This window comes from Paenibacillus sp. AK002 (genome assembly GCF_053903045.1).
This window is the reverse complement of record NZ_CP096377.1, coordinates 4396168-4453838: the sequence shown is the minus strand read 5'-3', so window position 1 is coordinate 4453838 and position 57671 is coordinate 4396168. Positions and strand designations below refer to the sequence as shown.

Annotated in this window: 57 protein-coding genes and 1 tRNA gene (1 of these 58 running past the window's edge); 46 read left to right on the top strand and 12 right to left on the bottom strand. The window is 50.9% G+C overall.

Annotation, left to right across the window (positions count from 1 at the left end):
* The 3 genes from M1D70_RS19665 to nagE form a co-directional block, all read left to right on the top strand.
* Positions 1-489, top strand: the 3' portion of a protein-coding gene (locus M1D70_RS19665) for a PRD domain-containing protein (protein WP_456287734.1). Its footprint begins 399 nt before the window's first position; the window shows 489 of its 888 coding nt (coding positions 400-888); the start codon falls outside the window, past its left edge; the stop codon is at positions 487-489.
* 1 nt (position 490) lies between these two features.
* Positions 491-988 (top strand): PTS sugar transporter subunit IIA, encoded by a 498-nt coding sequence (locus M1D70_RS19660; RefSeq protein WP_456287733.1) that lies wholly within the window; start codon positions 491-493, stop codon positions 986-988.
* A gap of 361 nt (positions 989-1349) precedes the next feature.
* A complete protein-coding gene (gene nagE / locus M1D70_RS19655; protein ID WP_456287732.1) occupies positions 1350-2819 on the top strand; it encodes an N-acetylglucosamine-specific PTS transporter subunit IIBC in 1470 nt (489 codons plus the stop codon).
* A gap of 78 nt (positions 2820-2897) precedes the next feature.
* On the opposite strand, the gene M1D70_RS19650 is transcribed toward nagE, so the two are convergent.
* Genes M1D70_RS19650 through M1D70_RS19640 form a run of 3 tightly spaced genes read right to left on the bottom strand, consistent with a single transcriptional unit; the run spans position 2898 to position 6549 of the window.
* The gene (locus M1D70_RS19650; RefSeq protein ID WP_456287731.1) at positions 2898-4037 is read right to left on the bottom strand and encodes a Ger(x)C family spore germination protein; all 1140 of its coding nucleotides are present in this window, start codon (positions 4035-4037) and stop codon (positions 2898-2900) included.
* Entirely contained in the window at positions 4034-5440 is a 1407-nt protein-coding gene (locus M1D70_RS19645) for a spore germination protein (protein ID WP_456287730.1), read from the bottom strand. Before M1D70_RS19645 ends, M1D70_RS19650 begins: the two co-directional genes overlap by 4 nt.
* Entirely contained in the window at positions 5437-6549 is a 1113-nt protein-coding gene (locus M1D70_RS19640) for a GerAB/ArcD/ProY family transporter (protein ID WP_036671535.1), read from the bottom strand. Before M1D70_RS19640 ends, M1D70_RS19645 begins: the two co-directional genes overlap by 4 nt.
* Positions 6550-6774: 225 nt before the next feature.
* Between M1D70_RS19640 and M1D70_RS19635 the strand changes: the two genes are divergently transcribed.
* A complete protein-coding gene (locus M1D70_RS19635) occupies positions 6775-8163 on the top strand; it encodes an amino acid permease (protein WP_456287729.1) in 1389 nt (462 codons plus the stop codon).
* Here the strand turns inward: M1D70_RS19635 and M1D70_RS19630 are convergent.
* Complete coding sequence (locus M1D70_RS19630) at positions 8160-8795, bottom strand: LysE family transporter (protein WP_456287728.1); 636 nt, start codon at positions 8793-8795, stop codon at positions 8160-8162. The genes M1D70_RS19635 and M1D70_RS19630 overlap by 4 nt on opposite strands.
* A 243-nt stretch (positions 8796-9038) precedes the next feature.
* Here M1D70_RS19630 and M1D70_RS19625 point away from each other — a divergent pair, with 243 nt between their 5' ends.
* The 4 genes from M1D70_RS19625 to odhB all read left to right on the top strand — a co-directional run bounded on the left by M1D70_RS19625 (position 9039) and on the right by odhB (position 14968).
* Positions 9039-9548 carry a metallophosphoesterase family protein gene (locus M1D70_RS19625; protein ID WP_456287727.1) on the top strand — a complete coding sequence of 170 codons (510 nt, stop codon included), beginning with the start codon at positions 9039-9041 and terminating at the stop codon, positions 9546-9548.
* A gap of 116 nt (positions 9549-9664) precedes the next feature.
* On the top strand, positions 9665-10564 hold the full coding sequence (locus M1D70_RS19620) for a DUF72 domain-containing protein (RefSeq protein ID WP_456287726.1): 900 nt from the start codon (positions 9665-9667) through the stop codon (positions 10562-10564).
* Positions 10565-10811: 247 nt separating this feature from the next.
* Positions 10812-13688: a 2-oxoglutarate dehydrogenase E1 component gene (locus M1D70_RS19615; protein WP_456287725.1), complete on the top strand. Its 2877-nt coding sequence runs from the start codon at positions 10812-10814 to the stop codon at positions 13686-13688.
* Positions 13689-13693: 5 nt separating this feature from the next.
* Complete coding sequence (gene odhB, locus M1D70_RS19610; protein WP_036661535.1) at positions 13694-14968, top strand: 2-oxoglutarate dehydrogenase complex dihydrolipoyllysine-residue succinyltransferase; 1275 nt, start codon at positions 13694-13696, stop codon at positions 14966-14968.
* A gap of 77 nt (positions 14969-15045) precedes the next feature.
* On the opposite strand, the gene M1D70_RS19605 is transcribed toward odhB, so the two are convergent.
* A complete protein-coding gene (locus M1D70_RS19605) occupies positions 15046-15213 on the bottom strand; it encodes a hypothetical protein (protein WP_015736214.1) in 168 nt (55 codons plus the stop codon).
* Between the two features lie 174 nt (positions 15214-15387).
* On the opposite strand from M1D70_RS19605, the gene M1D70_RS19600 reads away from it, so the two are divergent.
* From M1D70_RS19600 to M1D70_RS19590, 3 genes are all read left to right on the top strand, one after another.
* Positions 15388-16470: a lactonase family protein gene (locus tag M1D70_RS19600; RefSeq protein WP_456287724.1), complete on the top strand. Its 1083-nt coding sequence runs from the start codon at positions 15388-15390 to the stop codon at positions 16468-16470.
* Positions 16471-16709: 239 nt separating this feature from the next.
* A complete protein-coding gene (locus M1D70_RS19595) occupies positions 16710-17501 on the top strand; it encodes an SDR family oxidoreductase (protein ID WP_096774430.1) in 792 nt (263 codons plus the stop codon).
* A gap of 90 nt (positions 17502-17591) precedes the next feature.
* On the top strand, positions 17592-17840 hold the full coding sequence (locus M1D70_RS19590; RefSeq protein WP_015736210.1) for a DUF1450 domain-containing protein: 249 nt from the start codon (positions 17592-17594) through the stop codon (positions 17838-17840).
* A 99-nt stretch (positions 17841-17939) separates the two neighbouring features.
* On the opposite strand, the gene trhO is transcribed toward M1D70_RS19590, so the two are convergent.
* Positions 17940-18845: an oxygen-dependent tRNA uridine(34) hydroxylase TrhO gene (gene trhO / locus M1D70_RS19585; RefSeq protein ID WP_456287723.1), complete on the bottom strand. Its 906-nt coding sequence runs from the start codon at positions 18843-18845 to the stop codon at positions 17940-17942.
* Positions 18846-19045: 200 nt separating this feature from the next.
* Here trhO and M1D70_RS19580 point away from each other — a divergent pair, with 200 nt between their 5' ends.
* The 10 genes from M1D70_RS19580 (at position 19046) to M1D70_RS19535 (ending at position 30423) form a co-directional block, all read left to right on the top strand.
* Positions 19046-19684: an SGNH/GDSL hydrolase family protein gene (locus M1D70_RS19580; RefSeq protein WP_456287722.1), complete on the top strand. Its 639-nt coding sequence runs from the start codon at positions 19046-19048 to the stop codon at positions 19682-19684.
* A 283-nt stretch (positions 19685-19967) separates the two neighbouring features.
* Entirely contained in the window at positions 19968-21008 is a 1041-nt protein-coding gene (locus tag M1D70_RS19575) for an ABC transporter substrate-binding protein (RefSeq protein ID WP_456290467.1), read from the top strand.
* A 60-nt stretch (positions 21009-21068) separates the two neighbouring features.
* Entirely contained in the window at positions 21069-21989 is a 921-nt protein-coding gene (locus M1D70_RS19570; protein WP_251497144.1) for an ABC transporter permease, read from the top strand.
* Entirely contained in the window at positions 21989-22783 is a 795-nt protein-coding gene (locus M1D70_RS19565) for an ABC transporter ATP-binding protein (RefSeq protein ID WP_456287721.1), read from the top strand. Before M1D70_RS19570 ends, M1D70_RS19565 begins: the two co-directional genes overlap by 1 nt.
* A 300-nt stretch (positions 22784-23083) precedes the next feature.
* Entirely contained in the window at positions 23084-24472 is a 1389-nt protein-coding gene (locus tag M1D70_RS19560) for a transcriptional regulator (protein ID WP_456287720.1), read from the top strand.
* 193 nt (positions 24473-24665) lie between these two features.
* Positions 24666-24809, top strand: a complete 144-nt coding sequence (locus M1D70_RS19555) for a hypothetical protein (protein WP_375120262.1) — start codon at positions 24666-24668, stop codon at positions 24807-24809.
* 240 nt (positions 24810-25049) lie between these two features.
* Entirely contained in the window at positions 25050-26429 is a 1380-nt protein-coding gene (locus M1D70_RS19550) for a helix-turn-helix domain-containing protein (protein ID WP_456287719.1), read from the top strand.
* Positions 26430-26573: 144 nt separating this feature from the next.
* The gene (locus tag M1D70_RS19545) at positions 26574-27803 is read left to right on the top strand and encodes a CynX/NimT family MFS transporter (protein ID WP_145037714.1); all 1230 of its coding nucleotides are present in this window, start codon (positions 26574-26576) and stop codon (positions 27801-27803) included.
* Positions 27804-28089: 286 nt separating this feature from the next.
* Positions 28090-29319 carry a chromate transporter gene (locus M1D70_RS19540; protein WP_009590732.1) on the top strand — a complete coding sequence of 410 codons (1230 nt, stop codon included), beginning with the start codon at positions 28090-28092 and terminating at the stop codon, positions 29317-29319.
* A gap of 171 nt (positions 29320-29490) precedes the next feature.
* On the top strand, positions 29491-30423 hold the full coding sequence (locus M1D70_RS19535; RefSeq protein ID WP_456287718.1) for an NAD(P)/FAD-dependent oxidoreductase: 933 nt from the start codon (positions 29491-29493) through the stop codon (positions 30421-30423).
* 164 nt (positions 30424-30587) lie between these two features.
* Here the strand turns inward: M1D70_RS19535 and M1D70_RS19530 are convergent, their stop codons facing one another.
* Complete coding sequence (locus M1D70_RS19530; protein WP_456287717.1) at positions 30588-30890, bottom strand: hypothetical protein; 303 nt, start codon at positions 30888-30890, stop codon at positions 30588-30590.
* 148 nt (positions 30891-31038) lie between these two features.
* Here M1D70_RS19530 and M1D70_RS19525 point away from each other — a divergent pair, with 148 nt between their 5' ends.
* From M1D70_RS19525 to M1D70_RS19490, 8 genes are all read left to right on the top strand, one after another.
* A complete protein-coding gene (locus tag M1D70_RS19525; RefSeq protein ID WP_009590632.1) occupies positions 31039-31425 on the top strand; it encodes an antibiotic biosynthesis monooxygenase family protein in 387 nt (128 codons plus the stop codon).
* Positions 31426-31649: 224 nt separating this feature from the next.
* Positions 31650-32630 (top strand): AAA family ATPase, encoded by a 981-nt coding sequence (locus M1D70_RS19520; protein WP_009590729.1) that lies wholly within the window; start codon positions 31650-31652, stop codon positions 32628-32630.
* Positions 32631-32642: 12 nt separating this feature from the next.
* Positions 32643-33749: a DUF58 domain-containing protein gene (locus tag M1D70_RS19515; RefSeq protein WP_009590621.1), complete on the top strand. Its 1107-nt coding sequence runs from the start codon at positions 32643-32645 to the stop codon at positions 33747-33749.
* Positions 33746-35050 carry a DUF4129 domain-containing protein gene (locus M1D70_RS19510; RefSeq protein ID WP_456287716.1) on the top strand — a complete coding sequence of 435 codons (1305 nt, stop codon included), beginning with the start codon at positions 33746-33748 and terminating at the stop codon, positions 35048-35050. The genes M1D70_RS19515 and M1D70_RS19510 overlap by 4 nt, the downstream gene beginning before the upstream one ends.
* 12 nt (positions 35051-35062) lie before the next feature.
* On the top strand, positions 35063-37015 hold the full coding sequence (gene pulA / locus M1D70_RS19505; RefSeq protein WP_456287715.1) for a type I pullulanase: 1953 nt from the start codon (positions 35063-35065) through the stop codon (positions 37013-37015).
* 133 nt (positions 37016-37148) lie between these two features.
* Positions 37149-38720 carry an S-layer homology domain-containing protein gene (locus M1D70_RS19500; RefSeq protein ID WP_456287714.1) on the top strand — a complete coding sequence of 524 codons (1572 nt, stop codon included), beginning with the start codon at positions 37149-37151 and terminating at the stop codon, positions 38718-38720.
* Between the two features lie 128 nt (positions 38721-38848).
* On the top strand, positions 38849-39304 hold the full coding sequence (locus tag M1D70_RS19495; protein WP_009590671.1) for a RidA family protein: 456 nt from the start codon (positions 38849-38851) through the stop codon (positions 39302-39304).
* Between the two features lie 2 nt (positions 39305-39306).
* Positions 39307-39822: a GNAT family N-acetyltransferase gene (locus M1D70_RS19490; RefSeq protein ID WP_009590718.1), complete on the top strand. Its 516-nt coding sequence runs from the start codon at positions 39307-39309 to the stop codon at positions 39820-39822.
* A gap of 43 nt (positions 39823-39865) precedes the next feature.
* Here the strand turns inward: M1D70_RS19490 and M1D70_RS19485 are convergent, their stop codons facing one another.
* Positions 39866-40717 carry an alpha/beta hydrolase family protein gene (locus tag M1D70_RS19485; RefSeq protein WP_456287713.1) on the bottom strand — a complete coding sequence of 284 codons (852 nt, stop codon included), beginning with the start codon at positions 40715-40717 and terminating at the stop codon, positions 39866-39868.
* A 194-nt stretch (positions 40718-40911) separates the two neighbouring features.
* On the opposite strand from M1D70_RS19485, the gene M1D70_RS19480 reads away from it, so the two are divergent.
* The 9 genes from M1D70_RS19480 (at position 40912) to M1D70_RS19440 (ending at position 46047) form a co-directional block, all read left to right on the top strand.
* A tRNA-His gene (locus tag M1D70_RS19480) sits at positions 40912-40984 on the top strand.
* A 128-nt stretch (positions 40985-41112) separates the two neighbouring features.
* On the top strand, positions 41113-41373 hold the full coding sequence (locus M1D70_RS19475; protein WP_009590668.1) for a YqkE family protein: 261 nt from the start codon (positions 41113-41115) through the stop codon (positions 41371-41373).
* A gap of 135 nt (positions 41374-41508) precedes the next feature.
* Positions 41509-42090 (top strand): AAA family ATPase, encoded by a 582-nt coding sequence (locus tag M1D70_RS19470; RefSeq protein ID WP_456287712.1) that lies wholly within the window; start codon positions 41509-41511, stop codon positions 42088-42090.
* A gap of 132 nt (positions 42091-42222) precedes the next feature.
* Positions 42223-42942 (top strand): DsbA family oxidoreductase, encoded by a 720-nt coding sequence (locus M1D70_RS19465; RefSeq protein WP_009590684.1) that lies wholly within the window; start codon positions 42223-42225, stop codon positions 42940-42942.
* 103 nt (positions 42943-43045) lie between these two features.
* Positions 43046-43873, top strand: a complete 828-nt coding sequence (locus M1D70_RS19460) for a GNAT family N-acetyltransferase (RefSeq protein WP_456287711.1) — start codon at positions 43046-43048, stop codon at positions 43871-43873.
* 18 nt (positions 43874-43891) lie between these two features.
* The gene (locus tag M1D70_RS19455; RefSeq protein WP_009590680.1) at positions 43892-44491 is read left to right on the top strand and encodes a DUF4269 domain-containing protein; all 600 of its coding nucleotides are present in this window, start codon (positions 43892-43894) and stop codon (positions 44489-44491) included.
* A complete protein-coding gene (locus tag M1D70_RS19450; protein WP_009590689.1) occupies positions 44484-44954 on the top strand; it encodes a DinB family protein in 471 nt (156 codons plus the stop codon). The genes M1D70_RS19455 and M1D70_RS19450 overlap by 8 nt, the downstream gene beginning before the upstream one ends.
* A 55-nt stretch (positions 44955-45009) precedes the next feature.
* Positions 45010-45624 (top strand): TVP38/TMEM64 family protein, encoded by a 615-nt coding sequence (locus M1D70_RS19445; protein ID WP_041622225.1) that lies wholly within the window; start codon positions 45010-45012, stop codon positions 45622-45624.
* A 105-nt stretch (positions 45625-45729) separates the two neighbouring features.
* Complete coding sequence (locus tag M1D70_RS19440; RefSeq protein ID WP_009590644.1) at positions 45730-46047, top strand: hypothetical protein; 318 nt, start codon at positions 45730-45732, stop codon at positions 46045-46047.
* Positions 46048-46151: 104 nt separating this feature from the next.
* Here the strand turns inward: M1D70_RS19440 and M1D70_RS19435 are convergent, their stop codons facing one another.
* The 3 genes from M1D70_RS19435 to M1D70_RS19425 are packed head-to-tail and all read right to left on the bottom strand — an operon-like array spanning position 46152 to position 49640.
* On the bottom strand, positions 46152-48194 hold the full coding sequence (locus M1D70_RS19435; RefSeq protein WP_456287710.1) for a CotH kinase family protein: 2043 nt from the start codon (positions 48192-48194) through the stop codon (positions 46152-46154).
* Between the two features lie 18 nt (positions 48195-48212).
* Positions 48213-48923: a DUF4956 domain-containing protein gene (locus M1D70_RS19430; RefSeq protein ID WP_456287709.1), complete on the bottom strand. Its 711-nt coding sequence runs from the start codon at positions 48921-48923 to the stop codon at positions 48213-48215.
* Positions 48924-48926: 3 nt separating this feature from the next.
* Positions 48927-49640, bottom strand: a complete 714-nt coding sequence (locus tag M1D70_RS19425) for a polyphosphate polymerase domain-containing protein (RefSeq protein ID WP_009590686.1) — start codon at positions 49638-49640, stop codon at positions 48927-48929.
* Between the two features lie 266 nt (positions 49641-49906).
* Here M1D70_RS19425 and M1D70_RS19420 point away from each other — a divergent pair, with 266 nt between their 5' ends.
* The 4 genes from M1D70_RS19420 (at position 49907) to M1D70_RS19405 (ending at position 53690) form a co-directional block, all read left to right on the top strand.
* Positions 49907-51250 carry an ATP-binding protein gene (locus M1D70_RS19420; protein WP_456287708.1) on the top strand — a complete coding sequence of 448 codons (1344 nt, stop codon included), beginning with the start codon at positions 49907-49909 and terminating at the stop codon, positions 51248-51250.
* Complete coding sequence (locus M1D70_RS19415) at positions 51247-51885, top strand: response regulator (RefSeq protein ID WP_456287707.1); 639 nt, start codon at positions 51247-51249, stop codon at positions 51883-51885. The genes M1D70_RS19420 and M1D70_RS19415 overlap by 4 nt, the downstream gene beginning before the upstream one ends.
* 184 nt (positions 51886-52069) lie before the next feature.
* Positions 52070-53029, top strand: coding sequence for a DoxX-like family protein (locus M1D70_RS19410; protein ID WP_456287706.1), 960 nt, complete (start codon positions 52070-52072; stop codon positions 53027-53029).
* Positions 53013-53690 (top strand): DUF4166 domain-containing protein, encoded by a 678-nt coding sequence (locus M1D70_RS19405; RefSeq protein WP_456287705.1) that lies wholly within the window; start codon positions 53013-53015, stop codon positions 53688-53690. Before M1D70_RS19410 ends, M1D70_RS19405 begins: the two co-directional genes overlap by 17 nt.
* Here the strand turns inward: M1D70_RS19405 and M1D70_RS19400 are convergent.
* Positions 53680-54972 (bottom strand): MFS transporter, encoded by a 1293-nt coding sequence (locus M1D70_RS19400; protein ID WP_456287704.1) that lies wholly within the window; start codon positions 54970-54972, stop codon positions 53680-53682. The two genes, M1D70_RS19405 and M1D70_RS19400, sit on opposite strands and share 11 nt — an antisense overlap.
* A 157-nt stretch (positions 54973-55129) precedes the next feature.
* Here M1D70_RS19400 and M1D70_RS19395 point away from each other — a divergent pair, with 157 nt between their 5' ends.
* The 4 genes from M1D70_RS19395 (at position 55130) to M1D70_RS19380 (ending at position 57549) form a co-directional block, all read left to right on the top strand.
* Complete coding sequence (locus M1D70_RS19395; protein ID WP_456287703.1) at positions 55130-55885, top strand: DUF2087 domain-containing protein; 756 nt, start codon at positions 55130-55132, stop codon at positions 55883-55885.
* 28 nt (positions 55886-55913) lie between these two features.
* Entirely contained in the window at positions 55914-56267 is a 354-nt protein-coding gene (locus M1D70_RS19390) for a GIY-YIG nuclease family protein (protein WP_009593132.1), read from the top strand.
* A 150-nt stretch (positions 56268-56417) separates the two neighbouring features.
* Complete coding sequence (locus M1D70_RS19385) at positions 56418-57266, top strand: DegV family protein (RefSeq protein ID WP_036672671.1); 849 nt, start codon at positions 56418-56420, stop codon at positions 57264-57266.
* Between the two features lie 127 nt (positions 57267-57393).
* On the top strand, positions 57394-57549 hold the full coding sequence (locus M1D70_RS19380) for a hypothetical protein (protein ID WP_009593107.1): 156 nt from the start codon (positions 57394-57396) through the stop codon (positions 57547-57549).
* The last annotated feature ends 122 nt before the right edge of the window (positions 57550-57671 follow it).

Below are 57671 nucleotides of genomic sequence, written 5' to 3'. Positions count from 1 at the left end.
AGCTTCCCAAAAGAATATGATATTGCAGCCAAGGCAGCGGAATTGATCGGCAAGACCTTCGATATAGAGGTTCCTGAGGATGAGATTGGCTTCTTGACCTACCATGTGTATTCGGCCGTAAGTCATGTACCCGTTGGCCATCTGGTCAAGGCATCGAACGTAGTGGGAAGCCTGGTGAGGTATATTGAAGAGGAGCGGCAGGTGGTCTTTGACCGGGGAAGCATGGATTATGTTCGTCTGCTCATGCATTTAAGGTTCTCGGTAGATCGCATCTTGAATCAGGAAATCCATGTGGATAATCCGTTCGCGGAACAGATCCGCTCCAAGTTCACGCAGGAATACGGGTTGGCAACACGTCTCGCAGGCATGATGGAGAAAGAACTTGGCAAGAAAGTGCCCGAATCGGAGGTCTGCTTTCTAGCTATGCATTTATACCGGCTCTTTACAGGCCGACTACAGCAAAAGAATCAACCCAGGGAGGAATCTTAATATGTTTGATCGTTGGAAAAAGAAAAAAACAGCTACCGTCATTCAACTCACAGCCCCATTGTCGGGTAAAGCCGTGCCTTTATCGCAAGTGCCCGATGAGGCATTTGCTGCCGGACACATGGGCCAAGGCATCGCCATCGAGCCTTCCGAGGGCAAATTAATCGCGCCTTTTGACGGGACCGTTGCGCATGTCATCAAGTCCAAGCATGCCGTCATGCTGGAGGATCCAGCAACCGGTCTGCAGTATTTGTTCCATATCGGGATTAACACGGTCGGTTTGAAGGGTGAAGGCTTTACAAGCCATGTTCAAGCCGGTGATCAGGTGAAGACGGGTCAGACGCTCATCGAGTTCGACATGGCAGCGATCCAGGCCGCCGGTTATCCGACGATTACCCCGATTATCGTAACCAATGCGGATGAAGTGGCTTCCAAGGTGGACGGTCAGACCGGTGACGTCGTGTCCGGCCAAAATCCTGTTTTGACCATTGAAATGAAATAATTCAATTCTATAGGCGATTGATTGAAATTTTGGTTATTGACAGAACAGGAAGCCGTGAATTAAGATAACAACATCAAATGAATACGTTTTAAGGCGTGTTACCATAAACATGGGCATGAGCCAAGGAGAAACGGACTATTTAATGTATAGTCGCCGTTCTTCTTGGCTTTTTTTGTTGGCTTAGAAATGATGATGGCATCCATGCCGCCTTAAAATGAGGAATACAAGAGGCTCGCAAGGAGGAGGATTTCTGAGGTTTTTCTGTTCCGGAGTGAATGGGAAGAAAATGGTTATTATATCGACGCATTATGTAAACGGTTTCAGCGAAAGCTAAATTATTGAAGTTGAAAGGATGATTGACATGCTGGCTAAATTGCAAAAGCTGGGTAAATCCCTTATGCTGCCGGTGGCCACTTTGCCTGCGGCAGGTATCTTGCAGGGGCTTGGATTGATCGACTATCAAAAAGATATACCTTTGGGAGCTCTCGGAGCTTTTCTGAATCAATATGTAACTCCGTTCATGACATCCGGCGCGCTAGCCATTCTGGATAATCTGCCGATTATTTTTGCGATCGGCGTTGCGATCGGATTCGCAGGGGACGCCGTTGCGGGTCTCTCCGCGCTTATCGGTTATATGGTGCTTACAAGAGTGCTGGCGCAGGTGCCGCTGCAAATGCCGTTCATACCGGATGACGTGAAGCTGAATATGGGCGTTCTTGGCGGGTTCTTTGTCGGCCTGTGGTCCGCTTACCTGTATAACAAATTCCACAACATTAAAATGCCGGATTGGTTGGGCTTCTTCGCGGGTAAACGCTTCGTTCCGATTATCACGGCAGCCTCCACGATGGTGCTCGCGGTGTTGATCGGCATGATTTGGAGCCCGATCCAGGATGGCATTTCCGCCTTCGGCAACTGGGTTGTCGGTCTTGGAGGCATCGGATCGTTCATTTTCGGTACGGCCAACCGCTTGCTGATCCCTCTGGGTCTGCATCACGTATTAAACTCCATCGCCTGGTTCCAGATCGGCGATTACACGAATGCCGCGGGCGAAGTCGTTCACGGCGACCTGTGGCGTTTCTTTGCGGGAGACCCGACGGCGGGTATGTTCATGTCCGGTTTCTTCCCGATCATGATGTTTGCGATGCCGGCTGCGGCGCTGGCCTTCATGCATACCGCCAAGCCGTCCAAACGCAAGCTTGTCGGCTCCATCTTTATCGGTTCGGCAGTGGCTTCGTTCCTGACCGGTATCACTGAACCGCTTGAATTCGCATTTATGTTCATTGCCCCGGTATTGTATGTAGTCCATGCGATTTTGACAGGCCTTTCCGGATTGATCATGTATGTCCTGGATGTACATTTGGGCTTCTCGTTCTCGGCGGGCCTGATCGACTACCTGGTGAATCTGAAGCTGTCTACCAATGCGTGGCTGCTCCTGCCGGTAGGCTTGGCTTTCGGAGTCGTGTACTATCTGCTGTTCAGAATCCTCATTGTCAAGCTGAACTTGAAAACGCCTGGACGCGAGGAGGATGACGAAGAGGATACGGTTTCTGACGATGGCGATACAGCTGCCCCGGCTCCATCCGGCACGGTATCCAATGAGTCCAAGGCGGCCAAGGTTCTGCAAAACATCGGCGGCGCGGATAATATTACCAGCATCGATGCTTGCATCACACGCCTGCGTCTCGTGGTTAAAGACGAGAAGGCGGTTAAAGATTCGGAGTTGAAAAAATTAGGCGCATCCGGTGTTATGCGTCTGGGTCAAGGCGCGGTTCAGGTCGTATTCGGACCGCAGGCGGAATCCATTAAAGATGAAATCAAAAAGATGATGTAAATGTGGCAGCATCTGCTGCTAACGAGAGAAACCCTGTGCTTTTCCAAGCACAGGGTTTCTCATTTTTGCTCAAGTTCATTATCGGTTCAGGCTTTTTCGCTGTCCCCAGTATCGGATGTTGACATCAACATCAATCTCGAGTGCCGTTTCGTCGTAGATATCCTTTTTCTCTTCCGCTAATTTCTTCCAAAGTATCGGATCGACTCGGTACAATTGGAGGCATAGCTCATAGGGATCCGCGTGAATCAATGCTGCTTTGCGGAAGGTGTTCTGCAATTCCTTACGCAGGGTATCTTCCGTTGATCGCTTCATTTCTTTAATCCCTACCTGCTTGTATACATTCTGCACTGTCCCTATGACATTCAGCTTGATCCGATAAGACGCATCATCTGGCTTGCGGATCACTTCAATGGTGGATTGGGGCTTCTCGAGCCGTATGCTCCCGACTGCTTCACCGTTCGCCTGAACGACGACGGCAGCGTGAGTATTATTCGATGCTAACCAGCGGGTCCCCAGCAGATCGGATCGAGGGAGCCAGCCCATCAATTCCTTGTTCTTGATCAGAAAGCCGCCGTTGACTTCCAGAATCGGATGCTGCTTCAGATTTTCCGACCAGTTCTGCGTCGAAATATGAAGGGAGGGCAGCATCACGGTGGCTGCTTTTTCCCGGTAGAGACGAATAAAGTTCACGAATTGGATCGGGCGTATAAACGAGAATTGGACATAGCTTTCCCTGGGTTCATGAAGCAGCGAATGCAGGGGGGAGAGCTGAAAGAACGGGGATACCGTAAAGAGATCCTCCATCTTATCCTTGGTGCCGTAAACCCATTTCGTATACCGGATTTCCTGCGAACGGTTGGTCAAGTCGAACACTTGGGACAACTGCTCAGGTTTTAACACCGCTTCCGTAAGCACCAAAGCCGTCACATGACCCCAGGAGACCCGCTGCTGACTCGAGGTGTACAGATCAATGAGGGCTTCAGTCAACGTGCTGCCGGTTCCCCGGCCAATCCAAATGGGAGCTTGCTCCGTTTGTTTGCCGGATTCTTGTTTGGCAATCGTCGCGAAGTCAAGCATCTGCACATAGATGATATATTTCTCGTCCTTGTAATCGACGCCAAGCGCCGTGATATAGTTGATATCCTGCACTTCTTTGTTGTCCCAGCAGCCTGTGAGCAGCAGAGACGTCAGGCATACGAGTATCCATACCCGCTTCATAACGCGCCGCCCTTTTTACGTTTTCCCGGAAACCGCATGAGATTGCCCAAGATTTTGGATTTGGAGAAGGGGGAGAAGGGAGCAAGGTACGGCTGTCCGAAAGGATTATGGTTTGCTGCATATTGTACGATCAAGAAGACCGATATGAAGAAACCGAATAACCCGAACATTGAGGATAGGGCAAGGACAAAGAAGCGGAAGATCGTCTGACTGACAACAAAATCCTGATTGGAATGGGTAGATCCCGCAACAAAGGAGAGCGCAGCGACGACAGTCATTGTCGGCGAGAAGAAACCGCCCCGAATGGCCGCATCTCCGATAATGATACCGGAAACCACCGTAATGGTTGACGCGATCGGTGAAGGCATCTGCATGCCGGCCTCTCTCAGCAGACTAAGCAGAAACAGGATGATCAGCATCTCAAACCCGGTCGGGATCGGAAGGCCGAGCCTGGTATTCGCAACCGTCGCCAGCAGCGGAAAAGGGATTTGATCCTGGTGAAAGGCTAATAGCGTTATATAGAAGCCGGGAAGGAAAATGGAAATCAGGAACCCGACCATTCTTAGAATTCGCCAAGGCATAACGAAATAGAACGGCATTTGAGGGTCTTCAGCAGCGAACAGCAGCTGCATGAAGCTCGCAGGCGCAATCAATAAGACGGGACTTCCCTGCATAATAATGACCAAACGGCCGCGGGTCAGAGAGTCGTATGCCAGATCCGTCCGCCCGGTGTAGTCAAACATGGGGAGCACGCTGAACCTGTACGGAGTCAGATGCTCCGCAAGCTCACCGATCCCTACGGGAGGATCCCCGGTGTAATGGGTTAGCTTGTCCACGATGGCCGTGACCGTCTCCGGAATGACCTTGTCCTTTAAATACATGATGCCGACGGTGGTTTTGCTTTTATCGCCCAGCTTAAAGGAGGAATAGACAAGTCCCGGTGACTTCAGCCGTTTGCGAATAAGCGATACATTGATATCCAATTCCTCGACAAACCCGTCGCGAGGTCCTTTGACCGAGGTTTCCGTGGCGCTTTCTTCCGGCGTTCGGCCGATGGTTTTGCCGGCGCTGTACGAATACAATTTATCGTCCTTGGGGAAGTACATAGCAATGTAGCCGGAATAAACAATGTCATCGACGGACTCCATTTCGGCATCGGCAATATCCAGCGTAAGATAATATTCAAGGCTGGTCGGGTCAAACGAATGCTTTTGAGAAACGGAAGTATTCCATTCCTTGCTGATGACAGGCAAAAAGACCTCGGACAACACTTTCGAATCGCACATCATCGGGCTGTAAACCATAATCGCCCACGGCTCGGCATCCATTCCCGGATAGGACGTTATATGGACGTCATCGGAATCGGCATAACGATCGCGAAGCTGCTGTTCGGTTATGTTCATTGCGGTGTTTCTCCTTTCGTGGTACTGGCGTCCTGCGGCTCCTGCTGCTGGGGTTTACGGATCAGGAAGAACAACAGGAGGCTTAGGATGGTGATATAAACGGCGGATGCGGGCAAGAAATAGTCGGCCATGGCATAATACATTTTCAAATTGCTGATCGGCGAAGCGCACAGAATGACGAGCAGCGTGGAGACGGCTAATACGCCAACGCTCTGCCTGGACTTGGGAAGAAGGGTTTCGCAGAGCAAAAAAATCGAAATGGAAATGGAAATATAAGCTCCGCTAAGCCATTGGAAAATGGATAAAAAATCGACGTGCTCCACGAATTTGCCCAGCTTGACGAGGCGCCATTGTTCATAGGCAGGATATCGCTGAAACTTCATTTCTTCCGGACCAAATTCGGCAATGCCGCCGATCGTGGGTCCAAACGTGAGGAAGATGAGAACCAGATGGATGAGCAGGATTGTAAGGAAGCCGGGCTTTTTCTGCAGGTGAGGCCGCAGAAACAAGATCAGGATAAATTGGGACAGCCCACCGAACATGGTCGGGATTCCACTGAGCACCGGCATGAAGCCTTCCTCCAGGACAGGCAGCAAGAAACTGTAATTTTTCACCTTCAGGTTGGACACGGACACGAATATGCCCAGCAAGACGACGCAAGGCAGCAAGATACCGGCTGAAACGCCGATGGTTCTGATCCCGTGGTTAATGCTGATAAGGCACAGCATCATGAGCACGAATGCGGTCGCGATGACAGGGGTTTGGACCATGTAGGTCGATTTCGTCCAATCGATGACTTCCTTCAAGGTATAGAAGGCGAAAGCGAAGAAATACAAACCGGACATGCCCATCGCAAGCATGCGAGCCGACTTGCCGCTGCTTTCGTCCAATGCTTGCTTGATCGAACGGCTGCCGACTTTTTTGATGATTCCATAAACAAGCAGAACCCAGGGCATGAATAACACGGCCGACACCAGAATGGTGATCCAGGCATCCCGTCCGGACTTCTCCAGAAGCACAGGGATGATCATGACATGATTGGTCAAACCTGCCGTGAGCATCATAATCATAAACGCCTGGTTCGTCGGTATACCGCGAGCTGATGACATATATGGCCCCCCCAATTCTGCTTTCTTCCGTTTATACTTCTCGGGGAACAGCCAAAATATGCGAGAACATCCAGCCCCGGGCTGCATAAGCCCCTTGCTTGACTTCTCTTCATGAACTGTAAAGACATTTTTAGGCTGGGCGGCACGGTACATAAATCACGGAGAATCCCTTCATAATAAGGAAAGTTTTGAACGAACACATCACATTATCCGGAGGACATAACCGTGAACAGAGGAGCGAAGACGGAGGCAGGGAAAGTAAAGGGAAATCTGAGGTGGTGGCAGCTATCGCTGCTGGGGGTTGCATCAACGATCGGCACGGGGTATTTTCTCGGATCCGCGCTGGGTATCCGGCTGGGCGGCCCGGCTTTTCTTCTTTCTATTATATTGGCGGCGACGGCCACCTACTTCGTGTTTGATGTGTTGGCGCGAATGACGGCGGAGGATCCGCAAAAAGGCTCGTTCCGAACCTATGCCAAAAAAGCCTACGGCCGGTGGGCAGGCTTCTCAACAGGGTGGATGTACTGGTGCTCCGAAGTGTTGATTATGGGAAGCCAGATGACGGCACTGGCGATATTCTCCCGCTTTTGGTTTCCTGGCGTTCCGATGTGGATATTCGCATCAGGTTATGCCGTACTGGGGCTTTTTGTCATATGGATCGGCACCAAGGGCTTCGACCGCCTGGAGAATGTGCTGGCTGTCATTAAGATCGCTGCCATCGTCATGTTTCTTGTCATTGCCGCCGCCGCATGGATGGGATGGTTGAAAGGCGGGACAAAGCCTCAAGTTCCCGGCAGCATGAATGCCTTATTTCCGACGGGTGGAAAAGGCGTGTGGTCGTCCTTGATCTTTGCGTTTTATGCTTTCGGCGGAATTGAAGTCATGGGAGTCATGGCCGTCCGCTTGAAGAATCCAAAGGAAGCGCCGAAATCGGGCAAGGTGATGATTCTCCTGCTGTCCATCGTATATGTACTGTCTATTGGGATGGCCGTGATGATGGTAGCCTGGAATCGATTCTCTACGACGAAAAGCCCCTTCGTTGTGGCGCTTAGCTCGTATCAGCTGCCTTTTATTCCCCATCTATTCAATGCGGTCTTAATCATTGCCGGATTCTCGACAATGGTTGCGTCGCTGTATGCCGTAACTACCATGCTGGTCACATTATCCGAGGATAAGGATGCGCCCAAGTTCTTTTCCAAAAAAATGTTTAAGCGGGATACGCCCATCTTCTCCCTTTCCCTAACCGCCGCCGGGTTGATTGTGTCCATCGTGCTGTCTCTGCTCATGCCCGGCAAGATTTACGAGTATCTGACAACTGCGGCAGGCCTTATGCTGTTGTACAACTGGTTTTTTATCCTGATATCGGCAGGCCGGCTGATGGAGCTTACGGGATGGGGCAAGGTCAAAAGATACATCGGAATGATACTCATAGCGGCTGCCGTCAGCGGAACCGCCCTGCACCCGACGAGTCGGCCGGGACTGTGGATCAGTATCGGGTTCATATTGTTAATCGGATTGGTCGTATTATGCATGCGCTCCGTGTGGAAAAAATCAGGTCAGAGCCGTGCGATGGAGAGGGAAAAGCGTAAGCTTAGCCCCAAACCGGTCCGTTAGAATACGAGCGGATAAAGTAATGCCAGTGCTCGAATTCCGAAATAAACGCCAAACACGATTAATGAGATTCCGGAAAGCACTGAGATGAGGGAAAGCGCTCGATCGTTTAAATATCGGCGGAATACGCTGCCGAGCGCGGCCATGAACAAATCCCAAATCACGACCCCGGCGATGACGGCAGCGCTGTAGAGAAGCAGGCTCCCGGACCCTTCATCCGCCGCGGTTTTGACCAGGATGGAGCCGTAGATGCCGAGCCAGAACAGAATCGTCATCGGATTCGAGACGGACATGAGAAACCCGGAGAGCATGCTTTTCCATAACGAATCCTCGCTGTTTTCTTGACTGATCGTTACTTTATTGGCGTTCAGGATGCTTTCCAGCCCGGAATAGATAAGGACAAAAGCGCCGAACAGCCAGAGGAATGTCTGCATGAACGGTGTATTCAGAAAATGAACAACGCCGAGATAGACGAGGACCATATACAGGATATCCGCAAGGACCGCACCAATGCCAAACAGCCAAGCATGCCAGAACCCTTTCTTAATCCCCTTATCAAGCTGCGCCGCATTAATCGGACCAACGGGGGCTGATAGGGAAAGGCCAAGGATCATGTAGCTAATTAGAATACTCATCAACTTCCACCTCTCGTCTGGAACATGGATAACACAGCTTGTACCTGCTTGCTCGTACATTGTATTCGGCAGGCGGACAAACTAAAACCGGATTGGAAATTTTTTCTGCCTTGAAAAAAGACATGAAGAACCGCGCAGCTCCCTGCGCGGTTTTATTTGATTTCGTTTATTTGGTAGGATATAGATGAATGTCAGATGGCTGGTATTACAGCATTACATAACCATAAGAAGAGGTGCATCCCAATGAGTCGCCCATATCGGATTACGGTATTGTCAGACACCCATATGCCCAAAAAGGCAAAGGAACTGCCAGACCCGCTGCTTGAAGATTTAAAGCATTCGGATCTTATTCTTCACGCAGGAGATTGGTCCAATTGGGAACTGTATGAGCAGTTAAGTCAATATGCTCCCGTGGAGGGCGTGGCCGGGAATGTTGACGACGACCGGATTGTGGAACACTTTGGATATAAAAGACTGGTTGAAATCGAAGGCAAGCGCATCGGGATTGTACATGGGCACGGTCAAGGCGGAACGACGCCTTCCCGAGCCAGAAAAGCTTTTGCGGGCACGGAGGTGGACTGCATCTTGTTCGGCCACTCCCATATCCCCTTTAATGAGAATGTACAGGGGGTTCTGCTCTTCAATCCCGGTTCCGCTACGGATAAAAGGCGGCAGCCCCGCTATTCGCATGGAAGGATCGAGATCCTGGACGGAAACCTGGAAGCCCATCATGTTTTTTATGATCGGAAGTGAACGAAATCAAGGCATTGGTAAAATCAGTATGGGGCTGCCTGCTTTTGAAATCACCCGGATCAGGTTAATTAATAGAAGTCCCCGATATGGTAAATCATGTGGATGAGAGGATTGTTATGTCAAAGGAAGATAAACAAAAAGATGTGATTCAGGTAGGTTTGTCCGGGTGGGGAGATCATGACAAGCTGTATGACGAAGGGGCAAGGCCTGCAGATAAACTCGAAATGTACAGCAGGCATTTTCCCATCGTAGAGATGGACAATTCGTTCTATGCCATACCCTCGCCGGAACAAATGTCAAAATGGGCGGCAGCCGTCCCGGACCATTTCGGTTTTATTGTAAAGGCCTATCAGGGCATGACAGGACATGCCCGCGGACAGGGCAAGGACAGATACCCCAGCATAAAAGCGATGTTCGATCATTTGCTTGCATCGGTCGAAGAATTGCGAGCGGCGGACAAATTAAGGACCGTGCTTTTCCAATACCCGCCATGGTTTGGTTGCGAACGCAAGCATGTGGACACTCTGAAGCGTACGCGGGAATGGATGAAGGACGTTCCGATAGCCTTGGAGTTTCGCCATCAGAGCTGGTATGGGCCGGAGTTTCGCGAGAAGACCCTCGAATTTATGCGAAGCGAGGGTTGGATCCACAGCATAGCCGACGAGCCGCAAGCCGGTATCGGATCGGTGCCGGTCGTGCTTGAGACATCGGGCACGGAGGCCGTGATGATCCGGATGCACGGACGAAACGCCGATGGGTGGCATTCCAGCGGTCAGCCCAACTGGCGAGAGGTCCGGTATTTATACCGTTACAGTCCGGAAGAATTGGAACAGCTGAGAGGATGGATAGAGCAATTGCTAAAGAAAGCGAAGCAGTGCTGGATCATCTTCAACAACAATTCGGGAGGCGATGCTTCCGACAACGCCAAACAGCTTCTTCAACTGCTGGGGATGGACACCGGCCCCGAGCCGTTGCGGCAGATGGACTGGCTGGAAGAGGATATTTTTTCCGAATAAATGGGTTTAAATGGGACCCCATACAGGGAACTGGTGAATGAGTGTACAAATCGTCAAAAAATTGACGCAAATTCATCTGTTTCTGAGATCATTATTATATATAAAGGGTATTTTCGGTATTGAGGCCAAGTGTATTATAATGTAATCGTAAGAGAACGTTTATTTAATGTAAAATGTAGTATGCAAAATGTAAAATTAGAAATTCCGTCCTTGAGCAATCAAAATAATCTGACGGAGGGAGTCAGCGATGAAGACCCTTGACAGAATGACAGAGGGACCATGGCAGAAATATCACGGTCCGAACTTGGGGTACATTCAAGATCAGTATGAGAAGTTTTTGCAAGACCCGCAATCTGTGGAGCCAGGATACCGCGAGCTGTTCGCAAGCTGGGGACCGCCTCCATCTTTGGAAAACAATGAAAAGAAAGCGGATTCGCAGGGACAAGGTGTAAGCTACGACCCGCAATTGATGAAAAAAGGGGTAGCTGCCGGCAAACTGGTGTGGAACATTAGAACCTACGGTCATCTGGCCGCAGACATTGATCCGATTGGAATCGGAAACGAAGCTGACACGCGTCTGCTTCAACCGGAAAGCTACCAACTCAGCCAAGCGGATTTGGCCGCCCTGCCAGCAGAGATCGTCTGGGAGGAGGCTCCTGGCGATATCAAGAACGGCTTAGAGGCAATCCAGCGGCTGTTGCAACTATATACAGGCTCCATTGCCTATGAATTTAGCCACGTCCACGATGAAGAAGAACGCAAGTGGCTCAACCAGCAGGCCGAATCAGGCCGCTACTTGACGGACATGAGCGTTGAAGAACGCAGGGGACTGTTGAAGAAGCTGCTCGAAGCCGAGCAGTTCGAGGAATTCCTGCATCGCACGTTCGTAGGCGCGAAGCGCTTCTCGGTTGAGGGCAACGAGGCACTCGTGCCGCTGCTCGACGAGATCGTTCGCCAAATGGCCGAAGCGGATGTCAACTCCATTCTCGTGGGTATGGCGCACCGCGGACGTTTGAACGTTCTGGCTCATGTATTGGGCAAGGATTACGGCAAGATTTTCTCGGAGTTCATGCACTCTCCGAATAAACATTTGGTGCCGTCCGAAGGCTCCATGGGCATCAACTACGGCTGGACGGGCGACGTGAAGTACCATTTGGGCGCGGACCGTTACCTGAAGAAGGATGAAGCCCGGCAGGTTCGGATCACGCTTGCAAACAATCCGAGTCACCTGGAATACGTCAATCCGGTAGTAGAGGGCTTTGCTCGTGCCGCCCAGGAGGATCGCAGCGAAGCGGGTTATCCGAAGCAGGATGTGAACAAAGCGCTGAGCATTCAGATTCATGGCGATTCCGCGTTCCCTGGCGAAGGCATCGTGCCGGAAACCTTAAACTTCAATAAACTGCCGGCGTATCGTACGGGCGGATCGATTCACATCATCGTGAACAACCGCATCGGATTCACGACGGAAGGCAAGGATTCCAGATCGACCCATTATGCGAGCGATTTGGCAAAAGGTTATGAGATTCCGATTATCCACGTGAACGCGGATGATCCGGAAGCGTGTATCGCAGTGGCCCGTCTTGCCAGCGATTACCGAAACAAGTTCAAGAAGAGCATTCTGATCGATCTTGTCGGCTACCGGAAATATGGCCACAACGAGACGGACGATCCGGAAACGACCCAGCCGCTGATCTACCAGAAGGTGAAGAACCATCCAACCGTCAGCACGATTTATATGAAGAAACTGGTGGATGGAAACATTCTGACCCAAGAACAAGTGGACGGCTTGAAGAACGGCGTCGTGGAGGTCTTGAAGAACTCTTACGAGAACGTGAAGACGAAGGATCCGGTTGATCAGATTCTGCTCGGATTGAACCCTACGGACGGCAAATCCAAGACGGAAGCCGCGACGAATGTATCTGCAGAGGTGCTGCGCGGCATTAATCGCGAGCTCCTGCAGTGGCCTGAAGGCTTTACGGTATATCCGAAGCTTCAACGGATCCTCGAGCGGCGCAGCAACTCGCTTGACGAGGGCGAGAAGGTGGACTGGGGTCATGCCGAAACGCTGGCCTTCGCTACGATTCTTGCTGACGGCAAGCCGATCCGGATCACGGGACAGGATGCCGAACGTGCAACGTTTGCCCATCGAAACCTGGTGCTTCACGATGCGGTTAACGGAGAAACCTTCTGCCCGCTGCACCGGCTGCCGCAAGCCAAGGCATCGTTCGCGATCCATAACAGCCCGCTGACCGAAGCTGCGGTCGTTGGATTTGAATATGGCTACAATGTGTACTCTCCCGAGACTTTGGTGATCTGGGAAGCGCAGTACGGCGATTTCGTCAACTGTGCACAGGTGATCATCGACCAGTTCATTACGGCGGGCCGTTCGAAGTGGAGACAGAAGTCCAGCTTGGTGATGCTGCTTCCTCACGGCTATGAAGGAAACGGCCCAGAGCACTCCAGTGCCAGATTGGAACGCTTCCTCCAGCTGAGCGGCGAGGATAACTGGACGGTTGCGAATCTGACTTCGGCCGCCCAATATTTCCACCTTCTGCGTAAACAGGCTTCCCTGACCAACACGGACGATGCCAAGCCGCTGGTGGTCATGGCTCCGAAGAGCTTGATCCGTAACCCGCGTGTCGCGTCGCCTGTGAACGCGTTTAGCGAGGGCGGTTTCCAGAAGGTAATGGAACAGCCGGGTCTAGGTCAAACACCTAAGAAGGTGGAACGCCTTGTACTGTGCTCGGGGAAAATCGCGATCGACTTGGAAGACGCGCTGGATAAGCAGAAGGGTGAGGACCAAACCTGGATCCACATTCTTCGTGTGGAACAGCTGTATCCTTTCCCTAAAGAAGAAATTTCCCGTGTGATGCAGAAGTATCCGAACCTGAAAGAGATTCTGTGGGTTCAGGAAGAGCCTCAGAACATGGGCGGCTGGAGCTTTATGGAGCCGAGAATTCGTGAAATTGCACCTAAAGGCACAGAGGTCCGTTACAGCGGACGTCCTGAGCGTTCGAGCCCTGCTAGCGGATATCAGGATGTTCATGCTTATGAGCAACAGACCATCATTTCTTTTGCCCTTAATCGTAAAACTATAAATCAAGAGATCTCATTGGGGAGGTAGCGGCTGTGAGCGAAATTACTGTACCAGCTATGGGCGAATCCATCACCGAAGGAACGATATTCAAATGGCACGTAAAAGAAGGGGATAGCGTCAACATCGGTGATGTGCTGCTCGAGTTAGAAACGGATAAGGTTAATCTTGAAATTAGCGCAGAGTCTGAAGGCGTTGTGGAAAAAATCCTTCGTCAAGAAGGGGAGAACGTAACGATCGGCGAAGTGATCGGTCAAATTTCTCCGCAGGAAGGCGTTGCAAGCGCATCGGCGCCGAAGGCGGCTGAAGCTCCTGCCTCCGTGCAAACGGAAGCTGCTTCGGCACCCGCCGCAGAAGCACCGAAACCGCAAGCTCCGGTACCGGCTCAGAATGAGGAAGGAGCAGGTCTGACTGCATCGCCATCCGCACGCAAACTGGCTCGTGAACGCGGGATTGATCTGGACCAGGTACAGGGCCGCGACCCGATCGGTCGGATTTACCATGATGATGTGAAGAATCATAACGAAGCTAAGCCGTCTGCTGCGCCTAGCAAGCCGGCAGCTTCAACGCCTGCACCGGCAGCACAAGCACCTGCTGCCGAGTATGGCAAACCGGTTGAACGTACCCGCATGTCCCGCCGTCGTCAAACGATTGCGAATCGTTTGGTCGAAGCGCAGCATACGGCTGCCATGCTGACGACTTTCAATGAGGTCGATATGACCGCGATCCTGGACGTGCGCAAGCGTCGTAAGCAAGCATTCCAAGAGAAGCATGACGTAGGGCTCGGTTTCATGTCCTTCTTCACCAAAGCGGTCGTGGGTGCGTTGAAGAGATTCCCGCATCTGAACGCCGAGATCGACGGCGACGATATCGTCGTGAAGAAATTCTATGATATCGGTATTGCGGTATCCGCCAAAGAAGGGCTTGTCGTTCCGGTCGTTCGCGATGCCGATCGTCTTGGTTTTGCCGAGATTGAGAAGGAAATCGGCAATCTGGCTGCCAAAGCCCGCAATAACGCGCTGTCCTTGTCTGAGCTGCAAGGCGGTACGTTTACGATTACGAATGGCGGCGTCTTCGGCTCGCTGTTGTCTACGCCGATCCTGAATACGCCTCAGGTGGGTATCCTCGGCATGCACAAAATCCAGCTTCGCCCGGTAGCGATTGATGCTGAACGCATGGAAAATCGTCCGATGATGTACATCGCATTGTCTTACGATCATCGGATCGTTGACGGTTCCGAGGCGGTTCGCTTCCTGGTAACCGTGAAAGAGCTCCTCGAAGATCCGGAGTCGCTGCTGCTGGAAGGATAATCATCCAAGCCAAAGAGACTCACCTATATAAGAAGGCCGCATGGCAGTGTCCATGCGGCCTTTCTTATGTTGCACGATTATGATTTGGACTGGTTTTTATCGTCTGGATCGGGAAGATCCCGGGGATTCCAATTCTCAGCCTGAGGCTCCACATCCTGATGGTTCTTCACCTTGTCGCGTTGTTCCTGGGAGTCGTTCTCCGTGTCCTGATGATTGCGTACTTCTTCGCTGTTCGGTTGTTTCATGGGAATACCTCCTTCAGTCAATGTAATACATACATACCCGGTATGGCAAAAGACAAACAGGCTGCAAACGGCAAGTCATTTGATTTTCATCAGGGTTGAAGTTAACATGGTAACTGAAAGCATCACTACATAGGACATGAAATGATAGATATACGAGAGGAGAGATCGGATTTTATGGCGAATCCATCACAGCGTACACTGCTGTTTACAGGCGCGTATGCGGAAGATAATCAAAGCGGGGTATGTGTTTATGAATTTAACGAGGACAGCGGCGAACTGAAGCTGCTTGATGAAGTATCCGGCATTAAGAATCCCACTTTCTTGAACGTCGATCCGGATAACGGACGTTTGTATGCTATCGGCGAAATTGCAGATCAAGGCGGCAAAGCAGCCGAGGTCATCAGCTTTGAAATTGACCCTGTGGCAGGCAAACTGACCGAAATGAATCGTACCCGCAGTGTCAGCAGCTCCACTTGCCACATTCAGCGTGATGAATCCAGCAAGTATCTGATTGTTTCGAGTTATCATGGAGGCCTGGTAGGTCTTCATTCGATCGATGAGAATGGACAAGCCGGCAAGCTGCTGGATGAGAAGAAACATGCGGATCTCGTGACAGTGCGCGAAGATCAGCAATCCAGAGCGCACTCGGCGTTTTACAGTCCGGATGGTCAATATGTGTTCGTACAGGACTTGGGATTGGACAAGATTCTCGCCTACACGGTAAATGAGAATAAGCAAGAGCTGAGCTTTCACGGCGAAACCCAGCTGGACGCGGGCGTAGGACCCCGTCATTTGGCTTTCCATCCAAGCGGTGCCTATGCTTATGTCATCAACGAGCTGAATTCGAGTGTCACGGTGCTTCGCTACGATCAAGAAGCGGGACGTTTAGAGGTGCTGGAAACGGTATCGACACTGCCTGCGGATTTTGACGGGGAGAGCTATTGTGCCGAAATCGCCGTATCCGCAGATGGCAAAACGGTATACGGATCGAATCGCGGACACGACAGCATTGTAGTATTTAACGTGCATGAAGATACCGGTCGTTTAAGTCCGGTTCAATATATTTCGACGGAGGGCGGCCATCCGCGTCATTTTACGCTCATGCCGGGGGGGAAATACCTCATCGTTGCCAATCGGGACGGGAATAACCTGGTATTGTTTAACGTGAATCCGGAAGACGGAAAGCTTGATTTCACCGGATATACGGTTTCGCAATCCAAACCGGTATGCGTAAAGCCAGCGGTATTCCAACGATAGGCCTGGAAGACCCGCTCCTCTCATAGGAAATGAATGCAAAGAGATCGTTCTTACGGCTCGTGTGGTAAGGTGTTACCATGAGGCGGGGGACGATTTCTTTTTTTGTATCGGGTTAGGCATTACCGCTGGGATATGCTTGCTTGCTGCTTGCTGCATGGCAGGCTCGGATTGCCAAGATTCAGATACGGACTCGATGGGTTATCTATAATCATGAAAACTTAAACGAGGAGGTTGTGGCAATGACAACAAATCAACGTTTGGATGGTAAAGTAGCCATCGTTACCGGTGCTGGTTCCGGAATCGGCCGGGCCGCAGCCCTTCTTATGGCAGAGCAAGGAGCTAAACTCCTGTTGATCGACATCGATCGTGAACGCGTAGAGAAAGTGAAGAAGACCATAGAAGATGGCGGGGGCGAAGTGCTCACGGGCAACTGCGATATTTCCAAAGCGGAATCGCTGAAGGATTGCTTCAGTCAAGCCGCCGAGCAGTGGGGAAAGATTGATATCGTATTTGCGAATGCCGGTATTAATGGGACCAAGGCTCCGATCGAGATCATGGAGCTGGATGAATGGGATGCTACCATTAATACGAACTTGAGAGGAACGTTTGCTACGGTAAAATACGCGATTCCTTATTTAAAGGATCATGGCGGCAGCATCATCATTACGAGCTCCATTAACGGAAACCGGGTATTTACCGGGTTTGGTTTCTCCGCATACAGCACCACGAAGGCGGGACAGGTGGCTTTCATGAAGATGGCGGCGCTGGAGCTCGCTCGCTACAAAATCCGGGTGAACGCCATATGCCCAGGTGCGATTGCAACGAATATTGATGAGAGCACCATTGCGAAGCCGGAGCTGGACGAGGTGACGATTCCGATTGAATACCCTGAGGGAGACCAGCCGTTGGCGGACGGACCGGGACAGCCATCACAGGTTGCCCAGCTCGTAGCCTTTCTAGCATCGGATGATGCTTCCCATATTACCGGTACGGAAATTTATATCGATGGTGCGGAATCCCTCATCCATTGATCAAACCCTACGATCGATTTGACAAATTCATGCGTTTTCCTCATAATGAATGAACGAATTGTCAAATGAATAGTGGTGATAAAGATGGGGATGGGGATTGTTGTTGTGGAAATATGCGACAGCAACTTGATGAGTGCTTTGGAACTTGAGCATCTTGAGGAATTGTATCCCGAAATCGCTGTCCTGCGGGCGGATTGCATGAATCTTTGCGGTCTATGCAAGCTGCGGCCATATGCACTGGTGAATGGTAAACGTGTATTCGCGGCAACGACGGAAGAATGCGTCGAGAAGATCAAAGCTGCTATCGAAGCTGAATTGGCTGTTTTCCACGATATTTAATACGTCTGAATGCAGACGAGAACGTATAGTAAAAGGGCAAGGCGCGAGTGATTCGCGCCTTGCCCTTTCGTTTGGTTATTGATATATGTCTTGATTGGATTAGGAAGCATTGTGGCTCGCAGCCACAATTTCTTCGCACTCCGCGGAGCAGCAGCCATGATGAAGCTCCTCACACTCTTCGCAGCACACATGCTGCAGGTGGCAAGCGTCATTATCGCAGTTGATATACCGATCTTCGGGCTTTCCGCAATGGTGACATTTGCCCACGATAACATCCTCGTCCGTTTGATTGATCGGAACGGAAATGCGCTCATCAAATACATAACATTTTCCGTCGAAGAGACGGCCCTGTACTTCAGGATCTTTCCCGTAGGTGACAATGCCGCCCTCAAGCTGGGCAACGTCCTTAAAGCCTTCCTTGAGCATAAAGCCGGTCAGTTTCTCGCAGCGGATGCCCCCTGTGCAGTAAGTCAGGATGGTTTTATCCTTGTGCTCGCTCAGGTTCTCGCGAATCCATTCCGGAAACTCCCGGAAGGATTGCACCTCTGGTCTTATCGCATTGCGGAAATGACCGATGTCGTACTCATAATCATTCCGTCCGTCGATGACGATGACATCATCACGCTGCAAGTGTTCAAAGAATTCCTGGGGCGATAGGCGTTTTCCGCTGACCACGTTAGGGTCGAGTTCATCCTCGACACGGAACGTAACGAGTTCTTCGCGGTGACGGACAAACATCTTTTTGAAGGCATGCCCTTCGGATGGGTCAATCTTAAACACCATATCCGCAAATAGCGGATTGGCGTGCATATCCTGCATATATTGCTCAGTCTGTTCAATCGTACCGGATACCGTGCCATTGATGCCTTCGGAGGCAACCAGGATGCGTCCTTTGAGCCCGAGATCTTTGCAGTAATGCAGATGCTCGTCTTTGAACGCTTCAGGGTCCGGAATTTGAACAAATTTATAATAGAGAAGGATCTGATAGTTCTGTTGCTCTGACATGATTTAATCACCTGTTCTTTTTAAGATTCAGCCATACGTATACCTATAGAATTGTAGTGAATTCATTCCACATAGTCAACTTAAATGTATAGAAAGTTTGCCATGATATGTGAATTTAAGGGGTTTCACGAATGCTTGAAAGCGGTTATGATGAAGGGGTGAGCAGGTGAACACTTTCATTATTGGAGGCGTTGAACAGCATGGTACATATCGAGCAAAATGCACTCGTATTGTTTCAAGGCGACAGCATCACCGATTGCGGGCGAAATTACGAGGAGTCGGACAGTTTGGGGCATGGATACGCGCTGATGGCTGCTGCCCGGCTTGGTATGGAGCTGCCTTTGAAAAGGCTGCGTTTTGTCAACCGGGGAATCAGCGGCAACCGGGTCGTCGATCTGCGGGGGCGCTGGGAGAAAGATTGCATCGATCTGGATCCGACATGGGTATCCATCCTGGTCGGCATCAATGAAACCGGCAGGAGATTTAATCGCGGCGAAACCACGTCCGTGGAAGCTTATTATGAAGGCTACAGGGAGCTGCTAATCCAAACACGCGAGCTGACCGGCGCGAGTTTCATTCTCATGGAGCCCTTCCTGCTGCCCGTTACGGAAGCGAAGAAGGAATGGCGGGAGGATCTGGATCCCAAAATTCAGGCCGTTCGCGAATTGTCGCGAGAATTTGAGACGCTGTACGTTCCGCTCGACGGCATTTTTGCTGCAGCCAGCTCCAAGATAGAGATGAGTTATTGGGCGCCCGATGGCGTGCATCCATCGCCGGCAGGGCATGCTCTTATGGCAGAGGCTTGGCTTGCGACCATGCAGGGCCGTTCCATTCTGTAGAGGTTATTATAAGATTTTTTCTACTATATAAATAGGGTTTCGTTATACTGGCATCCCCGGAGACGTATGACATCCGGGGATGTTCTTTATGGAAAGCATCCTCCCTTAGAAAATCTTGATTGACGAATACAATTGGGTACATATAAAATGTTCATAATAGACCGTTGTTCAATAGGAACGACTTATTTTTTGACTTTAATGCTTTCGTCTATGAAAGCGGGGAAGCGTTGTCGCTTTATGTAGAAAATTATTGAAGCGGTTAATAAAAGAGAGGGGATTCATGATGAAGAGAAAAATGTGGTTATCACTTACACTCTCCGCGCTGCTGGTTACGGCAGTAGGCTGCGGGGACAAGCCGGAAGGCGGCGGTACGACTCAAACGGGCAGCGGCGGAGATGCGGAGAAGAAATCCTATAGCATCGCTATTTCGCAGATCGTAGAGCATCCATCCTTGGATGCAACGCGGGAAGGCATTCTGGCGGCTTTGAAGGAAGCCGGAATTTCCGAGGAAGACAATACGCTGAAAATCGATTACAACAATGCGCAAGGCGATCAAGCGAACAACCTGTCGATTGGCCAGAAGCTGAAGGATACGAAGTCGGATCTGGTGGTCGCTATCGCAACCCCGTCTGCGCAGGCAGTGGCTGAGAACGTGAAGGAGAAGCCGGTGCTGTTCGCAGCGGTGACCGATCCGATAGACGCGAAGCTGGTGAGCGACTTGCAGAAGCCGGGCGGCAACGTCACCGGTGCATCGGATACCAACCCGGAGGCAGCTAAACAGTTGATGGATTTCATCAGCACCAACTTCCCGAATGTGAAGAAGATCGGACTTGTCATTAATGAAGGGGAAGCCAATGCAGTAGTTATGGCAAAGACGGCTGAAGAGGCGCTCGCCGAGCATGGCATCGAGCTGGTGAAGGCGGCTGTCACAAACACTTCGGAAGTGAAGCAGGCGGCAGAGTCGTTAGTCGGCAAGGTCGATGCTTACTATATTACCTTGGATAATGTTGTGGTCAGCGGCGTGGATGCCATTATCCAAACGGCACAAAAGAATAAAATTCCGTTCTTCTCCAGCGACCGCGATACGGTGGAGAAGGGGGCTTTTGCAACCGTTGGCTTTAAGTACTACGACCACGGCTATCAGGTTGGACAAATGGCCGTAGAGATCCTGAAAAACGGCAAGAATCCGGCGGACATGGAAGTAACGAAGCCGGATAAGCTGGATCTGATCCTGAACACGAAGGTTGCGGCTGACTATGGTATTGAAGTGACCGACGCCATGAAACAGGAAGTCAAGGACCCGGACAACAACATCATCGAGTAACGGTAAGGCGCGGAGATAACAGCCCGCGCCTTACTTCTTAATTCTTAAGGAGGTCATGACATGCTGGATTTCGTGTTGAGGCTGGATGGTCCGATTGAATTGGGGCTTTTGTATGCGCTGATGGCACTTGGCGTGTATATTACGTTCCGGATTCTGGATTTTCCGGATCTGACGGTGGATGGAAGTTTTACGACAGGCGCAGCGATTGCAGCGATTCTGATTACCAACGGTGTGAACCCATGGCTTGCCACGCTTGCCGCATTTGCCGGAGGTATGTTAGCCGGTATCTGTACGGGCCTGCTGCACACCAAGGGTAAAATCAACGGTTTGCTCTCGGGCATTATTATGATGATTGCGCTTTATTCGATCAATATGAGGATCATGGGTAAGCCTAATATTTCGTTGAGCCAGGAAGCGAATATCTTCGGATCGATCGATCCGATTTATATTATGTTAGTGATTGTGATCATCGGCAAGCTGCTGCTGGATGCATTCTTCCGTACGGATCTAGGTCTTGCCCTGCGTGCGACAGGGGATAACAAGCGGATGATCCGCAGCTTTGGTGCGAATACGGACACCACAACCATTCTGGGCCTCAGCATCTCGAACGGGCTTGTGGCCCTATCCGGGGCCGTGGTTGCCCAGCAGTCCAGTTTTGCCGACATCAGCTCCGGCATCGGGATGATTGTGATCGGTCTGGCATCCGTTATTATCGGCGAAGCCGTTCTTGGGACCGGCTCGGTATTCCGGACGACGCTGGCTGTCGTCTGCGGTTCGATTATCTATCGCATTGTCGTTGCCGCTGCTTATGAGATTCCATGGCTCGAAGCTTCGGATTTAAAATTGATCACGGCGATCATCGTCATTATCGCTCTCGTGGTTCCGACCATCAACCGGGCGATGAAGCAGCGTTCACAGGCACGGAGGCGCTCAACCGAACTGCTAGCTACGCAAGGGAAGACCAAAGGAGGTGCGCTCTGATGCTGGAAATGAACCATGTGTCCAAGCTGTTTAACCCGGGGACGGTGGATGAGAAAATCGCTTTGATGGACGTCAACCTTCACTTGAAGCCGGGGGATTTCGTGACGGTTATTGGAAGTAATGGTGCGGGCAAATCCACGCTGATGAATATCATTTCCGGGGTAATGAAGCCGGACGCGGGTGAAGTGCGCATTGACGGCACTTCGATCGGCCATCTGCCGGAATTCCGTCGCAGCCGCTGGATCGGCCGGGTATTTCAGGATCCGATGGCGGGCACGGCGCCGCATATGACCATTGAAGAGAATCTGGCGATGGCATATCGTCGCGGCCAGTCCCGCGGGCTCAGCATAGGCGTTACAGCATCCAAGCGGGCCGGCTTCCGCGAACATCTAGAGCGGCTTGGCATTGGACTCGAGGATCGGCTCCGAGCCAAAGTAGGGATGCTGTCGGGAGGGGAACGTCAAGCGCTAAGCTTGCTGATGGCAACCTTCACGCAGCCGCAAATCCTGCTGCTCGATGAACATACGGCAGCGCTTGATCCGGCTCGTGCGGAGCTGATTACCCGCATAACCGATGACATCGTACGCGATATGAAGCTGACCACGCTCATGGTCACACATAACATGGAGCAAGCCATCCGTCTTGGCAATCGTCTCATTATGATGGATAAGGGGCGCATCATTCTGGATGTGGACGAAGAGCGCAAGAAATCCCTGACGGTGGAGCAGCTGCTTGGGGAATTTGAGCAGATTAGCGGCCATAAGCTGTCCGATGATCGTTTGGTTCTGGGGTAAAATTCTACTTCTAGACAAGGAATCTTTGGACTGAAGATTGATTAGAATGTTCTTCATAGAATTCATCAAAAAAAGCGCTTCCGAAAATTTCGGAGCGCTTTTTCTCATCGTGTCATTTCATTTGACGATATATAAATAGAACAAGATTTGCAAGGGAATTGGCAATTTTAAATCTTATTGGGTATATTATGTAAAAAAATGACGTAAATAAGTATTGACCGCTGGAATATTAATCAATATGATTACTGTATAGAGAAATATACTAATATTTGGGTTCTGATCCTGGAGGGTGGTGTTAGCTTGGAAATGACAGCCACGATTCGCGAACAAATGGAAGGATTTCTACATAAGAACGAAATGACGATTAATCGGTTTGCTGAAATATCGGAGGTCAACAGCGGCACACTCAGCAACATTCTGAATGGGAACCGCCCGATTTCCATGCAGCAGTTGGACCGAATTACGTCAGGCATGGGTCTGGAGGAGGGTTATTTCTACGAGTTGTACATAGATGAATGTATTTTTCATGCCACGCCGGATTGGCGTCGATTGGGACCGTTTCTTCACCGGTGCGCGGAGCTGGGGAAGCTGGATTGTTTGGACAAGGCTGTCCGAATGACGATGGATAATATTTCTTACTCCCCGCTGCTCTTTGAAACAGCCGAGCTTTTTTTCAAAGAGGGAAAGCATGAGGCGGCCGTGCTGCTCTACAGGAGCGTGGCTGAGAGCGAAAGATTCCAGCATTCGGAGCGGCTGGCCCTTTGCCAGTATCGGTTGTTTACGCTTGGGCTTACGGATGATCAGGAAATGAATTCGCGGGCTGCAGTGTACTTCGAACCTTATATTGATCGATTAGATGAAGTTTATCAATTGGATGCGCTAAAAGAGCTTATTAACTTAAATGTATCGTTAAATAGGTGGAGCAAAGTTGAAGAGTTAGCCCATAAGATGGGAAGAATTGCCTCAATTCAGTATCAATTTGAAGTAGGAAGGGTTGGACAAGAAGTTAGTGGGAAGAAACCAGTTGTTTTCTATATGTTATATTCATACTTAGTAAAAGCCACTGTTTGTTATGAACGTGGAGAAATTGATTTAGCATTGGAATATGTTTCAATGTACTCCGAACCGGAATGGCTCAAAGAACAGCCAAATGAAGAAGAGCGTCGTATTATTAATCAATTTAATGAGTGGGCGGAAGCAAACAGATTTCTTTATAAACTAATGGCTGGAAATAACGGAGCTCTTTCTGAATATGTAAATTACATTGCTGATAAGGAAGACGAAATATTTCTTGCAATTTGTAATATCATGATTGCTGCAAATAGATATCAACTGCAAGTTGACCATATTCTAGAAAGATTTAAGGGATATATTGAATTCAAAGAGCAAAGGAATCATATAGGGGAAATTATTCAACAAATTACTGCTGATCGATATACAAGGTTGTTAACAGAATTGGGAATATATTATTTGAATTTAAAGCACTTTGAAAAAGGGTTACAATTTATTTTAGAAAGTTTACAGCAATCAATAGCTATAAACAATGACAATGGAATGTTAAGATGTATGGCATTATTTGAACAATTCCGAGAGTTTTCTACAATTGACTTACAACAAAAATATAGAAAATTAGTATGTGAAGTACAGAAGTTGAATGAAGAAAAAATAGGTCTTGCCCTTAAGTATTAACTAAGAAAATCTCTTATCTTAATCTTCAGTCTAGATTTTTGTTATCATAATGTAGCATAATTATCTTGGAAAGCCTGGTAGATTCTATTACAATTATACAAGGCGTAATTCGTGAATATATGCGAAGTTTCGTCGTTTTCCACTAAATTGAACAAAAAATGCGATAAAATCAATTAGCGAGGTGAATACATTAATGAAAAGAAGATTGGCTTCTCTATTTATCCTCTGTAGCATTATTTTAACGATTGCAACTCCAAGTTTAATTGTAAATGCAGAAAGTAATATCCCTAATGAAATGATGAAGTCTTTAAGTAATCATGGAATAGGAACAACTTAAGTTTTTTATGCTTGCTTTTAGCTATCTTAATAAATTTTATAGAAGATGATCTCATAAAGTGATGGCTTCGGATATTCTGAAGTCATCTTTTATTTGTGTCTTGATCATTTACAGTTAAAGTGAGGAAGGGATCTAAACTATTTATTTCAAATTTAAATCATAAAAATGGTTGATTCTAATGTTATAAAATAATAGCATTTAATTACTAATATTTGGTTTTCCATCTGGGGGTGTTGTTACTTGGAGACGACAGCCACGATTCGCGGAGAAATAGTAAGGTATTTGCAGAATCATCGTATGACGATTAACCAATTTGCGAGGATATCCGGCATTAACAGCGGAACACTTAGTAATATTTTGAATGGTAATCGTCCCATGTCCATGCACCAGTTAGACCGGATTACCGAAGGGATGGGTCTGGAAGAGGGGCATTTCTACAATCTTTACATAACGGAAAGTATTTTCCATACCACTCCGGATTGGCGGAGGCTGAGGCCTTTTCTTGAGCGATGTGCTGAACTGGATAAATTGGATTCTTTGCATAGAGCTGCACGAATGACGTTGGAAAACATCAATTACGCATCAATGCTTTTCGAAATGGCGGAGGTGTTTTTTAAAGAAGAAAAGTATAAAGCTGCTGCATTGCTTTATGAATGTGTGGCTGAAAGTGAAAAATTCCAGCACTCAGAAAGGCTTGCACTATGTCACTATCGTCTCTTTATGGTGGGGTTAAGTGATAACGTGGATGATAACTTAAAACTGGCAGTATCATTTGAGCAATATATCAATAGGCTAGATGAAAATTACCAATTAGACGCATATAGAAAACTTATTAATGTGAACATTTCACTTCTACGGTGGGATACTGTGGAAGTCCTAGCTAAAAAAATGGGTCAAATAGCAAGACTGCAATATAAGAATAACTTTAACACTGCAATCATGAATGATGAACAGGAAAAGCCTGTAGTTTTTTACATACTCTATTCATTTCTCATTCTGGCGAGTGTCTATCGTGAATCTGGAAACTTTGGAGAAGCATTAAGTTACCTGTCCCTGTATGAGAACCCGGATTGGATAAAGACGCCCTCAGAACAGGAAATAATAATTATTAAACAGTTTAAAGAATGGGCGAGAGCGAATCGTTACCTATATAGGTTAATGTCTGGACATTCTGACGCTCTTTGTGAATATGTAAACTATGTTGAATCCAGAACTGATGAAATTTTTCCGGCCTTATGCAATATTGTGGTAGCAGCTAATCGACATCGCATCAACATCGATTATATTATAGAGCGGTTTCGGGAGTATCTAATATATAAACCACAACGAAATCAACTAGGCAAGGTAAGTGAGCAAGTTACGATGAATCAACATGCTCGCCTCCTTACCGAGCTAGGCATATACTATTTGAACTCCAAAAAGTTTAACCGTGGTTTAGTTTATATCGTTGACAGCATGGAGTACTCGATAAAAATCAATAGTGACAGAGGGATGCTGCGCTGCATGGGGATCTTTGAGCAGTTCCGCCATGCTGCAACCGAGGATATCCTGAACCGGTACAATGAATTGATTCGCGATGTCCAAAAATTATCCGTGTATGCCTGGAGCCCGGTTGTGTAGGGCTCTTCGGTGCGTCCATGCGTTATTACATGACATTGCCGCCAGGATGTTGACCTCCCGGGGCTATGGCCTAAAGTCCGGGTTTGTGATAAACTCGGATAAGTTTATTTTTACATATCGGATGAAAAGTAAGGAGTCCATGTCATGACATCAAGAACATCGATAGATCCAAACACCAATTCCACAGGGCGCACATGGTTGATCTTTGCAGGCATTATCCTTATTGCCATTAACCTCAGGGCGGCGATCACTTCGGTAGGTCCGCTGATCGGAATTATTCGAGAGGATACGGGAATTTCGAACACATTGGCAGGCATGCTGACAACGCTGCCGCTATTAGCCTTTGCTTTACTGTCGCCGATGGCGCCGGCCATGGCCAAAAAGTGGGGACTGGAGACAACCCTTCTGCTGAGTATGGTCGTGCTGACTTTCGGCATCGGCATACGCTCGATATCGTCTCCCTACACGCTGTTGATAGGTACCGCCTTTCTAGGTATGGCCATAGCCGTAGGGAACGTGCTGCTCCCGAGTCTGGTCAAGCGGGACTTCCCGCGCCATATCGGTTTGATGACAGGCACCTACTCTGCCTCGATGAACCTGCTCGCCGCGATTGCCTCGGGGGTCAGCATTCCGCTGGCTACCCAAGCCGGGCTTGGTTGGCAGGGCTCCCTGTTAATTTGGGGATCCTTGTCCATATTGGCGATGATCGTATGGCTGATCCAGCGCCGCAGTTCCGGAAAAACCGCTGAGGTCAGTTCGGCTGCTTCGAAGCAGCAGAGCGTGCTGAAGTCGCCGCTTGCTTGGTATATTACTTTATTTATGGGGCTTCAATCGTTTACGTTCTACGTGAACATCTCATGGCTGCCCGAGATTCTGAGAAGCCAAGGCATGGATTACAGCGCCGCAGGATGGATGCTCTCGATTCTCCAATTTGTCAGCCTGCCATTTTCCTTCATCATTCCTGTCCTGGCCGGCCGGAATCCGAACCAGCGTGTATTGGTAACGATCTCTGCATTGTCCATGCTGATCGGTTATGCCGGTTTGTTATCCGGCATGTCTTCGTTGAATCTCCTATGGGTGATGCTGGTAGGTATTTCGGGTGGGGCGAATTTCAGTTTGTCCCTGATGTTCTTCACCCTTCGTACCAAAACGGCCCACGAAGCCGCCGCGTTATCGGGCATGGCCCAGTCGCTGGGTTATTTGCTGGCTGCCGTCGGTCCGATGCTGATCGGGTTCCTGCATGACGCAACGGGAGGATGGAAGGTGCCTCTGACGGTGCTGTCCGCCGTTGTCGTGGTGTTGTTCATCTTTGGTTTTGGGGCAGCGAAGCCAGGTTATCTGTCCGTTCCGGACGAAACGAAGACGGAGGCTTAAAGCTGCAGAAGTCAGCATCCGGTGATGCATCTTGCTATAAGAACAATATGAAGAGCGATCCATGGAGATACTCCAGTTGGGTCGCTCTTTTTTAATGCATGTGCGGACTTTCGAACGATAGCACTCAAAGGTTCTGAAAATTTTACATTACGTTTACATAAATGGGTAGATTGATCATGAGAATATGGTATACTCTGAAATTTGATAAAGATGATCTGTATACTTAAGACTGAACGGGTTAAGAGTTCTATTACATTACACCAAGCAAACGGGGAGCGATGGTATCTTGAATCTACAGACAGATAAAGAGCAAACACAGTCTCAAGTTGGCAACAGCCAACCGTCTGGAAGGTGGCGTGCGCTCGGCGAAACCTGGTGGACTGCTCTGCAGTTGGGGCTTACTTCATTTGGCGGGCCGATTGCCCATCTCGGATATTTCCACCAGACCTATGTACGGCGGAAACAATGGCTGGATGAGAAAAGCTACGCGGATCTGGTGGCTTTGGCCCAGTTCCTTCCCGGACCTGCCAGCAGCCAGGTAGGCATTGGCGTAGGGGTTATGAGAGCCGGACTCTGGGGCGGACTTGTCGCCTGGCTCGGCTTCACGCTGCCGTCCGTGCTCATGCTTATGATTTTTGCCTATCTCATGCAAACCTTCGATCCCGGCTCGGCAGGTTGGATTCAGGGGCTTAAAATCGTCGCCGTAGCCATCGTAGCGCAAGCGGTACTCGGAATGGCAGGAAAGCTGGCCTCAGGCCCTGTCCGGGCGGCTGTAGCGTTAATCGCCATGGCAGTCGTGCTGCTGTGGCAGAGTCCCGTGACTCAAGTGGCGGTGATCGCTCTCGCCGGCCTGTCGGGACTGTGGCTATTCAAGCGTCAAGCAAACGAAGAGGCAACACCCGTGATGAAAATGCCGATCGGACGGAGAGCCGGACTCTTTTGCCTGGGAGCGTTTGTCGTTCTGTTGGTAGGTCTCCCGCTCCTTAAAGGGATCACCGATAATGGATGGGTAGCCATTGTGGACAGCTTCTACCGTGCCGGATCGCTTGTATTCGGCGGAGGGCATGTCGTTCTTCCGCTGCTGGAGAGCGAGACGGTACTGAACGGATGGATGTCTAAAGAGGATTTTCTAACCGGTTACGGGGCGACACAAGCGGTACCTGGCCCGTTGTTTACATTTGCCGCTTATCTTGGGGTCCTGATTCAGGGAATACCCGGAGGCATCGTTGCCACGCTTGCCATCTTTTTGCCCGGATTTCTGCTCATTGTAGGAGCCATGCCATTCTGGAACGGTATCAGAAGAAACCCGAAGCTGCAGGGCATGCTGACAGGCATGAACGCGGCTGTGGTCGGAATTCTGCTGGCCGCTTTGTACCATCCCATATGGACTTCCTCCATCCACGGCCCGCTTGAATTTGTGATCGGCGCGGGACTGTTCGGGATGCTGATGTTCTGGAAGAGTCCCCCGTGGCTTGTTGTCATCATTGGCGCATTAGCGGGACAGTTTCTCCTGTGAAGGCCTTATTGAATAGCCCTCGGCACGGTGTGCCGGGGGTTATTTGATTGATCAGGAGTAAATCGCATCGGATTGGTTAAATATTAGGGTGTATCTCTATTCGGGAAGCATGCGTTGATCACAAGAGTTTTCAGCTCTTAATTCGATACAGAAATGAGTGGATAAACCTACATGATGGACAGAGACGTGAAAGATTGCATTATTGTTGGCGGCGGAATTGCAGGTCTGCAGGCAGCTATACAACTGGGACGGTATTCGGCCTACGATGTACTGGTCATCGACCGGGGAACGGGGCGTTCCACCATCTGCAAGAGCTACCGCAACATACTAGGATGGCCGGAAGGGGTGTCCGGTGAAGAACTCAGACAGCGAGGGCGGAAGCAGGCGGAGGCCGTGGGCGTTACGTTTGCAGCCGATGATATACGGAAGGCCGAACGGGATGAAGCGAAGTGTTTTGTGTTAACCGGTAAAGACGGAACCAGGTACAGGGCAAAAAGCATGCTGCTTGCAACAGGCTTGATGGACCGCTTTCCCAAGCTGCCGGGCCTGATGTCTACGCTGGGCACCTCCGTTTTTGTATGTCCCGATTGCGACGGATATGAAATTCAGGATCGAAAAACCGTTGTGCTGGGATCGGGCGATCCCGGTGCCAATATGGCCATTTTGTTATCCGAGCGGGCGAAGGAAATCATCTATGTCAATCATGAAGGACAGCCGGCTTCGTCCGAGAACATGACGCAGTTAGCGAATCTTGGGATTCCTTATATAGAGAAAAGAGTAACCGAAATTCAGGAGGAAGGAGGCATCCTATCGGCTGTCGTGCTGGAAGACGGCAGCATCATCCGCGCGGAGCGCGGTTTCATATCCTTTGGCGGGAACATGATCTTTTCCGAATTGGCCGAGCAGTTGGGGGCGGAATTGGAGCACAATCGGCATGTGAAGACCGATCCCCGATCCAAAATGACGAGCGTCGAACTGCTGTGGGCTGCAGGCGACCTGGGCGTCCATTCCGAATTAACCACCGTGGCGATGGGGGAAGGCGCAACGGCTGCGATCTGGATCCATAAAACGCTGAAGAAGATGTCAAGCCAAGCCGTAACATAATGTTAGGAGTCAGGCTGGAACATTCGCATGGTCCAGGCCATGACATGATGACTAAAGAACCCGCCTGATCGGGCACGGGATGTAAGGGCGATACCGTGGATCAAGGCGGGTTTTCCGGTACTATGAGCGGATTGTCAACTTAATTCAAGTCGAGGGACTAGACGTTATGACAGACCGAATCTCGTGATATGATCTTCGAGTTTATATTTTTGCAGCAATTCCGTTTGCTTGGGACCGATCAGGTCAAAATGCGGATATGGCTGGCGGTGATGGATATACTGCGGATTTAATCCATTGGATATGCACCAGTCCTTCAGGCGCTGAATATCCGAGCAGCCTACTTTGGTTACGGTATGGAATTGCGGAAACCGCTTATCGTACCAATAATGGGTTAAAAACGCGATATCGCCATTGGCGACTTTCTGTTTCCATTGCTGTAATTCCTGCTTCGAGATGCCGAATGCCATGTTAGTCTCATCCTCATTCGTATATTCATTCTTCTCATTATACCAGCATATACTTGGACTGCACCTACTTGTTTTCATAGCCTGGTGCTGCGAAATCTGAAGCACTGCCTTACCGTTGATCGGATCGATGCGAAAGAGGGGGAACGTTATGATATTGGAATCTGCCATTCTTTATATTAAACCTGGGCTGGCAAGCGAATTCGAAAGTGCATTTCGGGAGGCTTCCGGCGTATTGCTATCCAAAAAGGGGTATGTAGGCCATGAACTTCACAAGTGCGTGGAGAACCGGGATGAATATATATTCCTTGTCCGCTGGAGCGGCATTAAGGATCACCTGATCGGCTTCCGCGGGCACCCGGACTATAAGAAATGGGCTGCCTCTCTGGAACCGTTTTATGCAAAGGGGCCTGAGGTTAAGCATTATATCGACATCCGGATCGACAGCCGCGAGCAGGCGGAATCGGAGCTGGCTAAACTGTTGATTCCGGAAAGCGGCTCGAATTCCACCGCAGAGGAGAACAGGCCGGCAGAGTAAAATAGGCTTCAACTTACCGGCTAATACAACACGGCATGGGTATCATCAGTGAAGGTGAATTCCCGGGAGCCGTCATTGGACGGCTTCTTGGCGTTTTTGGAAGAGACGCGCCCTGGTCAGTGAAGGCTTGGCCAAACTTGGCCAATCGGTCTTATTTTGTCCCGAATAACAGGAATTATGGGAGGTCGTGACGAACTTTGTTGTTAAGTAAAACTACATAAGGGGTGGTTACAATCATTACAGATTATCATGGCGTCCGCCGTCTTGCCGACGACATTCGGGCAAACGTTTCCAAAGTTATGGTAGGCAAGGAGCAGCTGATTGACAGATTGTTTATTGCCATGGTCACATCGGGTCATGTACTGCTGGAAGATGTTCCGGGAACCGGGAAGACGCTGTTGGCCAAATCCATCTCCAGGTCGATTGATTGCACGTTTAAGCGGGTACAGTTTACGCCGGATTTGCTGCCGTCCGATCTGAGCGGCATTTATTTCTATAATCAACAATCCGCGACGTTTGAATTCCGTCCCGGTCCGCTGTTCACCAATATCCTGCTCGCCGATGAAATCAACAGAGCGACGCCTCGTACGCAGTCCAGTCTGCTCGAGTGCATGGAGGAGCGCCAGATCAGCATCGACGGAGTAACCCATCAACTGAAAGAACCGTTTCTGGTCATCGCTACGCAGAACCCGTTGGAGCAGCAAGGAACGTTTCCGCTGCCGGAGGCACAGCTGGACCGATTTTTATTCAAATTGAACATGGGGTATCCTACCTCGGAGGAAAGCGTGAATATTTTGAAGCGATTCAAAGACGAACAGCCGCTGGAATCCCTGACGGCCATCGCAGCGTCCGACAGCATCGTACAAGCCAGGCATATCGTCAGCAAAGTACATGTCAGCGATGAGATGTTGGCTTATATCGTCGAACTTTCCGAGCATTCGAGACGGGATGAAGCCGTCGCCTCCGGCGTAAGCCCGAGGGGCTGCCAGGCATTATTGAAAGCGGTGCAGGTACAGGCCGTCCTGAACGGGAGAGAGTTTGTTACGCCTGATGACGTGAAGGAGCTCGCCGTGCCGACGTGGGCTCACCGCTTGAAGCTGCGGGGGACGCTCCACAACCGCGGCGGCGCGACTGCGTCAGAAGAAGTGATCGAACGATTGCTGCAGCAGGTTGCCGTACCGACAGAAGAAGGCATCTCGTCGTAGGGGGCGATGGCGATGGGAGCCTACTGGATATTGTTGATCGCTGCTGTGGTTGTAGTCGTGCAGGGCAAGATTTTCAAACGGACGGCACTCCAAAAGCTGAACTACAGCCGTTCCTTCAAGGTATCGACCTGCTATGAGGGAGATTCCGTGGAATTGATCGAAATCATCGAGAACCGTAAAGCGCTGCCGGTGCCCTGGCTTCGGGTAGAATCCCAGTTCCGCTCGGGCCTGGCGTTCGATAATCAATTGAACCTGGACATCAGCGAGGGGCAATTCAATCAGAACCATAAGAGCTTCTTCAGTCTGCTGCCTTGGACCAAGATCCTTCGAAGACATCGAATTACCGCGAAACGAAGAGGTTTGTACAAGCTGGGAACGGTATCGATGACGACAGGGGATCTGGTCGGCATGGAGTCGGTTGTCCAGAGCAAGACCCTGCCCGGCGGAATTATCGTGTATCCGATGCCGATGGATGCGTCGGACATGGAGCTGCCGGTTCAGACCTGGATGGGGGAGATGCTGGTCCGCAGATGGATCATGGAGGATCCGTTCCTGATATCGGGCGTCCGCGAATATCGGGACGGTGATCCGCTGAAGGATATCCAATGGAAAGCGACTGCACGGACGGGAACCCTGCAGGTTCACAGGCGGGATACGACCGCGGACAGCCGGCTCTTCATCTATTTGAATATTGAAGATCATGAGCAGATGTGGAGCAAGGCAACGCGTCCGGAGGCCATTGAGTATGGCATCCGCCTGGCAGCCGGCATTACGGCGCATTTATTGTCACAGGGCATGGAGATCGGAATGGGGACCAATGGAACCCTTGGCGAGGATTCAAACGATGAAGCATTCGTTCCGGTCGCAGGCGGCATGATGCAGCAGGAGCTGATATTCGAAATGCTGGCCAGACTGGAGCTGACCCGCCGGCTTTCTTTTCATGATTATTTGGCCCACGAGCTGTCGCGGCATGAAGAAGCTAAAGATATCCTCATTCTGAGCACTTACGTCAGTCCCAGGCTGGAAGAGATGTTTCAGCGATTCCGGGATAACGGGCACACGATCCAGGTATTCCTTCTCCGCGACGTGCCGTCTTCCGCGAAGGAGGTGTCCGCATGACCCGTCGAGGCTCCGGATTTATAAGGGCTTTTTGGCAGGGATTGGTGGAGTGCGTATTGTATTTCCCGGTGCTCTTCATTCCGGCATTCTATCTGCTGCCTGAATCGTACCGATGGATATGGCCCGCCCTGGTCTTAGGCGGGTACGTCATGGGCTACGCAGGTGCACATTGGTTCAACATGGATCGTCAGTTCAAAGCGTTCGTATGGGCTTGCCTGGTTTCCGTTGCTGTATCCGTTGCCTTTGTAGGGGTTGATATCGCCCTTGCTTACGTTATCCCGCTGTTGTTTATTGCCAGTATTCGCGGAAGCCGAATGGAGCAGGTGAACTGGAATTTGATGTTCCCGGGAACATACTTCCTGATCGGGTTGATTCTGTACGGGGTCAGCAGCTTTTTTCTCAGTTTCATGGACTCCTTCCGCGGCGGAATATCGTCTCTGACCTGGATGGGAGCGGCTGCGTTAGGATTGACCCTGCTGATCGTCAACCGGCAATACGTGCTGGACGAAACGCTGCCGGGCAATGACCAGCCCGTGCTGGAACGGCGCGTGCTGCGCTACAATCGCTGGTTTATCATCATTTTGCTGGTCCTTATTGCGCTGGTCGCTTTTCTTCCGCAGCTGCAGCAGTGGGTCTCCGACATGGCGAGGGGGATCGCTGCCTGGATATCCGGATGGTTCAGTTCGGGTGCAGAGCAAGCGCCGGAGCCGCCTTCAATGTCGGAGCCTCCTCCCGAGATGCCGTTTCTCGATGAAGAAACCAAGCCGCCTAGCCAGTGGATGAAAGTCCTGGAGCAAGTGCTGATTTATGGCGTGTTCACCGTTATCGGGATCGGTATGCTATACGTTCTGTTCCGGTTTGGTAAAGTGCTGCCGAGTCTCTACAGAAAATTCTCCGCATGGATGAACAGGATGATGAACAGGCAGAACGTCCAGCCCCAACTGGGCTATGAGGACGAAGTGGAGAATATAGAGCATGACCCGGCATCCAAGCGGCTGCGACGGCTGTTGTCCGGCGTGCGTATCGGCGGAAGGCATCGGGAAGGAGAAGGCCCGGAACAGCTGAATGAGAAAATCCGACAAATGTATCGTTTGATACTTTCCCGAAGCATCAGGGAAGGCTATAATTGGAAAGCGTCACTTACACCGCGGGAGACCGAACACGATCTTAAGGAATGGGACGGACGGAAGGATCGTGTTCCGCAGTCCTTGATCGAGCTGTACGAGGAAGCCCGATATGGAAACCGTGCCATTACAAAAGAAGAAGTGGAAGGACTGCAACTTGACCGGAAGCCTAAATGAGGAGTGAACATCTTGTCGGTACAAAAAGAAAGCAACGCTGTTATTCACTACGGAGATCCCGCGGTAACCGGGGGCGTCTCCGTTTTTGATAAGGAATTTGACAAGCTATTTTATTATGACGGAACCGACCTGGGGTTAACCTACCAAGCCCAAGAGTCCAAGTTTCGCCTGTGGGCACCCACGGCCAGCGAGGCCTACGTGCTGCTGTACCCGGATTGGCAGACGTCAGAAGCACGGCGTTTCCCGATGTCGCGCGACGTGAAGGGAACCTGGCTGCTGAAAATAGAAGAGAATCTTCATGGGATGTTCTACACCTACCAGGTGCTAATCGGGGATCAATGGAATGAAGCAGTCGATCCCTACGCGGCTGCCGTAGGCGTCAATGGAGATCGGGCTTACATCGTGGATATGGCCCAAACCGACCCCGAGCGTTGGACAGACGAGAAACCGCCGTTCCAAAGCCCGCTGGATGCCGTTATCTATGAACTGCATGTTCGTGATTACACCATTCATCCGGACAGCGGAGTGGAGCTTAAGGGCAAGTTTAAAGGTCTGACGGAGACGGGTACCCGGGGGCCGGGAGGGATTCGTACAGGACTTGATCATATCGTTGAGCTGGGGGCCACGCACGTGGAACTGCTGCCGATTTATGATTTTGCAACGGAAAGCGTAGATGAGACCAGGCTGCATGAGCCTCAGTACAACTGGGGGTACGACCCGAAGAACTATAATGCTCCTGAAGGCTCGTATGCTACCGATCCGTATGTGCCGGAGGTTCGGATCCGTGAATTGAAGGAGCTGATTCAGACCTTCCATGAACAAGGCCTGCGGGTCATCATGGACGTGGTGTATAACCATGTTTATGACGGGTATTTGGTCAACTTTACGAAGCTGGTGCCGGGATATTATCTCCGCTACACGAAAGACGGCAAATTCTCCAACGGATCCGGGTGCGGCAATGACACGGCATCCGAGCGTCCGATGATGCGGAAGTTCATTGTGGAATCCGTCCTGCATTGGGTGAAGGAGTATCGGGTGGACGGTTTCCGCTTTGACCTGATGGGATTGCTGGATGTGCAGACGATGAATGAAATCCGTGCGCGCCTGGACGAAATCGATCCTTCCATCATTACGATCGGCGAAGGCTGGGTCATGAAAACCGAGCTGGACGAGAAGAAACGGGCGAATCAGCAGCAAGCGGCCTTGATGCCGCGAATCGCGCACTTTAACGATGGTTTCCGTGATGCAGTTAAAGGGGATATCTTTTATTTTGATTATAAAGGCTTTGTGAGCGGCGGCGTCGGATATCAAAACAAGGTGAAGCAAGGCATCGTGGGCGGCATTCCGTATTCCCAAGATATCAAGGCATTTGCTTCCGAGCCGGATCAGTGCGTGAATTATGTGGAGTGTCACGATAACCATACCCTTTGGGATAAAATCATGCTGTCTACGGATGGGGAGTCGGATGCCGTTCGCCGCGATATGCACCGGCTGTCATCGGCCATGATTCTTACCAGCCAAGGCATTCCTTTCCTGCACGCCGGCCAAGAGTATTATCGCTCCAAGAACGGTGTGGAGAACAGCTACAATGCCAGCGATGAGGTGAACCGGCTTGATTGGGGAATGGCATCGGAACACCAGGACGGGGTGAAGTACATCCAGCGGCTCGTTCAGCTGCGCAGGAATCATCCGGGGTTCAGAATGAGGGATGCAGCGTCGATCCGAAAGCATCTTCATTTCGAGCCGTGCCCGGAGCATGCCGTTGCTTTCACGCTTCGCGATCATGCGGGCGGCGACCCGGCAGAGCATATTTATGTGATCTATTATGCCGGACGCAAACCGTCCTCCCTGACGATACCCGAGCTGGGCGATTGGAAGGTTCTGTTTGGCGAAGAGCATGTGAAGGGATTGAGCCGGGATTCCCTTGTGGTCGAAGGTATAGGCGCGGTCGTTTTAACTTGTTAAATCCTTGACCGTTGCCCACATTACCAAGAAATGCATAATGCCTGATTCTATCATCATCTGATATGCTGAGAATATCAGATGATAGAATCGAGGCGCCTCTTTGAAGAAATATATCCTGTCACTTTGTTTCCTTTTGTCTTTTACAGCGTTTATAAGCCCCCTTCAGGCATCAGCAGCTCAAGCTCCTAGCCCAACCGCTTTTCACGATATTTCGTCCAGCTTTGCAAAAGACGCGATTTACCGTCTGGCCAAGCGAGGCATCGTAAGCGGGGATGGCACAGGAGCTTTTTTGCCGCGAAATCCGGTTACGCGCGCCGAATTTATCGCTATGGTTGCCAGAATGCTGAACATGGAGCCTGTTCCGAACGATCTGCCCGCCTTTCAGGACGTATCCCGTTCAGCTTGGTACTACGGCTGGGTTCATGCAGGTCTTAATCTATCCATCGTGGAGGGGAACGGCTACAAGTTCTTTCCGAATGCTTCGATAACAAGACAGGAAGCCGCGGTCATCGTTATTCGTGCCATGAAGGATAGTGGATACGATAACGGATATTCCGCCGGCTACTATACGGATTCGGAATCGATCGCGGCGTGGGCTTGGCGTGCGGTCGGCCAAGCGACGAAAACAGGCTGGCTGCAAGGAAGCCAAGGCCAATTCAGACCGCTGGACCCGATCACCCGGGAAGAAACGGCGATGCTGCTGGACAGGGTCCTTCAATCGGGAAACGTGAAATCCATGATCGACAGCCAGCCGGCCGCGAATATTCATATGGGCTGGTTGTACAATGGCTCGACCAAGCAATATATCTCCTATGCCAAACGGGCCGGATTGAATGTGCTGGTGCCGCGGTGGTATTACATGGAGTCTAACGGGAAGCTGTCGGACAGCACCGACATCGAGCTGCTGAATTGGGCTCGTAACAATGGCCGGCAGGTGTGGGCTATGGTGGGCAACCGCGCGAATGCGGAAGGAACCCACCAGGTTCTAAGCAGTCCGCAGTCCCGGAAGTCTGTCGTAGACAGCATCGCTGCGAGCGTATCCCGCTACCGATTGGATGGGATCAATATCGATTTTGAGAACGTCATGCCTGAGGACAGGCAGAATCTGACGGCCTTCATCACGCAGTTATCCATGGAAATGAAACGGCTTGGAGCCAAGTTATCCATTGATGTTTCACCTGATCTGAATACGGATTGGACGGCTGCCTTCGATTATGCGGCGCTTGGCAGTCAAGTGGACTATATGGTGCTCATGAGTTATGACCAGCACTGGGGCGGTTCGCCGAAAGCCGGCTCCGTATCCTCACTGCCATGGAGCGAATCCGCGCTGAGCAAGCTGCTGACCCAAGTCCCGGCTAAGAAGAGCATCATTGCGTATCCGCTCTATACGAGGGATTGGCAGATTGCTTCATCGGTGTCCTCGTCGGATATCGGTTTGATTGAACAGGGACATCGCATCCGTCTGACCCAGGCTTCCTTAACTTGGAATGCCAGCGTGGCGCAATATGAAGCAGCTTATAGCAGCAGAGGCATCCAGCATCGCATATGGACCGAGGATTCCCGCTCCCTGTCATGGAAACATCTCATGGCCGCCAAATACCGAATTGCCGGGTATGCCTATTGGTATCCGGGAGCAGAAACGACGGACGTGTGGCAGGCGATTGACAATGCGGAGCGTTATGCTTCGTATTCGTTCCGGATCTAAGAGCAGACAGGTTACACCCAAGACCAATCCCGATGAATGGGGTTGGTCTTTTTTTGCTTGTAAAACGGTTATTCCGTGATACAATAATTGAAATTTAATTTGAATGATTTTCCTTTAGGAGTGATCAAATGACCGTTTGTGCGGAGGAACGTTTACAGCAACTGGGCATCAGCTTGCCAGAAGCCGGATTGCCGGCAGCCAAGTATGCCAACTACGTCATCGTGAACGGGTTGATGTATGTTTCCGGCAAGGGTCCATCCGGGCAGCCAAGGGGCAAATTGGGCGAGCATTACACAACGGAGCAGGGATACGAATATGCCCGGTTGACCGGAATCGAAGTCTTGGCCGTATTGAAGGAAGGCCTGGGATCGCTTGATAAAGTGAAGCGGGTGGTTAAGGTTCAGGGCTTCATTAACGCAACAACCGATTACGAAGAGCATCATATGGTCTTGAATGGTTTCTCGGACTTGATGCTTGAGGTGTTCGGGGATCAAGGGATCCACGCCAGATCCGTATTCGGCGCGGTATCCTTGCGGGACCAGCTGCCTGTCATTGTGGATTCGATTTTTCAAGTGGAGGGATAGCCTTGACGTTAGCATTAAGGGAGCTGCTGGAGAAGGAGGATGAGAGTCTTCTGCTTATGGTCCAGGAGATTGGTACCGGCGAGAACGGCTTTGTTAACGGCTTAAATAGCAGCAGCATGGAGGAGTTCTCCTCCAAGGTCCGTCGCAATTACGAAATGGCACGAAGCATCAATCTGCCGGATGAGTATGTTCCCCAGACGATTTATTGGCTGTATCATACCGGCAAGCCTGTAGGTTACGGCAAGCTCAGACACCGCTTGAATGAGAAGTTGTTGGAGTCAGGGGGGCATATCGGGTATGTCATCAGGCCGTCGGAGCGGGGGAAAGGATATGGCAAACAGATGCTGGCGGGGTTGGTCAAGAAAGCCTGTGAAAAGAACATAAGCCGGGTCCTTCTAACCTGCGATGAAACCAATCTGGCTTCCCGTCGCATCATAGAATGGAACCATGGTGAACTCAGTTCTATTGCGGACGGGAATTGCAAATACTGGATCGATACGGCTGCTAGGCTGGAATAGGGGGATAGATACCGAGCATCATGAACTTGAGAATAAATACGCCTTAACTTCGCTTCAACCAGTCGAACATCCGGTTGATCGCCGCTGCATGCTGCGGCGGCGGGAAATGATGTCCCAGCCCTTCGTACAGGTGAGCTTCGGGCTGGTGTCCCAGTTCTTGAAGCTTGTCCAGCATCCGGTAGCTGTGTTCAACCTGGACCTGCTCGTCCCGCGTTCCATGCACAATCAGGACAGGACATCGGATTCGATCCGCATAATGAATCGGGGACCGAAGAAGGTATCGTTCCGGAAACTTGGTCGGCGTACCGCCAATGACGCGTTTCATCATTCTGCGCAGATCGATCCGTTCCTCGTAGGTCTGCGCCAGGTCGGAAACGCCGCTCCATAGAATCATTTTGGATACATGAGATGACCGGGCGGCTGCCACGGCAGCATTGATCGCCCCGCGGGAGAAGCCCAGCAGATGCATACGGCTGTTGTCTATCCATGGAATGCGGGATAACCATTCCAAGGCGGTGATCACATCCATCGTATCGGCGCCTCCAAACTCATCCCTGCCCTCGCTGCCTTCGTTTCCGCGATAGGCCGGAGCAAACACGGCATAGCCTTGCGCCGCGAATTCTTCGACCCACTTCAACCTGACCGCGCCGATCCGGCCTATGCCTCCGCGGCAATACAGGACCAGCGGAAGCTTAGATTCGATCGAGCCGGAGGCTCCTTCCGGAACAGGCTCCTTATTCAAGGAGCATGCAAGCGTGCCGGTTATCGTAACGCCGGGGATGGCGTCGACCGCTTCGGACATTTTCTGGCTGCGATTAGGGGACAATTGCGGCGGCAGACCCAGATATCCTTTCACATGCAATCCCTCTGAGACGTAATCGATATGATAGATCATGGATGTCTTACCCCCTATGCTGAAATCATCATGTAGCAGCGTATGTGGACTCTTGGTCAGACGACGGAGTTCAAGTAAGTATAGTATTTACTCGTCGTTGAAATCAAGGGGCGATGTAAGAAATTACAATTTGCCAAACGGCTGAATATCTGATATATTATGATCTCGGGCATGATGACATGTCCATTGTCATGGTGGTCGTGGCGAAGGGGTTAACGCACCGGATTGTGGCTCCGGCATTCGTGGGTTCAAGTCCCATCGATCGCCCTTAAGTAGGTATACATAACGAGAAGGAGAGCCGAGAGGCTCTCCTTTTTCGTAAATCCTCCTCAATAGATACGGATGTCAGACGACATTTAAGATGGTATAATGGATTGAAATCGAGGTGAGTATTTATGGCAAAAAAGAAACGAACGGCCCCGGCGCCGCGAACGGAAACTGCCGATAAACCCGCAACGCTAAAAGATATGCTGGACCCTCAAGTTTTGGCAAAGCTGAAGGCGACAACCGATTCCTTAAAGGCCTCTGAAGCCGAGCGGCTGGAGAAGGAGCGGCAGGAACGGGAAGCTGCACGCAAGGCGGAACAGAAGCGTCGCGATAACGATTTTGAATATCTGCTGGAACACAGCGAGATGGATTGGAAAAAGTACAAATGACAGGCGGCGGCACGCTGTCTGTTTTTTAATATAGCTATCAGATAAGAATAGGTTTAAAAAACCAGGCCTATCTGGTAATGCAATAAACGATTGAAGTCTACACAGTGGAACCAAATGCGGAGGAAGAACGAAAACATGAATCATGGCCGTGCTATAAGGATCGGAATAGGCGGGGGGACGGGCAGCGGCAAAACGACGCTAAGCCTCCAACTCAAGGAGAAGCTTGTCGAGTATCGGGTGGCGCTCTTTCATATGGACAAATATTATAAGTCCGTCAGACCTATGTCTAAAGCGCCCTTTACGAATACAATCTTTGAGGATTTTAACCATCCGGACGCCGTCAACATCCAGCGTCTGACCGATGAGATAGAACAAGCCGCCCGTTGCGGTGACCATGATGTCATCGTCATTGAAGGGTTTCTTCTGTATCAATTCGAGGATCTTCGAGACTCCCTGGATCTGAAGCTGTTCGTCGACTGTCCCGCGGATGAAAGAATGCTTCGAAGAAACCGGCGGTTCATGGAGAAGGGTCATCGCGAGGAAAGCGTGATACAGGAATATTTGCAGCTTGTGCGATACAGGCATGATCAATATGTCGAGCCTACCCGTTGGCATGCGGATTTGGTGATGAACGGCTCCTTGGAGGGGAAGCTTGGCTGTGCGGTTGTGATGGACTGGATTCAGGCCAGGATACAAGATAGCAGGAAGCATCGCTGAAGGCTGTGTACCGTGAGCTCATATCATGGATTACCGTGCAGTATTGCCGTTTTCATATGTAGTGTTGATATCAGGGCGAAAGCGGGTTACAATTAGTAAGTTAGTATTCCTGCTCGCTAGGAGGCGAATGAAATGAAAGTTGAAATTTGGTCGGATTTTATGTGTCCGTTCTGTTATATTGGAAAGCGCCGGTTCGAATCGGCATTGGAGCAGTTCCCTCATAAGGATCAGGTTGAAGTGGTATATCGCAGCTTTGAGCTTGATCCGAATGCGTCGTATAAACCCGGGGTTTCCATGGACGAGTTATTGGCGGCGAAATACGGCATGAGCATAGAGCAGGCCAAGGCAGCTAATGCCAACGTGACTCAACAAGCGGCCAGCGTTGGACTTACCTACCACATGGATCGCGTGATACCGGCCAATTCATTTGATGCTCACCGACTGGTTCATTTTGCTGCGCAGCATGGTAAAATGAAAGACATGACGGAGCGGCTGTTCCGCGCCTATTTCACGGATGCCGAGAATCTGGAAGATAAGAACCTGCTCGCCGATCTGGCGGCGGAGGTCGGACTGGAGCGGGAGCAGGCTACGGCGGTGCTTGAAAGCGATGCTTTCCAATCCGAGGTACGGGCAGATGAAGCCGCAGCGACGAATCTTGGAATTCGGGGAGTGCCGTTCTTCGTGCTGGGAGGCAAATATGCCGTGTCCGGCGCACAACCGCTGGAAGTTTTCACGGATGCACTGGACAAAGCCTATCGTGAAGCGAATCCCCTAGTCATGGTGAACGAGTCCGACAGCAACGACGGCATGTGTGCCGACGGATCTTGCGATCTGCCGGGCAGCGCGAAATAAACCATACACAGCAAGCCTAGAGCCCGAAGCATCCGTACACGATCTTCGGGCTCTATTTATCACGGATCTTGAAAATTGAATACATAAAGCATAGGAGGTAACCATGCTGCATCTTCCATCCGAGGAGCTAATCCATCGCATTCAGCGTTCAGAAACGGAGTATATGTATGATCGAATGCAAGCCATCGAAGGCCGGACCGGAAATCCCGAAGGGATTGAGATGGTTCGTTTCGGCCAAGCGCTGTGCTTGTACAGCAAAACGATGCCCTGGCTTTCTTTTAACACGGTCAAAGGACTCCGTTCGGAGAATCTGAAGGATCTGGACGCAATCATCGACTTCTATCATTCGCGGGACCGCAAATTCCAGTTCGAGATCGTGCCCGCCATGGTGAATCAGGCATTTCTCTCGGCGCTTGCCGATCGCGGATTCTTCCAATCCGCCTTTCATAATTCCATGTATATGAACCCGCAAGAACTGGTGGACATGCCGGATCACGGAATTGTGATCAAAACAATAGACAAAGACGAGTTTGAAGATTATGCTAAAGTTCATTGCCTGGGAACAGGACTGCCGGTGCAAGGGATCCCTTCCGTAGCATTGAACAATCGCGTATTGCATGCAAGACCGGGCTGGAGGTTCTATATGGCTTATGTGGATGAGCAGCCGGCTGCGGCCGGTGTCATGCATATAAACCATTCCACGGCTTCGCTTACATTTGCCGCTACGCTGCCGGAATACCGTAGACGGGGGCTGCATCAGGAGCTGCTTCGCAGAAGAATACGGGACGCGAAGCGGGAGGGATGCAATCTGGTTGTCGGTCAATGTGCCTTCTTATCCCAGAGCCATCGCGACATGGAAACCGTCGGCATGAAGCTGGGCTATGTTCGGACGACCTGGACCGAGCGTCAACCTGAAAGCTCAGCGGAGTAGGGCAGGTGGGAAACAGCGATGCAAGAAGAGTTGGATTTTTTAAACCTGGAGTATTTACGTCAAGGTACAGCCAAGCAGCAGCAGGCAGCTTTGGTTATAGATGAACTGGAACTATGGGAGCATTTGAAATCCTGCAGCCCTATACTGGTGGGCACGATCCCGATCGGGATTGACATCGCTTCAAGCGATCTCGATATCATATGTCATGTGACGGAGTTTGACCTGTTCGAGCGAGAACTCAGGGCGTCATACGACCGACTTGTTTCGGATTTCACATACTCTTTCCGAGGTGTGGGGAACGTAGAGCGAGCAGTAGCGCGATTTCGGTACAAAGGTTGGGAATTCGAGATTTTTGCCCAGCCGGTGCCTTCCATGAAGCAGAATGGTTACCGTCATATGGTAGTGGAATACAAGCTGTTGAAGCGGCTCGGCGAAGCTGCAAGGGAAACTATCATCGAGCTGAAGAGGGCGGGTTATAAGACGGAACCTGCCTTTGCGAAGCTGCTGCATATACCGGGCGATCCTTATGGGGAGCTGCTGGAGATGTATCGCTGGCCGGAGGAACGACTGGACGCTTATATCAAATCATATATGGACAAGGAGAATGTATATGAATGACAAACAGCAGCTGTTAAACGAGTATTCGGAATGGATCGGCAAGGTGAAGGAGTTCGGTGACCTGGAAGAGGGCTATTGGAATTCCCCGATTGCGGATGGGAAATGGACCGTGCGCGATGTAGTGTGCCATATCATGCGATGGGATGAGTATTTTTTTAATGAGGCGATCGCCAAAATCTCAACGGGAGATGCATTGACCGTCCGGCATCTGGATTATGACGTCTTCAATGAGGAGGCAAAGCAATATGCCAAAACGCTATCGACGGAAGCGCTGGTGGACCGGACGATAACCGCAAGGGAGCAGCTGATTCGGGCCATTGAAGAGCTGCCGGAAACGAAGTATGAGGAGCGGTACGCGGACGGAGACGGGCATCCCTTTGAAGTGGCGCAATTTATGAGGGATTTCATCTGGCACGATAATCACCATCTGGCTCAGCTGCATCAGGTGCTGCAAGTCGGTTAGTACAAGCAATACTTAGCGGAAATGGGTGAAGTCATTGAATGGCTACTTGGACATCATGTCTTATTTTACACAGAGCAATCTGGAATGGTTTCTTGACCAGTTTCGAGCCCTAGGCCCTCTGCCGGGCATACTGCTGACTTTCTTGAAATCCTTTATTCCTCCGATGCCCACGATCGTGATCGTTGGCGTTAATGCAGCGGTGTACGGGCTGTGGGCAGGATTCCTTTACTCCTGGATCGGAATGGTGGCGGGATGCTTGACGACGTTTCTCCTCGTGCGGAAAATATCCGGGACTCCCCTGATCGAACGCTGGGCGAAAAAACCGAAGGTTCAGCGCGGCATGCGCTGGATTCAGCGCAACGGCTTCAGTTATGTTTTTCTGCTGGGCATACTTCCCGTCGGGCCTTTTGTCGCTGTCAACGTGGCCGCCGGACTGGCGAGAATGAACGTCATGTCCTACCTCATGGCCGTAACCTTGGGCAAGGGCATTATGGTGTTTTGCGTTTCGTACATCGGGGCTAATCTCTCGGATTTTATGGCGGAGCCCTTCAAATTGCTCGGTGTCCTAGCCTTTATCTTGCTGTCCCTATGGGGCAGTCGGAAGCTGGATTCATACTTTGTAAGAAAACAATCGTTTCACGATCAAGAAGCTGAGCTCAACTCCAATTGAGTTCCCAGTTCCTGATCGTTCTACGGGAATGGATGCGGAGTCCTTGTATTTGCTGTATAATGGTAAAATCTCCAGTATCGGCATGAATGAAAGGAGGAAGCATTTATGACCAAATTGGCCTCATCCATTCTGGAAATCATTCGAATGATGATCATGATGATGATCGTGACAGCGGTTCTGGGCAGCATGGAGCATCAGATCCTGAAGTCCTGGATTCCTTGGGAAGGGTTATATTTCCTGTTCCTGTTTGCGGGAAATGTATGTTGGTTCCTGGTCCTCTATCGCAATCGCCTGCAATTCAGCGGCTGGTATCGTTCGGCGGAGACGCAGCGCAAATTGTCCGGAAATGCAACGAGAACCATCGTAGCGCTTGGCGCGCTCCTCATCGCGACACCGGTTATTCTAACGTGGATAACTGCTTAGTAACTGCTTGATTATGTAACGGATATCGGCTAATAAACGATTTGCGTATATAAAAGGGACAGTTCCAAAGGTTGATGCCTTCGGAACTGTCCCTTGCTTGTTGATTACAATCTTTTTCGTTTATATAGAGTCACAAAAAGACATGAGAGCAGCAGCAGTACGAGGGAAACTCCTGCGTACAAGGCTTCCTGGGTGCTGCCTTGCTCCTGGGCTGCTTCGTTTGACCAATCGCCAGGCCGGCCCATTCCGCGTCCTCCCTGCATTTGACCGCCAAACTCACCGCCGAACCCGTTCCCCATCTGTCCTTGAGGGAAATCCGGCATCTGCCCTTGACCATTCTGAGTCTGCGCTTGCGGCATGGTCGGTTGATTGCCGCCTGTAGAGGGCTGGTTCGGAGATTGCGTTGAATCTGTTGAATTTTCCTCTGCGTTACTTTCCTCTGCATGACTTGTTGGATTAACGGCAGAAGCAGCATCCATCGCTGTTCTTTCGTCGGAACTGCTTGTGCCTGATCCAACCGCCGATATAATCGACGAGACAGATTCATCAACGTCAGGAGCGTCGCCAGAGCCTTCTCCAGTGCCGCTCGATGTAACATCCGCGTTGCCGGAAGCAGCAGAAGTAGCACCGTCGCTGTTGGCAGGCGTGTTTTCGCCAGAGATGTCTCCGCCCGGGGCGTCGTTAGGGACAACGATCCCAGTCCCGTCAGTCCCGCTGCCGTCTGTTCCATCCGGTGTCGTGCTTGTCCCGGTGCCGGTAGAACTCTCCGGGTCGGCATCATTGGAATTCGTATTGCCGTCAGGTACCATCCCGTTACCACCGGGTCGCACGCCGTCAGGCCTTAGACCTCCTCCGCCACCTGGCCCCATACCGCCGCCGCTGCCGCTTCCGTCGCCGGCGGAAGGGATCGTCCCATCCAGCTGCTGCTGGATATTATCCATGGACCCTTCCGCGAATGAGGTCAATGTCGGGAGAGATTGCTCGTACTCCTCATAGGAGTAGAACGGTCTGGGGTCTTGCTTGACGTGCTCGGATATCAATTCCTGCAATTGCGCTACCCGTTCCTCGAAATGATCCTGCTGCATGTATCCCTCCAGCATCTCCGACAGGATGGCATGGTAACGTTCCTTATATTCGTCAACCTCGAGCAGCTTGGCAATCAAGGGGCGTTCCGCCAAAGCACCCTGAGTGGGCTCGTCAATCAAGATGCCGGAGCCCCCAAACCCTCCGAACGCCATGTTATAATCCCAGGGCAGGACGGAGAAAATGCCGTTGTTCTCATACAGGTAGTAGTTCTGTTTGTTCATCCCCAGATAACTGTCCATATTGGAGGCAACGACGTTCAAGGCAACGTACTTGAGCACGTTATCCACATCCAGCACCTTCTCGTAATCGGTGCCGTTATTCAGCTCGTCGAGCATGTCGATCAATACATCGTCATTGGAGGACTTGGATTTCATGACAAGCCCGGTGTAGGAATCGGGGTCGCTGCCGAGCCAAGCGAGATCGCTGCCCGAGCCTGTCATCTCGGCTTTGTATAACGCGCCGTACGAATTATCGAAATGACGCTGCAGATAAGAATCGCCAATCTGTTCGATTGCGAGGTAGAACCCCCACAATTCATCGTTAACGTATACATTGACGTAAGAGAAGCCGGGTGTCGGCAGACCGACGGATTCCGCCAGCTCGTAGGTCAGGAATTCCCGCATATACGAGGCGTCGCTGTAGTTGTTGTTCAGATTGATTTTGCTGATCCCGTTCAAGGTTTGATTGAGATATTCATCAAAGGAGATCTTGAAGCTGTAGCGGTCGGAATCGGAATTGACCACGCTGCGCAGACTTAAATTGCCTTTGGTGCGAATGCCGACATGATCAAATTGCATGCCGTTGTAATTGACGGACGCTTCTTTGTATTCTTCAGCGCTGGCGTTGTCCAGCATATCCTGGAAATCCGCTTCGTCGATCGTGATTTTAACGTCAATGACCTTGTCCTTCGGAAAAACCGCGGAATCGACTTGCTCCTGCAGGCCATCGTTCTCAGAGCTTCCAGCCGTCCCGGCAACCTGTGTTGTCCATTGGCAGCCTGTGAGCAGAAGGATTATGGACAGCGCAAGGGACAGCAGGACTGTCGTTCTTTTCTTCATCATTTCTGACCACCGCCTGACTTAGGATACATAATCGCCGCTGTAACTGATCAGAACCGCATGTTGAACGCCCTGCAGCTGGGACAGCTTGTTCACGAATTGGCCTTCGGCATCGCGCAGCCGTACTTCCAGCGTCAGCTCGATGCTGCCCGGCGTCACGGTTTTTTGCTTCAGGTTGTAACGCTTCACAGCCTGACCGACTTGTCCTTGAACGGCTTGCTCGGCCTGCTCGTTATCGCAATGGACGACCAGCAGGTAAGGGGTATGGACCGTCGCTTTCTTAATGAAGAAGAACAGGATAAGACCGACAACGACGGAGCCGATGGCAGCCAGCGTGTAGAACCCGGCTCCGGTTACGATCCCGGCAACCGCGGCCCAGAACAGGAAGATCAGATCGGTTGGGTCCTTGATGGGCGTGCGGAAACGGACGATGGAGAGCGCGCCGACCATACCGAGCGAGAGCACGAGATTCGAATTGATGGCAATGATGACAACGGCCGTGATCATCGTCATCCCGATCAGCGACACGTTAAAGCTCTTGGAATACAGAACGCCGCTGAAGACCCTTTTATAGAGCAGATAAATAAACAGCCCGATAACAAAGGCAACGGCGAGCGTGATCAAAATTTTGGCGATGCTGATGTCGGATACGAAATTTTCCATGACGGATTTTTTGACGATATCCGAAAAATTGGTGGTGTTCGTATTGCTTGATGTCGATGTGGTATTCATGAACTATTGATCCTCCCATGTGTTATATTTCAGAAATTTACGGCACATTACATATTTGGATGCCGATTGCCGGTTGAGGCCGTCCAGCTGCAGCGCGATTTTGATGTAATCCGGAATGTACTCGTCGTATTTGACCTCGAGTATGATCAGATTCTCATCGATCGCCCGGATCGGCAGCAGGTTCCGATTGAACAGTTCCGTGGAGTGCAGACCGGTTCTCAGCTCCTTGTCAAACGTAATCCGCACATTTCCGTTAGCGCAGACGTAAGGCTCGCGGACATAATCGACAATGACCTTGGGCCGCAGCAGCTTATGCTTCATCTCGTGGTACAGCTCCATCATCAAAGGCTTATCCGGCTGATAGAGACAGTCGTATTGTCCGGCCATGATCTGATCGGTCATCTCCCTTGTGAGCGGCTCCTTCAGCTTGGCGATGTAATCCCGGAATTTGATTTTCTTCTCAAAATGGATCGTGTCATCGGCTACGTTATAAATACGGATTCGGTATTTCACCCGATCCCGGACGCCCGCCAGCTTCTCGTATAGGGCTTTATTATTGATATCATCAAAGTACAAGCTTCGAATGTGATATTCCCCGGCGGGTCCGGCATGCTGATCATAGGTCACCAGATTCTTCAATCGTTGGCGGATGATCCGATATTGGTGAAGATTCACGAAAAACTTCAGCTCGTTCCGGTATTTTAATGGGGTTGTCATGTTTCCACCTCGTTTCTCTCTGTCTTTCGTATGCTTGTTTGCTTACGAGATCTATCCTATCAATCGTTCCTGATATCTTTCTTAAGCGCGGCTGAATGTAAACTGAATGTTTTCGCAATGTAAAATGAAGGTATTGAAGAAAGAAACAATTTCATTTATCAGTGGTCTTTATTTCCTCGGCATGGGTAAGGAGGGAGGTCCCCCTGCTGGCGCAATTATGGTAGGATGAAACTATATTCGGGAAGAGAATGGAACGATGCGTCTTGATGTATTATGTGTTCGCGCTTTGGAGTGCAGCGGCGGTGCTGCTGTTCAATCAGCCTCGGAGCGAGGTGAACCGCTGGGCGGCTTTTTTCCTGTGGAGTGCAGGGATCGGGGGGTTGACGGACTGGCTTGCGCCTTCCGGTTTTATTGCGGCCGCGTACGGGCCGTGGATTCAATTCCTCAACCATACCCTAACGCCTTACGGCGTGTTGATATTTTGCATGGTGTATACCGGCAGACCCCGGCACCATAGGAGAAAACGTGATCTCAAAATAGGCCTGCTGCTGCCTGTGTTCGCGATGCTGGTCCAGGTGCTCCTTACGAAAGATTACCGGATTCATTACGGATGGCTGTTCGTATGGACCGGCCCCTATTATGTGGCTGCATGCGCGCTGCTCATTGGAGCCTTATCCTCTGAGAAGAACCCGCGGAAACGCAAAAGCATGTGGATTACCACCTGGATTATGGTGCCAACCTTGCTCGGTGTGATGCTGTTGATAAATGTAGGGAATGTCATCTGGCCCGGTTACGATTCATTCCGGTACGTGTCCCTGTTTATTCTGTATTCGATGGGCGTTGCCGTCATCTGTACCTTTGTGTACGGCGTCCTGGGCGTTCGCCTGAAATTCGAGCGCGATCCGCTGGATCGCACGATGCAAGCGGTCAGCTCAGGTACAACGATGCTGAATCATACCATCAAGAACGAGGTCGGGAAAATCGCCATGAGCACCGATAACGTGAAACGGCTGCTGTCGCCGGATAACGAAACGGCCCTGGAGCAGCTTGATGTCATCGCTAACGCTTCCAAGCATTTGTTAGCGATGACAGGGCGCATGCAGCAGCAGATGAAGGCGTTTAAGCTGGTGGAACAGCCTGTCCGCGCGGATCAGCTGCTTGCTGAACTGCAGCTTCGCGAACAGGAACGGCTGCGCAGTCATGGCATCGAATTAAAGGTGCTGTGCACACAGCGTCCCTGGCTGCTTGCGGATGCCGTCCACTTGAAGGAAGCGATCAGCAATCTCATAAGCAATAGCGTCGAGGCGATGCCTAATGGAGGAGTGATCGCGTTGACGGTAACGGCAGACCGCAAGGGTGCCGCGATTTCCGTCAAGGATAACGGCATGGGCATTCCGGAAGAGCAGCAGACGCTTGTGTTTGAACCGTTCTACAGCACCAAGGGCCACAGGAAGTCAAACTTCGGACTTGGCCTTACCTATGCGTACAACGTGATGAAGAAAAGCGGCGGCTCCGTGGGATTGGAGAGCCGCGAATCGGTCGGTACCGAAATCACGTTATATTTTCCCCGCAGCAAAATCATTCGTTTATCCGGGAGGGAAGAGCCTTGAATCGAATACACGTCTTTCTGGTCGAGGACGATCCGGACTGGATTAAATCGATCACCGTTTTTCTGAATGCGCAGGAGGATATGATCGTGGTCGGCGCGGCCGAGTCCCCCGCACAAGCGATTGCGATGGCGCAAGTCCTGTCCTTCGATATCGTGCTTATGGATATTCAGCTGACGGCGGGCCGACTCGACGGCATCTACGCGGCTGCAGAAATCCTTGAACGAAAGCCCGATGCCAAGGTGATCATGCTGACCTCACTGGATGACGAGTTGGTGATCACGCAATCCTATACGGCCGGAGCCGTCAATTACATTGAGAAATCGAATTTCGAGGAATTGCCGGCCGCAATCCGAAGCGCCGTACATCAACCGGGATCGATGGAGGTGCTGCTCAAGGAATTTGCCCGCCTCAAGCGGGAAGAACAGCTGCGGAGCTTAACGCCGGCGGAACGTGAAGTGTTTGATCTGTTGGATGAGGGTTACACCCATTCCCAAATGGAGAAGAAGCTGTTCAAAACCGAGAGCACGCTCAAGAATCAGATCAATAAAATTCTGAAAAAGCTCGGGGTGAGGAGCAGCAGGGAGGCCGTGGAGAAGGTCCGCCGAAAAGGGATCGTCAGAGAGAACGACAACTAGCTTCGGGACGGAAGACGGATCATATGGAAGAAATGGAAGAGGTACTACGAAACGTAGTACCTCTTCTTCGTTTGTTCTATAAAAGTGAGGTCTAACGGAGAATCCCCCTCAGCGGTAAAATGACTTGTAAATAGAGGGGCCCGGCTGTCATCGAGAAGGGTTATCCATTAGGAGCTGAGTGCGCATGAAGAGAAATCCGATCTATGTTGAACTCGACATCAAGACGGATATGGAAACTTTGTGGTCATTGACACAGAGACCCGAGCAACATCAACAATGGGATTTGCGTTTTTCCGAGATTCATGATTTGCCGCAGGCTGATTCGGACGTCCAGCGGTTTTTATACAAAACCCGCATCGGATTCGGACTGGAAGTTACGGGAACGGGTGCTACGAAAACGGCCGTGCACCCGAGGCCCGGGAACCGGATCTCGGTGCTGCGATTCGGCTCGGATCAGCGGATTTCCCTGGTTAAGGAGGGGAGTGGCTATTGGAAGTACGCCGACAGCGGCAATGGCGTCGTCCGTTTCTCGACCCAATACGATTACAGGACGCGGTTCGGCATGCCCGGGGCCTGGTTTGACCGGCTGCTGTTTCGGCCTTTATTCGGCGCAGCGACGGCTTGGAGCTTCGATGTGCTCCGATTATGGGCCGAGAAGGATATTCCGCCTTCGGTCACGATCCGGAAGGCAATCATCCACGCTTTAAGTGTGTTTATGCTGGTCGTTCTATGGTGTTATGAAGGACTGGTTCCGAAGCTTCTGTTCCCGGAAGCGGGAGAGCTTGATCTGCTGAGGCAGTCGGGCTTGGCAGGCGGACAGGAAGGGGTGGTACTAACTTTGCTTGGGATCACCGAGATTGGCGTCGGTTTATTAACATTGCTCTTTCACAAGAACCGGATGTGGTACAGGCTGATCATGTTCTTGCTTGCGATCTTGATGCTTGGAGCATGGATGACGGATGCCGAGTTAATGAAAGCCCCGTTCAATCCGTTAACGCTTAGCGGGTCGATGATTGGGTTCTGCTTCATGGCTTCGCTGTCCGCATCGGACTTGCCAAGCGCTTACCGTCCGGTTCGAAGACAAAGACCGGTCCGCGGGCATACATCCGGCAAAGGAGTGAAAGAACATGACCTCGATCTATGAGCAGGCGCTTGGAAGCCAGTTTCACAAGCTTCATCCTAAAATCCAGGAGCGGTTCGGGTTTGACAGCAAGGATAGCGTCGCTTCGATCGGCGAAGGCATCATGGAAGAAATCTGGTACGCTCCATGGGCGGCGCTGCCGCTTTATATAGGAACGATGCGGCATATCATGTTTCCTAGCCGAGGGAAAGGCATCCCGTTTCGGATTGAGAACTACGCTTATCGGGATGACTGGGGAAGAGAGACGGTGACGTGGTGCCGAAGCTTTGATTTTCCTGGCATACAAAGACGATTTGATGCCACGATGATTTATAGCGCACAGCGCAGCCGCGTCGTGGATTATTTGGGAAACAAACAGCACTTGGCAGTCGATCTTCGGATCGCTGCCGCGGAGCATGGCGGAATTCGCATTCGATCGGGGGAGCAGAGGTTTTATGAAGGGCGGCTGCAGTTTCGATTTCCCCGGTGGCTCACCGGAACGGCCGATGTATGCGAATGGTATGATGACGGAGATCAGCAATACCGGATATCCGTTGAGGTGGTCAATCCGTTATTAGGGCCTGTCTTCCGGTATAAGGGAAGCTTTCAGGCCCGGACCGTTGCTGCAGGCGAACGGGATGTCCCGCCCCATGTCAAACCGCTGCGGGTCGAGGCTAGAGAGTAGCGGAGGCATCCGGGGAAAGACCGCTGCCCTTGCGTTCGCGGAACATTCGGTAGTACAGGAACGAGGAAACGACGTACAGCGTTCCGGTAATGCAGAAGGTGATCGCGTATCCCCAATAGCTGCCGTAGGTGGTGACCAATTTCGACTGTACGGGCCCCATGGTCGCCCAGCCCAGCATAAAGGCGGTTTGCGTGACCGAATTGGCGATGCCTCTCCGGTGATCCGGTACGCGGTCGATCAGAATCGACGACTGTATCGGATTGGCCGCATTCATCAAGGCTTGACGGAACAGGAAGCCGACCGATGCGATGAGGAGGACATTCGTGAAGCCGGTTAACAACAGGAAGGGCAAGGATAGGACTTGAAAGAGAACCACGGCTTTGACGGCTCCTACCCGATTCACCAGCGTAGGGCCGATCAGCATGGATACGATCGTCATGACTTGTCCGAGCGATATCAGAATCCCAACCGCGGATAGCGATACCGAGAAACGGTTGGTAAAATACAAATTCAAATAAGGAACGACCAGTCCGGACCCGAGGCCGATTAACAGCTGGGCAAGCGCGAACTGCCCGATGACTTTGAAATCTCCGATCCCGGAGGCGGTAACCGCTCCTCCAGGGCGCACGGGTTGATCGGGGATGGGTGCATCCAGCGGCCATGCATGCGCGGCGTTCTTGTCGGTCGTGAACAAGAGCGGGATAAATGCCGCAAAGGTTGCCAGACCGCCGATGAACAGCGCTGTTTTCAAGCTGTCGACCTTGTTCAGGCCGAATGCCTGCAGGGCATCCGCCAGGAAGCCGCCTCCCATGCTGCCTAACACTTGAGAAGCAAGCACAAGCGAGGCATGGATGCTAAAGATGCGCATGCGAGCCGATTTCGCCGTATTTTCCGCCAGAAACGGAATCGCCAGCACCTGAAAAAAGGATGCGAACAGTCCGGTGTATACCGCGAGACCAAGCAAGCTGAACTCACTCGCCAGAAAAGCTCGGGCAATCAGTCCGGCGCCGCTTAACAACGCGCCAAGGACCAGGATTCGCTTGCGGCTTCCGCGGTCGCCGATCAAGCCGATCGGGATAAACATCAATGCCGTGGCGAGGGATTGAATACTGACCACTGTTCCATTCATGGAGTCGTTATAACCCAGGCCTTGTATGTACAAATTGTAGAGCACGCTGAACATGCCGGTACCGAACTGATACAGCACGTTAGCTAGAAAAAACAGCTTGATGTTGCGCGGCCAAGAACGCATTTCTTTTGCCGACTGTTGTATGAATCCCATGATGATACCCCCTAAATTTTACAGCAGCAACCTCTATTCTAGCAGGTTCCACGGGAGGGAGGAAGAAATATTATATCGTCGTGGGGCTAGATTGACATGATATAGACAAAAATATAAAATGTCTATATAAATAACTTTGGGGGAAGTGGTGTGTGCGATGGACCTTAATGAACGCTTCTGGAATGCTTCCATAGATGAACTTAAACAAGGCTATATCGACGAAGGCCCCGTCTGGGTATGTCTCTTGTGCGGCAAGACGCTGGAGAAAGGGATCATCTACCCGGATGAGGATGCGCTGTACGAATCGGAACGATACATGACCGTACATATCCGCCGGGAGCATGGCTCCGTGTTTCAGTATCTGTCCGGCCTCGATAAGAAGCTGACCGGACTGACCGAGCATCAGAACCGGCTGCTGCAGCTCTTCTATCAAGGCATGAACGACAAAGAGGTCCAGCAGGAGCTCGGCATCGGCAGCGCGTCGACGATACGCAATCACCGGTTTGCCTTGAAAGAGAAGGAGAGGCAGTCCAAGGTGCTGCTGACCTTGATGGAGCTGTTGAAGGAAAAGGACAGTCATGCTCCGGCGTTCGTGGGAATTCCCAAACAGGCCAAAATGATCGATGAACGCTACAATGTTACGGAAGAAGAGAGGCAATCGATCCTGGCCAAGGCATTCCCCGAGGGGAACGACGGCCCGTTGAAGACTTTTAAGCTTAAAGAGAAGCAGAAGTACGTCGTGCTGCGCGAAATCGCTGCCCGTTTTAAACCCGATGTCTTGTATTCCGAGCAGGAAATCAACGATACGATCGGAAGAGACAATCCCGATTATGTGACCATTCGCCGATATTTGATCGAATATGGTTTTTTGGATCGCAAGGATGATGGAAGCCAGTACTGGCTAACGACATAAATGAAAGCAAGAAGGAGGCGTTAAGGCCATGAATCGCAGACAGGAACTGAATCAGATGTACAAGGAGATCAAGATTGAAGCCGGCGTGTATCAAATTCGGAACACGAAGAACGGTAAAATATTCGTCGCCGGAACGAACAATCTGAAAACCATGAACGGCAAGCGCTTCGAGCTGCAGATGGGGACAAGCTACAACAAGCCGCTTCAGCAGGATTGGAAGGAGTATGGAGAGGATGCGTTTGTTTTTGAGATCCTGGAGAAGATTGAGCCGAAGGAAGACCCGTTCTTCGATTTGAAGGGAGCGGTCAGCAAGCGGGAAGCCTATTGGATCGAACGGCTGGAACCTTTTGGGGAAAAAGGGTATAACGGAGACAGAAAATAAGGCTTTTGTGTGGCGAACCCAGGCGTAGGACGCGAAATCGTCCCCCTTCCATTTGCAATGCGCCGCAAGGGTAAGATATGATGAAATGAGCGGCTTAAATCGCTTCCATTCCTACTTCTTACTACACGAAAGCGAGACGTGAACACGATCATGAGATCCATTGCATGGGTAACCGACAGCACGAGCACGATCGACCCTGAATTCGCCAAGAAGCATCATATTTACATTGTGCCTTTGAGGTTGATTCTGGGGCAAGAGGCCTACAGGGAAGGAATCGACATATCGGCAGAAGCCTTTTATGAACGGATGAAAGACGAGCCGAAAGTCAGCAGCTCCCAGCCTCCGATCGGTGAATTCATTGAGCTTTACGAAACCCTGAAAGTGAAGTATGACGATATTATTGCGATTCACTGTTCTTCAGAGCTCAGCGGAACTTTGAATTCTTCCCTGCAGGCGGCTGAGATTGCCGATGTACCCGTGGTTGGCATCGACTCTCAAGCGGGAGCGTTTCCGGTGCGCGAAATGATTATGTCCGGCATTCACTGGCACAGCCAGGGGGATACCGTACAGGTGATAAAGGATAAAATTCAGTCCATGGTGCACAACATGTCGTTCTATCTCATACCGGCAAGCCTGCATCGACTTCATATCAGCGGCCGGGTGTCCGGCACGCAGCTGCTGCTAAGCAATTTGCTCCGCATACATCTGCTGCTCCGTTTTGACGAAGGCAAAGTCATTGTGGAGGAGAAGATCCGGACGTTTAAGAAAGCCAAGCAGAAAATGATCGATATCATGAAAACAGACATACAGAAAATTAAGAAGGTGTGCATCATGCACGCGAACAACGTGGAAGTGGCCGAGGAGATCCAGAAGGAAATCAGCGGGGCTCATCCGTCGCTTAAGACCGAAATCATGACCTTTATCCCTGTTGCAGGCATCCATGCAGGCGAAGGCACCATTGCCATGTCATGGATCAAACACCATCCTGCCTATTCTTAGTTATACTTCAGCCCCAGCCTGCAGATACTATTTGCAGGCTTTTGCTTTGCTTATCGATTCTAATCTGCCCTCCATGGTTTTATTATGTAATAGTAGGGATGAACCCAAGGAAAGGAATGAGGCAGACATGAAGGTTATTATCACGCAAGCCGAGGCGATGCAAAAGAATATATGGGACGATATCATGCTGATGTTCGGAAGAACGGACGAGGATGAAGTATGGGAGACGGAGCAGTTTATATTGACGGAGGAGCAGGCCCGTCAGCTCGGACTGCTTAAATAGAAGAGGAAGGGCCGCCATCGCTGCGGCTCTTTTCTTCTTGTTTTGCAACGGGGCGCTTTCGTTGTGGTTCGTTTTGGCCCTTAACGAAATCATGTTATGATGGAAGGACTCTGCGGGACAGA

What these genes read in the sequence shown, in the direction of transcription:
- M1D70_RS19660 (WP_456287733.1), top strand. Translation starts at nt 491, where the DNA reads ATGTTTGATCGTTGGAAAAAGAAAAAAACAGCTACCGTCATTCAACTC.
- M1D70_RS19525 (WP_009590632.1), top strand. Translation starts at nt 31,039, where the DNA reads ATGATATTGGAATCTGCCATTCTTTATATTAAACCTGGGCTGGCAAGC.
- M1D70_RS19510 (WP_456287716.1), top strand. Translation starts at nt 33,746, where the DNA reads ATGACCCGTCGAGGCTCCGGATTTATAAGGGCTTTTTGGCAGGGATTG.
- M1D70_RS19440 (WP_009590644.1), top strand. Translation starts at nt 45,730, where the DNA reads ATGACCAAATTGGCCTCATCCATTCTGGAAATCATTCGAATGATGATC.
- M1D70_RS19475 (WP_009590668.1), top strand. Translation starts at nt 41,113, where the DNA reads ATGGCAAAAAAGAAACGAACGGCCCCGGCGCCGCGAACGGAAACTGCC.
- M1D70_RS19595 (WP_096774430.1), top strand. Translation starts at nt 16,710, where the DNA reads ATGACAACAAATCAACGTTTGGATGGTAAAGTAGCCATCGTTACCGGT.
- M1D70_RS19405 (WP_456287705.1), top strand. Translation starts at nt 53,013, where the DNA reads ATGACCTCGATCTATGAGCAGGCGCTTGGAAGCCAGTTTCACAAGCTT.
- M1D70_RS19600 (WP_456287724.1), top strand. Translation starts at nt 15,388, where the DNA reads ATGGCGAATCCATCACAGCGTACACTGCTGTTTACAGGCGCGTATGCG.
- M1D70_RS19435 (WP_456287710.1), bottom strand. Translation starts at nt 48,194, where the DNA reads ATGATGAAGAAAAGAACGACAGTCCTGCTGTCCCTTGCGCTGTCCATA.
- M1D70_RS19515 (WP_009590621.1), top strand. Translation starts at nt 32,643, where the DNA reads ATGGGAGCCTACTGGATATTGTTGATCGCTGCTGTGGTTGTAGTCGTG.
- M1D70_RS19625 (WP_456287727.1), top strand. Translation starts at nt 9,039, where the DNA reads ATGAGTCGCCCATATCGGATTACGGTATTGTCAGACACCCATATGCCC.
- M1D70_RS19485 (WP_456287713.1), bottom strand. Translation starts at nt 40,717, where the DNA reads ATGATCTATCATATCGATTACGTCTCAGAGGGATTGCATGTGAAAGGA.
- M1D70_RS19575 (WP_456290467.1), top strand. Translation starts at nt 19,968, where the DNA reads ATGAAGAGAAAAATGTGGTTATCACTTACACTCTCCGCGCTGCTGGTT.
- M1D70_RS19445 (WP_041622225.1), top strand. Translation starts at nt 45,010, where the DNA reads ATGTCTTATTTTACACAGAGCAATCTGGAATGGTTTCTTGACCAGTTT.
- M1D70_RS19460 (WP_456287711.1), top strand. Translation starts at nt 43,046, where the DNA reads ATGCTGCATCTTCCATCCGAGGAGCTAATCCATCGCATTCAGCGTTCA.
- M1D70_RS19450 (WP_009590689.1), top strand. Translation starts at nt 44,484, where the DNA reads ATGAATGACAAACAGCAGCTGTTAAACGAGTATTCGGAATGGATCGGC.
- M1D70_RS19545 (WP_145037714.1), top strand. Translation starts at nt 26,574, where the DNA reads ATGACATCAAGAACATCGATAGATCCAAACACCAATTCCACAGGGCGC.
- nagE (WP_456287732.1), top strand. Translation starts at nt 1,350, where the DNA reads ATGCTGGCTAAATTGCAAAAGCTGGGTAAATCCCTTATGCTGCCGGTG.
- M1D70_RS19410 (WP_456287706.1), top strand. Translation starts at nt 52,070, where the DNA reads ATGAAGAGAAATCCGATCTATGTTGAACTCGACATCAAGACGGATATG.
- M1D70_RS19455 (WP_009590680.1), top strand. Translation starts at nt 43,892, where the DNA reads ATGCAAGAAGAGTTGGATTTTTTAAACCTGGAGTATTTACGTCAAGGT.
- M1D70_RS19400 (WP_456287704.1), bottom strand. Translation starts at nt 54,972, where the DNA reads ATGGGATTCATACAACAGTCGGCAAAAGAAATGCGTTCTTGGCCGCGC.
- trhO (WP_456287723.1), bottom strand. Translation starts at nt 18,845, where the DNA reads ATGTCAGAGCAACAGAACTATCAGATCCTTCTCTATTATAAATTTGTT.
- M1D70_RS19630 (WP_456287728.1), bottom strand. Translation starts at nt 8,795, where the DNA reads ATGAGTATTCTAATTAGCTACATGATCCTTGGCCTTTCCCTATCAGCC.
- M1D70_RS19470 (WP_456287712.1), top strand. Translation starts at nt 41,509, where the DNA reads ATGAATCATGGCCGTGCTATAAGGATCGGAATAGGCGGGGGGACGGGC.
- M1D70_RS19535 (WP_456287718.1), top strand. Translation starts at nt 29,491, where the DNA reads ATGATGGACAGAGACGTGAAAGATTGCATTATTGTTGGCGGCGGAATT.
- M1D70_RS19390 (WP_009593132.1), top strand. Translation starts at nt 55,914, where the DNA reads ATGAATCGCAGACAGGAACTGAATCAGATGTACAAGGAGATCAAGATT.
- M1D70_RS19615 (WP_456287725.1), top strand. Translation starts at nt 10,812, where the DNA reads ATGAAGACCCTTGACAGAATGACAGAGGGACCATGGCAGAAATATCAC.
- M1D70_RS19580 (WP_456287722.1), top strand. Translation starts at nt 19,046, where the DNA reads ATGGTACATATCGAGCAAAATGCACTCGTATTGTTTCAAGGCGACAGC.
- M1D70_RS19645 (WP_456287730.1), bottom strand. Translation starts at nt 5,440, where the DNA reads ATGAACATAACCGAACAGCAGCTTCGCGATCGTTATGCCGATTCCGAT.
- M1D70_RS19650 (WP_456287731.1), bottom strand. Translation starts at nt 4,037, where the DNA reads ATGAAGCGGGTATGGATACTCGTATGCCTGACGTCTCTGCTGCTCACA.
- M1D70_RS19620 (WP_456287726.1), top strand. Translation starts at nt 9,665, where the DNA reads ATGTCAAAGGAAGATAAACAAAAAGATGTGATTCAGGTAGGTTTGTCC.
- M1D70_RS19555 (WP_375120262.1), top strand. Translation starts at nt 24,666, where the DNA reads ATGAAAAGAAGATTGGCTTCTCTATTTATCCTCTGTAGCATTATTTTA.
- M1D70_RS19495 (WP_009590671.1), top strand. Translation starts at nt 38,849, where the DNA reads ATGACCGTTTGTGCGGAGGAACGTTTACAGCAACTGGGCATCAGCTTG.
- M1D70_RS19395 (WP_456287703.1), top strand. Translation starts at nt 55,130, where the DNA reads ATGGACCTTAATGAACGCTTCTGGAATGCTTCCATAGATGAACTTAAA.
- M1D70_RS19425 (WP_009590686.1), bottom strand. Translation starts at nt 49,640, where the DNA reads ATGACAACCCCATTAAAATACCGGAACGAGCTGAAGTTTTTCGTGAAT.
- M1D70_RS19430 (WP_456287709.1), bottom strand. Translation starts at nt 48,923, where the DNA reads ATGAATACCACATCGACATCAAGCAATACGAACACCACCAATTTTTCG.
- M1D70_RS19640 (WP_036671535.1), bottom strand. Translation starts at nt 6,549, where the DNA reads ATGTCATCAGCTCGCGGTATACCGACGAACCAGGCGTTTATGATTATG.
- M1D70_RS19465 (WP_009590684.1), top strand. Translation starts at nt 42,223, where the DNA reads ATGAAAGTTGAAATTTGGTCGGATTTTATGTGTCCGTTCTGTTATATT.
- M1D70_RS19380 (WP_009593107.1), top strand. Translation starts at nt 57,394, where the DNA reads ATGAAGGTTATTATCACGCAAGCCGAGGCGATGCAAAAGAATATATGG.
- M1D70_RS19530 (WP_456287717.1), bottom strand. Translation starts at nt 30,890, where the DNA reads ATGGCATTCGGCATCTCGAAGCAGGAATTACAGCAATGGAAACAGAAA.
- M1D70_RS19385 (WP_036672671.1), top strand. Translation starts at nt 56,418, where the DNA reads ATGAGATCCATTGCATGGGTAACCGACAGCACGAGCACGATCGACCCT.
- M1D70_RS19590 (WP_015736210.1), top strand. Translation starts at nt 17,592, where the DNA reads ATGGGGATTGTTGTTGTGGAAATATGCGACAGCAACTTGATGAGTGCT.
- M1D70_RS19570 (WP_251497144.1), top strand. Translation starts at nt 21,069, where the DNA reads ATGCTGGATTTCGTGTTGAGGCTGGATGGTCCGATTGAATTGGGGCTT.
- M1D70_RS19565 (WP_456287721.1), top strand. Translation starts at nt 21,989, where the DNA reads ATGCTGGAAATGAACCATGTGTCCAAGCTGTTTAACCCGGGGACGGTG.
- M1D70_RS19605 (WP_015736214.1), bottom strand. Translation starts at nt 15,213, where the DNA reads ATGAAACAACCGAACAGCGAAGAAGTACGCAATCATCAGGACACGGAG.
- M1D70_RS19420 (WP_456287708.1), top strand. Translation starts at nt 49,907, where the DNA reads ATGTATTATGTGTTCGCGCTTTGGAGTGCAGCGGCGGTGCTGCTGTTC.